Source organism: Marivivens donghaensis (assembly GCF_011806565.1).
Taxonomy (GTDB): Bacteria; Pseudomonadota; Alphaproteobacteria; order Rhodobacterales; family Rhodobacteraceae; genus Marivivens; species Marivivens donghaensis_A.
Genome location: NZ_JAATOP010000006.1, coordinates 168,459 through 224,347, shown reverse-complemented (window position 1 = coordinate 224,347; position 55,889 = coordinate 168,459). Strand labels below are relative to the sequence as shown.

Annotated in this window: 54 protein-coding genes (2 of these 54 cut by a window edge); 33 read left to right on the top strand and 21 right to left on the bottom strand. The window is 61.8% G+C overall.

Annotation, left to right across the window (positions count from 1 at the left end):
• From HCZ30_RS11050 to HCZ30_RS11015, 8 genes are all read left to right on the top strand, one after another.
• Window positions 1-1,045 carry the 3' portion of an ABC transporter substrate-binding protein gene (locus HCZ30_RS11050; protein ID WP_167638346.1) on the top strand. The gene continues 131 nt to the left of window position 1, outside the view, so the window shows 1,045 of its 1,176 coding nt (coding positions 132-1,176); its start codon lies beyond the left edge, outside the window; the stop codon is at window positions 1,043-1,045.
• Window positions 1,046-1,138: 93 nt separating this feature from the next.
• Window positions 1,139-1,921, top strand: coding sequence for an ABC transporter ATP-binding protein (locus HCZ30_RS11045; protein ID WP_167638345.1), 783 nt, complete (start codon window positions 1,139-1,141; stop codon window positions 1,919-1,921).
• Window positions 1,918-2,409, top strand: a complete 492-nt coding sequence (locus tag HCZ30_RS11040) for a hypothetical protein (protein WP_167638344.1) — start codon at window positions 1,918-1,920, stop codon at window positions 2,407-2,409. Before HCZ30_RS11045 ends, HCZ30_RS11040 begins: the two co-directional genes overlap by 4 nt.
• 71 nt (window positions 2,410-2,480) lie before the next feature.
• Window positions 2,481-3,194: an ABC transporter ATP-binding protein gene (locus HCZ30_RS11035; RefSeq protein ID WP_167638343.1), complete on the top strand. Its 714-nt coding sequence runs from the start codon at window positions 2,481-2,483 to the stop codon at window positions 3,192-3,194.
• Window position 3,195: 1 nt separating this feature from the next.
• Entirely contained in the window at window positions 3,196-4,206 is a 1,011-nt protein-coding gene (locus tag HCZ30_RS11030; protein ID WP_167638342.1) for a branched-chain amino acid ABC transporter permease, read from the top strand.
• Window positions 4,203-5,525 (top strand): branched-chain amino acid ABC transporter permease, encoded by a 1,323-nt coding sequence (locus HCZ30_RS11025; RefSeq protein WP_167638341.1) that lies wholly within the window; start codon window positions 4,203-4,205, stop codon window positions 5,523-5,525. Before HCZ30_RS11030 ends, HCZ30_RS11025 begins: the two co-directional genes overlap by 4 nt.
• A 126-nt stretch (window positions 5,526-5,651) precedes the next feature.
• A complete protein-coding gene (locus HCZ30_RS11020) occupies window positions 5,652-6,272 on the top strand; it encodes a MarC family protein (protein WP_167638340.1) in 621 nt (206 codons plus the stop codon).
• A 34-nt stretch (window positions 6,273-6,306) separates the two neighbouring features.
• The gene (locus tag HCZ30_RS11015) at window positions 6,307-6,867 is read left to right on the top strand and encodes a retropepsin-like aspartic protease family protein (protein ID WP_246212753.1); all 561 of its coding nucleotides are present in this window, start codon (window positions 6,307-6,309) and stop codon (window positions 6,865-6,867) included.
• Here the strand turns inward: HCZ30_RS11015 and HCZ30_RS11010 are convergent.
• The 3 genes from HCZ30_RS11010 to HCZ30_RS11000 are packed head-to-tail and all read right to left on the bottom strand — an operon-like array spanning window position 6,864 to window position 9,299.
• Window positions 6,864-7,331, bottom strand: coding sequence for a GFA family protein (locus tag HCZ30_RS11010; RefSeq protein WP_167638338.1), 468 nt, complete (start codon window positions 7,329-7,331; stop codon window positions 6,864-6,866). The two genes, HCZ30_RS11015 and HCZ30_RS11010, sit on opposite strands and share 4 nt — an antisense overlap.
• Window positions 7,332-7,367: 36 nt before the next feature.
• A complete protein-coding gene (locus HCZ30_RS11005; protein ID WP_167638337.1) occupies window positions 7,368-7,826 on the bottom strand; it encodes a DNA polymerase III subunit chi in 459 nt (152 codons plus the stop codon).
• 3 nt (window positions 7,827-7,829) lie between these two features.
• Window positions 7,830-9,299 carry a leucyl aminopeptidase gene (locus tag HCZ30_RS11000; RefSeq protein ID WP_167638336.1) on the bottom strand — a complete coding sequence of 490 codons (1,470 nt, stop codon included), beginning with the start codon at window positions 9,297-9,299 and terminating at the stop codon, window positions 7,830-7,832.
• A gap of 127 nt (window positions 9,300-9,426) precedes the next feature.
• Here HCZ30_RS11000 and lptF point away from each other — a divergent pair, with 127 nt between their 5' ends.
• The 7 genes from lptF to HCZ30_RS10965 all read left to right on the top strand — a co-directional run bounded on the left by lptF (window position 9,427) and on the right by HCZ30_RS10965 (window position 18,520).
• Complete coding sequence (lptF, locus tag HCZ30_RS10995; RefSeq protein WP_348640374.1) at window positions 9,427-10,551, top strand: LPS export ABC transporter permease LptF; 1,125 nt, start codon at window positions 9,427-9,429, stop codon at window positions 10,549-10,551.
• Window positions 10,548-11,642, top strand: a complete 1,095-nt coding sequence (gene lptG / locus HCZ30_RS10990; protein ID WP_167638335.1) for an LPS export ABC transporter permease LptG — start codon at window positions 10,548-10,550, stop codon at window positions 11,640-11,642. The genes lptF and lptG overlap by 4 nt, the downstream gene beginning before the upstream one ends.
• On the top strand, window positions 11,642-13,732 hold the full coding sequence (locus HCZ30_RS10985) for an LPS-assembly protein LptD (protein WP_167638334.1): 2,091 nt from the start codon (window positions 11,642-11,644) through the stop codon (window positions 13,730-13,732). The genes lptG and HCZ30_RS10985 overlap by 1 nt, the downstream gene beginning before the upstream one ends.
• An 11-nt stretch (window positions 13,733-13,743) precedes the next feature.
• A complete protein-coding gene (locus HCZ30_RS10980) occupies window positions 13,744-14,964 on the top strand; it encodes a peptidylprolyl isomerase (protein WP_167638333.1) in 1,221 nt (406 codons plus the stop codon).
• Window positions 14,961-15,932 (top strand): 4-hydroxythreonine-4-phosphate dehydrogenase PdxA, encoded by a 972-nt coding sequence (gene pdxA / locus HCZ30_RS10975; RefSeq protein ID WP_167638332.1) that lies wholly within the window; start codon window positions 14,961-14,963, stop codon window positions 15,930-15,932. The genes HCZ30_RS10980 and pdxA overlap by 4 nt, the downstream gene beginning before the upstream one ends.
• Before the next feature lie 138 nt (window positions 15,933-16,070).
• Window positions 16,071-16,400: a hypothetical protein gene (locus HCZ30_RS10970; RefSeq protein WP_167638331.1), complete on the top strand. Its 330-nt coding sequence runs from the start codon at window positions 16,071-16,073 to the stop codon at window positions 16,398-16,400.
• Entirely contained in the window at window positions 16,397-18,520 is a 2,124-nt protein-coding gene (locus HCZ30_RS10965; RefSeq protein ID WP_167638330.1) for a pyrroloquinoline quinone-dependent dehydrogenase, read from the top strand. Before HCZ30_RS10970 ends, HCZ30_RS10965 begins: the two co-directional genes overlap by 4 nt.
• A 78-nt stretch (window positions 18,521-18,598) precedes the next feature.
• Here HCZ30_RS10965 and HCZ30_RS10960 read toward each other — a convergent pair whose 3' ends face one another.
• Window positions 18,599-19,060, bottom strand: coding sequence for an Lrp/AsnC family transcriptional regulator (locus tag HCZ30_RS10960; protein WP_167638329.1), 462 nt, complete (start codon window positions 19,058-19,060; stop codon window positions 18,599-18,601).
• Between the two features lie 135 nt (window positions 19,061-19,195).
• On the opposite strand from HCZ30_RS10960, the gene cysG reads away from it, so the two are divergent.
• From cysG to HCZ30_RS10930, 6 genes are all read left to right on the top strand, one after another.
• On the top strand, window positions 19,196-20,593 hold the full coding sequence (gene cysG / locus HCZ30_RS10955) for a siroheme synthase CysG (RefSeq protein ID WP_167638328.1): 1,398 nt from the start codon (window positions 19,196-19,198) through the stop codon (window positions 20,591-20,593).
• Entirely contained in the window at window positions 20,590-20,892 is a 303-nt protein-coding gene (locus HCZ30_RS10950) for a DUF2849 domain-containing protein (RefSeq protein WP_167638327.1), read from the top strand. The genes cysG and HCZ30_RS10950 overlap by 4 nt, the downstream gene beginning before the upstream one ends.
• On the top strand, window positions 20,892-22,562 hold the full coding sequence (locus tag HCZ30_RS10945; protein WP_167638326.1) for a nitrite/sulfite reductase: 1,671 nt from the start codon (window positions 20,892-20,894) through the stop codon (window positions 22,560-22,562). The genes HCZ30_RS10950 and HCZ30_RS10945 overlap by 1 nt, the downstream gene beginning before the upstream one ends.
• Window positions 22,549-23,283, top strand: coding sequence for a phosphoadenylyl-sulfate reductase (locus HCZ30_RS10940; protein WP_167638325.1), 735 nt, complete (start codon window positions 22,549-22,551; stop codon window positions 23,281-23,283). Before HCZ30_RS10945 ends, HCZ30_RS10940 begins: the two co-directional genes overlap by 14 nt.
• A 10-nt stretch (window positions 23,284-23,293) precedes the next feature.
• A complete protein-coding gene (locus HCZ30_RS10935) occupies window positions 23,294-23,695 on the top strand; it encodes a DUF934 domain-containing protein (RefSeq protein ID WP_167638324.1) in 402 nt (133 codons plus the stop codon).
• Window positions 23,696-23,756: 61 nt separating this feature from the next.
• On the top strand, window positions 23,757-24,608 hold the full coding sequence (locus HCZ30_RS10930; protein WP_167638323.1) for a ferredoxin--NADP reductase: 852 nt from the start codon (window positions 23,757-23,759) through the stop codon (window positions 24,606-24,608).
• A gap of 99 nt (window positions 24,609-24,707) precedes the next feature.
• On the opposite strand, the gene HCZ30_RS10925 is transcribed toward HCZ30_RS10930, so the two are convergent.
• The gene (locus HCZ30_RS10925) at window positions 24,708-25,580 is read right to left on the bottom strand and encodes an NAD(P)-dependent oxidoreductase (RefSeq protein ID WP_167638322.1); all 873 of its coding nucleotides are present in this window, start codon (window positions 25,578-25,580) and stop codon (window positions 24,708-24,710) included.
• 99 nt (window positions 25,581-25,679) lie between these two features.
• Between HCZ30_RS10925 and HCZ30_RS10920 the strand changes: the two genes are divergently transcribed.
• Window positions 25,680-28,142, top strand: coding sequence for a penicillin acylase family protein (locus tag HCZ30_RS10920; RefSeq protein ID WP_167638321.1), 2,463 nt, complete (start codon window positions 25,680-25,682; stop codon window positions 28,140-28,142).
• A 64-nt stretch (window positions 28,143-28,206) separates the two neighbouring features.
• Here the strand turns inward: HCZ30_RS10920 and hflX are convergent, their stop codons facing one another.
• The 4 genes from hflX to trkA form a co-directional block, all read right to left on the bottom strand.
• Window positions 28,207-29,478 (bottom strand): GTPase HflX, encoded by a 1,272-nt coding sequence (gene hflX, locus HCZ30_RS10915; RefSeq protein ID WP_167638320.1) that lies wholly within the window; start codon window positions 29,476-29,478, stop codon window positions 28,207-28,209.
• A gap of 5 nt (window positions 29,479-29,483) precedes the next feature.
• Window positions 29,484-29,717: an RNA chaperone Hfq gene (gene hfq / locus HCZ30_RS10910; RefSeq protein ID WP_167638319.1), complete on the bottom strand. Its 234-nt coding sequence runs from the start codon at window positions 29,715-29,717 to the stop codon at window positions 29,484-29,486.
• A 115-nt stretch (window positions 29,718-29,832) separates the two neighbouring features.
• Window positions 29,833-31,350, bottom strand: a complete 1,518-nt coding sequence (locus HCZ30_RS10905) for a TrkH family potassium uptake protein (RefSeq protein ID WP_167638318.1) — start codon at window positions 31,348-31,350, stop codon at window positions 29,833-29,835.
• 7 nt (window positions 31,351-31,357) lie between these two features.
• Window positions 31,358-32,734 (bottom strand): Trk system potassium transporter TrkA, encoded by a 1,377-nt coding sequence (trkA, locus tag HCZ30_RS10900; RefSeq protein WP_167638317.1) that lies wholly within the window; start codon window positions 32,732-32,734, stop codon window positions 31,358-31,360.
• Between the two features lie 288 nt (window positions 32,735-33,022).
• Between trkA and HCZ30_RS10895 the strand changes: the two genes are divergently transcribed.
• Window positions 33,023-33,535: a TetR/AcrR family transcriptional regulator gene (locus tag HCZ30_RS10895; RefSeq protein WP_167638316.1), complete on the top strand. Its 513-nt coding sequence runs from the start codon at window positions 33,023-33,025 to the stop codon at window positions 33,533-33,535.
• On the opposite strand, the gene HCZ30_RS10890 is transcribed toward HCZ30_RS10895, so the two are convergent.
• The 5 genes from HCZ30_RS10890 to dusB form a co-directional block, all read right to left on the bottom strand.
• The gene (locus HCZ30_RS10890) at window positions 33,536-34,945 is read right to left on the bottom strand and encodes a sigma-54-dependent transcriptional regulator (protein WP_167638315.1); all 1,410 of its coding nucleotides are present in this window, start codon (window positions 34,943-34,945) and stop codon (window positions 33,536-33,538) included. It abuts the gene before it with no gap.
• An 11-nt stretch (window positions 34,946-34,956) separates the two neighbouring features.
• Window positions 34,957-37,188, bottom strand: coding sequence for a sensor histidine kinase NtrY-like (locus tag HCZ30_RS10885; RefSeq protein WP_167638365.1), 2,232 nt, complete (start codon window positions 37,186-37,188; stop codon window positions 34,957-34,959).
• Window positions 37,189-37,304: 116 nt separating this feature from the next.
• Window positions 37,305-38,669: a response regulator gene (locus HCZ30_RS10880; RefSeq protein WP_167638314.1), complete on the bottom strand. Its 1,365-nt coding sequence runs from the start codon at window positions 38,667-38,669 to the stop codon at window positions 37,305-37,307.
• On the bottom strand, window positions 38,669-39,751 hold the full coding sequence (locus tag HCZ30_RS10875; RefSeq protein WP_167638313.1) for a two-component system sensor histidine kinase NtrB: 1,083 nt from the start codon (window positions 39,749-39,751) through the stop codon (window positions 38,669-38,671). The genes HCZ30_RS10880 and HCZ30_RS10875 overlap by 1 nt, the downstream gene beginning before the upstream one ends.
• Complete coding sequence (gene dusB / locus HCZ30_RS10870) at window positions 39,748-40,743, bottom strand: tRNA dihydrouridine synthase DusB (RefSeq protein WP_246212751.1); 996 nt, start codon at window positions 40,741-40,743, stop codon at window positions 39,748-39,750. The genes HCZ30_RS10875 and dusB overlap by 4 nt, the downstream gene beginning before the upstream one ends.
• Window positions 40,744-40,938: 195 nt before the next feature.
• Here dusB and HCZ30_RS10865 point away from each other — a divergent pair, with 195 nt between their 5' ends.
• From HCZ30_RS10865 to HCZ30_RS10850, 4 genes are all read left to right on the top strand, one after another.
• Window positions 40,939-42,060: a bifunctional 2-C-methyl-D-erythritol 4-phosphate cytidylyltransferase/2-C-methyl-D-erythritol 2,4-cyclodiphosphate synthase gene (locus tag HCZ30_RS10865; RefSeq protein WP_167638312.1), complete on the top strand. Its 1,122-nt coding sequence runs from the start codon at window positions 40,939-40,941 to the stop codon at window positions 42,058-42,060.
• Window positions 42,057-42,548, top strand: coding sequence for a phosphatidylglycerophosphatase A family protein (locus tag HCZ30_RS10860; RefSeq protein WP_167638311.1), 492 nt, complete (start codon window positions 42,057-42,059; stop codon window positions 42,546-42,548). The genes HCZ30_RS10865 and HCZ30_RS10860 overlap by 4 nt, the downstream gene beginning before the upstream one ends.
• Window positions 42,545-43,033: a CinA family protein gene (locus tag HCZ30_RS10855; RefSeq protein ID WP_348640373.1), complete on the top strand. Its 489-nt coding sequence runs from the start codon at window positions 42,545-42,547 to the stop codon at window positions 43,031-43,033. The genes HCZ30_RS10860 and HCZ30_RS10855 overlap by 4 nt, the downstream gene beginning before the upstream one ends.
• Window positions 43,034-43,184: 151 nt before the next feature.
• The gene (locus HCZ30_RS10850) at window positions 43,185-44,345 is read left to right on the top strand and encodes an ammonium transporter (protein WP_167638310.1); all 1,161 of its coding nucleotides are present in this window, start codon (window positions 43,185-43,187) and stop codon (window positions 44,343-44,345) included.
• Window positions 44,346-44,374: 29 nt separating this feature from the next.
• On the opposite strand, the gene HCZ30_RS10845 is transcribed toward HCZ30_RS10850, so the two are convergent.
• The 3 genes from HCZ30_RS10845 to hpt form a co-directional block, all read right to left on the bottom strand.
• Window positions 44,375-45,265: a c-type cytochrome gene (locus HCZ30_RS10845; RefSeq protein ID WP_167638309.1), complete on the bottom strand. Its 891-nt coding sequence runs from the start codon at window positions 45,263-45,265 to the stop codon at window positions 44,375-44,377.
• 3 nt (window positions 45,266-45,268) lie between these two features.
• Window positions 45,269-45,727 (bottom strand): c-type cytochrome, encoded by a 459-nt coding sequence (locus HCZ30_RS10840; protein ID WP_167638308.1) that lies wholly within the window; start codon window positions 45,725-45,727, stop codon window positions 45,269-45,271.
• A gap of 118 nt (window positions 45,728-45,845) precedes the next feature.
• Window positions 45,846-46,394, bottom strand: coding sequence for a hypoxanthine phosphoribosyltransferase (gene hpt / locus HCZ30_RS10835; protein WP_167638307.1), 549 nt, complete (start codon window positions 46,392-46,394; stop codon window positions 45,846-45,848).
• Between the two features lie 143 nt (window positions 46,395-46,537).
• On the opposite strand from hpt, the gene HCZ30_RS10830 reads away from it, so the two are divergent.
• Window positions 46,538-46,981: a type II toxin-antitoxin system RatA family toxin gene (locus tag HCZ30_RS10830; protein ID WP_167638306.1), complete on the top strand. Its 444-nt coding sequence runs from the start codon at window positions 46,538-46,540 to the stop codon at window positions 46,979-46,981.
• A gap of 99 nt (window positions 46,982-47,080) precedes the next feature.
• On the opposite strand, the gene lipA is transcribed toward HCZ30_RS10830, so the two are convergent.
• Window positions 47,081-48,106, bottom strand: a complete 1,026-nt coding sequence (gene lipA, locus HCZ30_RS10825) for a lipoyl synthase (protein WP_432442765.1) — start codon at window positions 48,104-48,106, stop codon at window positions 47,081-47,083.
• Between the two features lie 96 nt (window positions 48,107-48,202).
• Here lipA and HCZ30_RS10820 point away from each other — a divergent pair, with 96 nt between their 5' ends.
• Window positions 48,203-48,751 (top strand): peroxiredoxin, encoded by a 549-nt coding sequence (locus HCZ30_RS10820; protein WP_167638304.1) that lies wholly within the window; start codon window positions 48,203-48,205, stop codon window positions 48,749-48,751.
• A gap of 54 nt (window positions 48,752-48,805) precedes the next feature.
• Here the strand turns inward: HCZ30_RS10820 and HCZ30_RS10815 are convergent, their stop codons facing one another.
• Together HCZ30_RS10815 and HCZ30_RS10810 are read right to left on the bottom strand one after the other, a co-directional pair.
• Window positions 48,806-49,738, bottom strand: coding sequence for a hydrogen peroxide-inducible genes activator (locus tag HCZ30_RS10815; protein WP_167638303.1), 933 nt, complete (start codon window positions 49,736-49,738; stop codon window positions 48,806-48,808).
• A 40-nt stretch (window positions 49,739-49,778) separates the two neighbouring features.
• A complete protein-coding gene (locus tag HCZ30_RS10810; RefSeq protein ID WP_167638302.1) occupies window positions 49,779-50,831 on the bottom strand; it encodes a DUF6456 domain-containing protein in 1,053 nt (350 codons plus the stop codon).
• Window positions 50,832-51,054: 223 nt separating this feature from the next.
• Between HCZ30_RS10810 and HCZ30_RS10805 the strand changes: the two genes are divergently transcribed.
• The gene (locus HCZ30_RS10805) at window positions 51,055-51,354 is read left to right on the top strand and encodes a DUF6477 family protein (protein ID WP_167638301.1); all 300 of its coding nucleotides are present in this window, start codon (window positions 51,055-51,057) and stop codon (window positions 51,352-51,354) included.
• Between the two features lie 18 nt (window positions 51,355-51,372).
• On the opposite strand, the gene HCZ30_RS10800 is transcribed toward HCZ30_RS10805, so the two are convergent.
• Window positions 51,373-52,923: a trimethylamine methyltransferase family protein gene (locus HCZ30_RS10800; protein ID WP_167638300.1), complete on the bottom strand. Its 1,551-nt coding sequence runs from the start codon at window positions 52,921-52,923 to the stop codon at window positions 51,373-51,375.
• Between the two features lie 148 nt (window positions 52,924-53,071).
• Here HCZ30_RS10800 and guaA point away from each other — a divergent pair, with 148 nt between their 5' ends.
• The 3 genes from guaA to HCZ30_RS10785 all read left to right on the top strand — a co-directional run.
• Window positions 53,072-54,631 (top strand): glutamine-hydrolyzing GMP synthase, encoded by a 1,560-nt coding sequence (gene guaA, locus HCZ30_RS10795; protein WP_167638299.1) that lies wholly within the window; start codon window positions 53,072-53,074, stop codon window positions 54,629-54,631.
• Window positions 54,632-54,814: 183 nt separating this feature from the next.
• Complete coding sequence (locus HCZ30_RS10790) at window positions 54,815-55,669, top strand: DMT family transporter (RefSeq protein WP_167638298.1); 855 nt, start codon at window positions 54,815-54,817, stop codon at window positions 55,667-55,669.
• A gap of 122 nt (window positions 55,670-55,791) precedes the next feature.
• Window positions 55,792-55,889 carry the beginning of an OmpP1/FadL family transporter gene (locus HCZ30_RS10785; RefSeq protein ID WP_167638297.1) on the top strand. The gene runs 1,015 nt beyond the window's last position, so the window shows 98 of its 1,113 coding nt (coding positions 1-98); the start codon lies at window positions 55,792-55,794; its stop codon lies beyond the right edge, outside the window.

Genomic DNA, 55,889 nt, shown 5'->3' with positions numbered 1-55,889 from the left:
TGGCGCTGAGCTGGCGATGAAGGAAGTTTCCGACTCCGGCAAGCTTCTGGGCGGTTCGACCGTCACGCCGATCCGCAAGGACTCGACCTGCATCGACTCGTCCGCTGCCGTCACCGCTGCTGAAGAACTGATCGCCGAAGGCGTGTCGGGCATCTTCGGTGCTGACTGTTCGGGCGTCACCGGCGCTATCCTGACCAACGTCGCTGTTCCGAACGGCATGGTCATGGTTTCGCCCTCGGCAACCTCGCCGGGTCTGTCGACCGCAGAAGACAACGGTCTGTTCTTCCGCACCGCGCCGTCGGATGCCCGTCAGGGTGTCGTCATGGCCGAGCTGCTGATGGAACAAGGCGTTGAATCGGTCGCTCTGACCTACATCAACTCGGACTACGGCAAGGGCCTCGCTGACAGCTTCCAGGCTGCTTACGAAGAGCTCGGCGGTTCGGTAACCATTTCGGCTGCACACGACGCAGGCAAAGGCGACTACTCGGCTGAAGTCGCGGCTCTCGCAGCTGCTGGCGGCGACCGTCTCGTAGTCGCTGGCTACGTTGACCAGGGCGGCGGCGACATCGTTCGCGCTTCGCTCGACGCTGGCGCATTCGACATGTTCCACTTCCCCGACGGCATGATCGGCGACGCACTGCCGGCAGCTTTCGGCACCGAGATCGAAGGTTCGTATGGTCAGGCTCCGGGTTCGGACAACCCTGGCTACCAGGCGTTCGTTCAGTTGGCGACCGACTTCAACGGCGAAGGCACCTACGCTTCGGAATCGTATGACGCGGCTGCTCTGATGCTGCTCGCCATGCAGGCTGCAAACAGCACCGATCCGTCGGTCTACAAAGACTACATCGAAACCGTTGCGAACGCTCCGGGCGAGCCGATCATGCCGGGCGACCTTGGTCGCGCGCTGGACATCCTCGCTTCGGGTGGTGACGTCGACCTCATCGGCGCAACCGGCGTCGAGCTGGTCGACGGCGGCGAAGCTGCCGGTTCGTACCGCGTTGTCACCTTCACGGACGGCGAGATGGTTACCGACAGCTACCGCTAATCGGTCATCTTTGCTATTTGGCGGCGCGGGGATTTATTCTCCGCGCCGTTTTCCATAATTGAGCGCAAACAATGCGTCGCCCCGGGGACTGATATGATTGTCGTTGAAAACCTCCATAAGCACTTCGGAGGGTTCCACGCTGTTGATGGAGCCAGCCTGCAAATCGAAAAAGGCACGATCACGGGACTGATCGGACCGAACGGTGCAGGCAAAACCACCCTGTTCAATGTTATCGCCGGTGTTCTGCCGCCGACCAGTGGCCGCGTCACGATGGATGGCGAGGATATCACCGGTCTGCCGCCGCACGAATTGTTCGGCAAGGGCTTGCTGCGCACGTTCCAGATCGCGCACGAATTCCACTCGATGACCGTTCGCGAGAACCTGATGATGGTGCCCGCCGGTCAGACCGGCGAAACGCTCTGGAACACGTGGTTCGGCCGCAAGCGTATCGCGGACGAAGAGCGCGCCCTGCGTGCGAAGGCCGACGAGGTGCTCGAATTCCTGACCATCAGTCATCTGGCGGACGAAAAGGCCGGCAATATGTCGGGCGGTCAGAAAAAGCTGCTCGAACTGGGCCGCACGATGATGGTCGACGCCAAGATCGTGTTCCTCGACGAGGTTGGCGCGGGCGTGAACCGTACCCTGCTGATGACCATCGGTGACACGATCCTCCAGCTCAACAAAGAGCGCGGCTACACCTTTGTCGTCATCGAGCACGACATGGACTTCATCGGCAAGATCTGCGGTCCGGTCATCTGTATGGCCGAAGGCAAGAAGCTGGCCGAAGGCTCACTCGAAGAGATCAAGTCGAACGAGCAGGTGATCGAGGCTTACCTCGGCACCGGTCTGAAGAACAAAGACAAGGTCGGCGCATGAAGGCGCTGATCACATCGGCGCTTTTGCTGGCGACAGGTGCGGCGCAAGCCGACTGCGTGACGCTGGCCGAAACGTTCGAGGTCTGCGATCTTGAAGGCACCACCGACGCGGGCATGGAAGATAACTTCTATTTCATGGAAGTCGAAGACGCGCGCATTCATGCTGTCGGCCTGCCTGTCATGGACGGCATCGCGACCGAAATGGATGTGCTAGGCCAAGAGGCTTACGGCTTTACCGCCATGCGCCCCAATACTCAGGTGTTCGAGATCCTGGATGCGCAGAAGCTTGATTGCGCCGCGCCCAGCCGAGTGATCGCCTACCGCGCAGACGGTCTGATGGCGGTTTACACCATCTACACGGTTCAGGACCGCTACGTTCTTTTCATGTCCAACGGCGCAAACGGCGATACGCCGCTTGCCGAACATGACCAGCTCATCAGCCAGTTCGGAGACCGGAACGGCCTGCGCAAGGATTGCGACATTGGCTGACCGTTTCCCCCGTTTCCAGAATTCGCACGCCGTATGCGTGCCAAACACCCTTGTACGAGAGTGTCACACTCATGACTGAACCATTCCTCATCGGAGATACGATGACCGGCGGTTACGGCCGTGGTCCCGATATCCTCCATTCCTGCACCATTGCCGTGAACCCCGGTGAAATCGCTGTCATCGTCGGCCCGAACGGCGCCGGCAAATCGACCGCGATGAAGGCGGTTTTCGGGATGCTCAATGTCCGCAGCGGCTCTGTCCGTCTGGACGGCGAGGACATCACCACCCTGACCCCGCAAGAGCGCGTGCTGAAAGGCATGGGCTTCGTGCCGCAGGTCCGCAACATCTTCCCGTCGATGACTGTTGAAGAGAACCTCGAAATGGGGGCCTTCATCCGCACCGACAATTTCAAGGACACGATGGAGCAGGTCTACAGCCTCTTCCCGATCCTGCGCGACAAGCGTTACCAAGCCGCGGGCGAGCTTTCGGGCGGTCAGCGTCAGCAGGTGGCCGTGGGCCGTGCGCTGATGACCCAGCCCCGTGTTCTGCTGCTCGATGAGCCGACCGCAGGTGTGTCGCCCGTCGTCATGGACGAGCTTTTCGACCGCATCATCGAAGTTAGCCGGACAGGGATGCCGATCCTCATGGTCGAACAGAACGCCAAGCAGGCGCTCGAAATCGCGGACCGCGCCTATGTGCTGGTTCAAGGCGCCAATGCTCACACCGGAACGGGTCAGGAAATGCTGAACGACCCCGTCGTCCGCCGCTCGTTCCTTGGAGGCTGAGATGGATTTTCTCAACGCTCTGGTCATGCTGACCAACTTCATCATCATTCCGGCGACCACCTACGGCGCACAGCTCGCGCTGGGTGCACTGGGCGTGACGCTGATCTATTCGATCCTGCGGTTCTCGAACTTCGCGCACGGCGACACGATGGCGCTTGGTACTGTCGTCACCATCGGCATCACCGCGCTGTTCCAGTCGTGGGGCATCACGCTCGGCCCGCTGCCGACCGCCCTGCTCGCCCTGCCCTTCGCCATCATCGTCACCTCGCTGGTGATGATCGGCACCGATCAGGTCGTCTATAAGTTCTACCGCGCGAAAAAAGCCGCGCCGATCGTGTTCGTCATGGCTTCGCTGGGCGTCATGTTCATGACCAACGGCGTGATCCGCTTCCTCGCGGGCGTGAAGGACATCAACTTCACCGATGGCGAGCGTTTCCTGATCCAAGCGCGCGCATTCAAGGAATGGTCGGGCCTCGACCAACCGCTGGCGCTGCGGACCACGCAGGCGCTGACCGTCGTTGTGGCTGTCATCGTCGTAGCTTGGCTGTTCTGGTTCCTCAACCGCACCCGCACGGGTAAATCCATGCGCGCCTATTCGGATAACGAGGATCTGGCGCTGCTGTCGGGTATCAACCCGAACCGCGTGGTCATGGTGACGTGGCTGATCGTCGGCATCCTGACCACTACGGCAGGTGTGCTTTACGGCCTCGATAAGAGCTATTCGCCCTTCACCTACTTCCAGCTCCTGCTGCCGACCTTCGCCGCTGCCATCGTCGGAGGTCTGGGTAGCCCGCTGGGCGCCATCGCTGGCGGCTTCGTCGTCGCCTATTCGGAGGTCGTCGTAACCTACGTCTGGCGCGCGGTTGCAGGATATGTCCTGCCCGATAGCCTCCAGCCCGAGGGCCTCCTCCAGCTGCTTTCGACCGACTACAAAATTGCGGTGAGCTTCACGATCCTCGTCATCGTGCTGCTGTTCAAGCCCACCGGCATCTTCAAAGGACAATCGGTATGAGCCAGTCCAACCGTGTGATCTTTTACTTCGCCCTCGTCGCGATCCTGTTCCTGCTCGAAGGTCTGACCAACTTCTGGATCTTCACCGGAAGCTGGGACACCTCGGTCTCCATCCTCAACATGGCGCTGGTCTCGGCTGTCATGGCGCTGGGTGTAAACCTGCAATGGGGCTACGCGGGCCTCTTTAACGTCGGCATCATGGGCTTCACCGCTCTGGGCGGCCTCGCGGTCGTCATCACCTCCATGCAGCCCGTGGGCGAAGCATGGGAGGCCGGCGGCGCGCGCGTTCTGGCGGGCCTGCTGATCGGTGCGCTGACCATTGGCCTGACCATCATGCTCCGCACCAAACTGCCCAAGGGCAACGCCCGCGCGGTTTTCACCATCGTGGTACTGGTCGGCGGCTTCTTCATCTACCGTTCGGTCTTCGATCCGGGCGTGGAAGCGATTGAAGCAGTGAACCCCTCAGTCGCAGGTTACCTTGGTGGTCTGGGCTTACCGGTGCTGCTGTCGTGGCCCGTGGGCGGCCTGCTCGCCGCTGGTGCAGCTTGGATCATCGGCAAGACCGCCTTGGGCCTGCGTTCGGACTACCTGGCCATCGCGACCCTCGGTATCGCCGAGATTATCGTCGCCGTGATCAAGAACGAAGGCTGGCTGTCCCGCGGCGCGAAGAACGTCAACGGCCTGCCCCGTCCCGTTCCGAACCCTGTAGACCTGCAAGCCGATCCGGCCTTCATCGAAGCCGCCGCCAACTTCGGCCTCGGCCCTGTCGAAGCCTCGACGCTCTACATCAAACTCGGCTACGCGCTGCTGTTCACCGCTGTGCTGGTCATCGTCCTGATCCTCGCCCAGCTGGCCCGCCACTCTCCGTGGGGCCGCATGATGCGCGCGATCCGTGACAATGAAACCGCAGCCCGCGCCATGGGCAAGAACGTCACCGCGCGCCACCTGCAAATCTTCATCCTCGGCTCCGCGATCTGCGGCATCGCCGGTGCGATGATGACCACGCTGGACGGCCAGCTGGTGCCGACCACCTACAACCCGCTGCGCTTCACCTTCCTCATCTGGGTGATGGTGATCGTCGGAGGCTCGGGCAACAACATCGGCTCGCTCCTCGGCGCGTTCCTGATCTGGTGGCTTTACGTCAAGGTCGAACCGATGGGCCAATGGCTCGCGCAGATCTCCACCGCTGGGCTCGATCCGAACAACTGGTTTGCGGTCCGCATGACAGACGCCGCGCCGCATATGCGCCTCTTCACTATGGGCCTCATCCTGCTCTTGGTGCTGCGGTTCAACCCGCGCGGCCTTGTCCCCGAAAAATAAGAACTCCAAGGGCCGCCACGCGCGGCCCTTTCTTCATTCTGACCCAAATACCTCGGGGGAGCGGCGCAGCCGCGGGGGCAGCGCCCCCTCTTGCCCGAGTGGTCAAAAGCGTTATAGCTCACGCCTATGAATGAATTGATTACAGCCTTCACCACGCTCTTCGTGATTATCGACCCCATCGGTCTTGCGCCGCTCTTTGTCGCGATGACGGCGGGCATGTCCGACGGCAAGCGCCGCGCCATCGGCCTGCGCGCTTGCGTCATCGCGTTTGCGATCCTGTGTATCTTCGCGTTCTTCGGCGAGGCTGTGCTCGGCTTCATCGGCATCGGTCTGCCCGCATTCCGCATCTCGGGCGGAATCCTGCTGTTCCTCACCGCGCTTGAGATGCTGTTCCAGAAGCGTCAGGCCCGCCGCGAAAACAATGCAGAGGACGCGCATGAGGACCACGGCGACGATCCGTCGGTCTTCCCGATTGCCATCCCGCTGATCGCCGGTCCGGGAGCCATCGCGACGATGATCCTTCTGATGGACCGCGCCGAAGGATTTGCGGGCTCGATTTCGATCATCGCCGTGCTGGCTCTCGTGCTGGCGATTGTCTTCGTCCTCTTCCTAATTTCGGGCTCGCTGGAGCGCATCTTGGGCAAGGTCGGCGTCAACGTCGTGACCCGCCTGCTTGGCCTTTTGCTGGCCGCGCTCGCGATCCAGTTCATTCTTGATGGACTCAGGTCTTTCGGTCTGGCTGTTTAATCCTAAATATAGATGCATGAGCCAAAACGAGATCATGCGTCTGACATACTTGGGACTGATCGTCATCGCCGTGCTGATCGGCGTGCTGGCGACTTCGCGCGGGCGCTTCGGCCAGGTCGCGCGAAACTTCGGGATCTGGGCGGTGATTATCGGCGGCCTGACCTTTGCGGTCGGCACCTATCAGGGCGCGGGCTTCATGCCCTTCCAGACCCAAGCCGAATTGCAGGATGGCCGGATCGAGCTGACCATGCAGCGCGATGGCCATTACTACCTTACCGCTTTGGTGAATGGCGTGCCGATCGAGTTCGTGGTCGACACCGGCGCGAGCCATGTCGTACTCACCGAAGAGGACGCTAAACGCCTTGGGTTTAAATCGGATGATCTGCGGTTCGTTGGCTCCGCCACCACGGCGAACGGCATCGTACAGACGGCCCCTGTGCGGCTGGAGACGGTCGAACTCGGCCCCATCCTCGACCGTAACGTCCGTGCAGTTGTCAACGGCGGCCCGATGCGGGACTCGCTGCTGGGCATGAGCTATCTGTCGCGCTTTGAGAAGATCGAGATCACCCGCGGGCGGCTGATCCTCACTCGTTAACGGTTTACCTTGAACTGCTTGTTCGTCAGGCGCGCGCGCTCGAAATTCTCGGTATCCTCGATCAAGTTATGCGCGGGCACTTCGGAGCATTGCGCCAGTTGGTCGAGCTTGGACTCGTTGCCCAAAGTGAAGCGGATTTCGATGTCATGCGGATCGTCGAACGCGGCGAGCGCGAGAAACTGGTAGGTGCGGCTGACGCGCGAGAAATAGAGCGTCGTACCGCAGTCACTACAGAACCCGCGCCCGACGCCTTGGGAACTGCTGAATGTGTTCGGAAGGCCCTTGGTCCACGTCAGTGCCGGATTAGCGACACCAACCCAGCCCATCGCCATCCCGCCAGAGGCGCGTTGGCACATCCTGCAAAAGCAGATGTGAGCGTTATCCAGCAATTGCGAGGTGCGAAAACGCACTGCTCCGCACTGGCAGCCACCCGTGTAGAGCGGCAGTTCGGATTTTCGAGACATACCGCCTCCGCACAGATTAAGTTTATTTCACCTCAGTCAGGATTCCGCCTTCTTGACCCAGCGGTGGCCTTCCTGCGCCCAATATTGAGCCGTGCAGCCCGCTCCGGTCAGCGCCTTCCATTGTTCTCGTGCTTGCTGGATTTCGTCGCCAATTGTGGCGTCGAAAACGACCATCGCGCGCTCTAAACCTTCAACCTCTTCGGGGGCGATCTTAGCCCCGTGAACCGCCACGACGCAAGTCGGGTTATTCTTACGGTTGTGTGATGAGGTCAGAAGGATCGGCTGCCGTGCATCGTGTTTTCCGCCTTCAACGCCGTGGGGCAGAAATCCGTCGTCGGCTCCGCCCCAGAGTTTCGTGTCGAGTTCCTTGAGGCGGTCGGTATCGGTGCCGCGCACTTCGATGCGCCATCCTGCGTCCAAAGCCTTGCCGAGCAGAAGCGGCAAGGCTTCCTCCAGCGGGCTTTCGGTCAGGTGGTAGAAGAACGCGGCACCCATGTCTTACGCCTCGAAACGGTCGCGGATCAGACGGTCGAGCGCACGCACGCCCCAGCCCGTCGCGCCCTTGGGATGCAGCGGACCGTCGGCTTTTTTCGACGCAACGCCGGCAATATCGAGGTGGATCCACGGGGTCTCCGGCTTCACGAAACGCTGGAGGAACTGGGCCGCAGTGATCGAGCCACCCTCACGGCCGCCGACGTTCTTCATGTCCGCGATGTTCGACTTCAGCAGTGCGTCGTAACCGTCGCCCAGCGGCATCCGCCATGCGCCCTCGTCCTCAACCTTGGCAGCGGCGAGGAAATCGCCCGCTAGTTCGTCGTTGTTCGAGAAGACGCCCGCGTTTTCCGAACCCAGCGCGATGATGATCGCACCCGTCAGCGTGGCGAGGTTGATCATCGCGGTCGGTTGGAACCGTTCCTGCGCGTACCACATGACGTCCGCCAGCACGAGGCGACCTTCGGCGTCGGTGTTGATGATTTCAACGGTGTCGCCCTTCATCGAGGCCACAACGTCACCCGGACGGGTCGCATTGCTGCCCGGCATGTTCTCAACAAGACCAACGAGGCCGACGACGTTCGCCTTGGCTCCCCGGGTCGCGATGGCTTTCATGACGCCCGAAACAACGCCAGCGCCGCCCATGTCCATGGTCATATCTTCCATGCCCGCAGCGGGCTTGAGGCTGATGCCGCCGGTGTCGAAGACAACGCCCTTACCGACCAGCGCGAACGGAGCTTCATCACCGCCGCCGTTCCACTTCATCACGACGACCTTCGACGGGCTGGCGGAGCCTTGGCCCACGGCGAGCAGCGTGCGCATACCAAGCTCGTGCAGCTTGTCTTCTTCGAGGACTTCAACTTCGACGCCCAGTGCGCTGAGTTCTTGCAGTTTTTCAGCGAATGTCGTGGTGGTTAGGATGTTCGCGGGCGCGTTCACCAGATCGCGGGTGAAGAACACGCCGTCGGCCACACCAGCCATCGGTGCGAAGGCTTCGGACGCTGCATTCACGTCTTTCACCGCCACGCGGACGTTGGCGGGCGCGGTCTTCTCGCCGGTTTTCTGGTCCTCATAGGCGTAGGTGCGCAGCGCCATGCCGTACGCCACGTCGGCGACGTTCTTCAGCGATGCGCCAAGAACCAACGCGCCCTTGCAACCCAGCGAGCGGGCAATCGCGCCGCCTGCCTTGCGCGCTGCGGTGGCGGAGGCGTTGCGCTCCAGCTTCACCACGAGGACGCTCTCGGTCTCCATCCCGAAGGGGTACGCGATCTCCGCGACCTCGCCCGATTTCATGCCTTCGAAACGGTCGGACTCCACCAGACGGCTCAGCGCTTTGCGGGTGAGCGAATTCACCTTGCGCGCCGCGATGTCCAGCTTGCCGTCGCTGCCGGCAAAGACGACGACGACGCGCTCTTCTTCGGCTCCGAGGGTATCAAGCTGCGGTTCGACAAATTCGATAGCAATGGGGTTGGTCATGAAATCTCCTGAGTGTGTTTGAGCAATTGGTAGCTTGCCGCCGGAGGAATGACCAGAATGCAGTTCAACCCCCTGATTAAATGGGGTAGCTTCCGCCGGAACCAACAAAGACCAAGCGGGGGGATCAGTGGCACGATTCGACAGATACATGCTGTCGCAGCTCTTGACCCTGTTCGGATTTTTCGCGCTGGTGCTTGTGCTCGTCTACTGGATCAACCGTGCAGTCATCCTGTTCGACCAGCTGATTGCAGACGGCCAGTCGGCTTGGGTTTTCCTTGAATTAACAGCGCTTTCACTGCCGGGCGTGATCCGGATCGTGCTGCCGTTGGCGGCGCTTGCGGCGTCGATCTATGTCACCAACCGCCTGTCGAACGACAGCGAGCTGGTGGTGGTACAGGCCACGGGTTTCTCGCCGTGGCGACTGGCGCGGCCGGTGATGATTTTCGGTCTTTTGACCACGATGATGACGCTCGCGCTGACGCATTACCTCGTCCCGACGGCGCTGGAGCGGTACTACGAACGCCGCGACGAGATCGCCCAGAACGTCACCTCACGACTGCTGGTCGAGGGCCGTTTCCTGACGCCGGTCGACCACCTGACGATCTACATTCGCGATATTAGCCGCGAGGGCGAGCTGATGGACCTTTTCCTCTCGGACACCCGCAATCCGGACGAGAGCGTCACCTACACCGCCGCCCGTGCCTATCTGATCCGCACGGACAACGGCCCGCAGTTGGTGATGATCGACGGGATGGCGCAGACGCTGGATACTGAAACGGGTCGCCTTCTGACGACCACGTTCGACGATTTTGCCTATGACGTGTCGGACCTTACGGGCTCCGAGCCGAGCGATACCCGCGGCGCGTCCGAGATCACGACTTTCGAGTTGATGTCCCTCAGCCCCGCGCTGGTCGAGGAAACAGGCCGCACCCGTGCGCAATTGATGCTGGAAATCCAGAACCGCACCGCTCAGGCGCTGCTCGCGCTGTCGGGCTCGCTGATCGGGTTCGCGGCGCTGATCGTTGGCGGCTTCAGTCGTTTCGGTGTCTGGCGGCAGATCATCATCGCAATTGCGCTGGTGATCGTGGTCAAGATCGTCGAAAGCGTTGCGGCCAATATGGTCCGCGTGACGCCCGAGGCTTGGTATCTGGCCTACCTGCCCACGCTGGTCGGTCTGCTGATCACTGCGTTCCTGTTGCACCTTGCCGCGAAGCCAAAAAAACGCAGGCGCATCAAGGAGGTTGCGGCATGATCCTCCACCGTTATTTCGCTCGTAGGTATCTGACGACGCTGGCGTCAATCTTCGGGATTTTCTTCGCGATCATGGCGTTCCTCGATCTGGTCGAGCAACTGCGCCAGTTCAGCGATGTGGGCGTGTCGTTTGCGGATGTGGTGAGCCTGACGCTGCTGAACCTGCCGCAATCGCTCTACGGGATTTTCCCGCTGATCGTGATCCTGTCGACCATCGCGCTGTTCCTCGGGCTTGCGCGGTCGTCGGAACTGGTCATCACCCGCGCTGCCGGTCGTTCCGGCCTGCGCGCGCTGGCAGCTCCTGCCGGAGTAGCGTTTATCGTGGGTGTTGTGGCTGTCGCGGCGATCAACCCGATCGTAGCAACGACCTCCCGCGAATATGAGGTGCGGGCCGCCTCGCTCAAGGGCGTGGACGCGGCGTTGACACTGGCGGCGGACGGGCTGTGGCTGCGTCAGGGCTCGGACGAAGGCCAGACGGTGATCAAGGCGTCGTCCTCGAACCTCGAAGGCACGCAGCTGGGCGATGTGACGTTCCTGACCTTCGCGACCGAGGGCGGCCCGACCCGCCGCGTGGACGCAGAGGCCGCGACGCTGTCGAACGGCATGTGGACCGTCACCAACGCCAAGGTCTGGCCGCTGGCGGACACCCGTAACCCTGAGGCCGAGGCGCAGAATTTCGACACCTTCGAAATCCCGAGCAACCTGACCGCCGACCAGATACGCGACAGCTTCGGCACGCCCTCGTCGATCCCGATCTGGGAACTGCCGGGGTTCATCGAACGCCTTCAGGACGCGGGCTTCAGCGCGCGCCGTCACGCGGTCTGGCTGCAATCGGAACTTGCGATGCCGGTGTTCCTCGTGGCGATGGTTCTGGTCGGCTCAGCCTTCACCATGCGCCACCAGCGCGGAGGCCGCACGGGGATCATGGTGCTTTACGCTGTGCTGATCAGCTTCGCGCTCTACTTCGTGCGTAACTTCGCAACGATCCTTGGTGAAAACGGCCAGATCCCCGTCATGCTCGCCGCATGGGCCCCGCCGTTCGGAGCCATCGGGCTCGCCCTCGGATTACTACTACATTTGGAGGACGGCTGATGCGTCTTGCCGCGACCGTTCTTGCTCTGCTCCTGCCGCAGATCGCCACTGCACAAGTGGCCGCTAACCTGTTGGCGGACATCGTTTCCTTGCGCGGTGAAAACACGCTGATCGCCTCGGGCAACGTCGAGGTTTTCTATGGTGACAGCCGCCTGACCGCGACGCGGATTGTCTATTCGCAGAACACTGACCAACTGAGCATCGAGGGTCCGATTTTCATCACCGGCCCCGATGGCGAAATTTTCATGGCCGACAGCGCGGAGATCGACCCCAAGCTGGAGAACGGCATTCTGCTGGGTGCGCGTCTGGTGCTGGACGAGCGGCTGCAACTGGCTGCCGCGCGGATTGATACCTCGCCGACCGCATCGCAGCTGACCCGCGTTGCGGCGACCTCCTGTTCGGTCTGTGACGGGCGTCCGCCGCTTTGGGATATCCGTGCGGGCCGCGTGACCCATGATCAGGAAGCGCAGCAGCTTTACTTCGAGGACGCCACATTCCGCGTGCGCGGCGTACCGCTGGTGTGGCTACCGAAGATCCGTATGCCTGACCCGTCGCTCGAACGTGCGACCGGTCTTCTGATCCCGCGCTACCGCTCTACCGATCAACTCGGTTTTGGCGTAAAGCTTCCGTATTTCATAGCATTAGACGATGATCGTGATGTAACGATCACGCCCTACCTTAGCCTCAATACCGTGACGGTCGAGGGGCGGTATCGTCAGGCGTTCGCCAACGGCGATCTGCTGGTCGAAGGCGCGCTGAGTTCCGACAACCAGACCGACGACGCGTTGCGCGGCTACATCCGTGCCGATGCGGAGTTCTGGCTGCCGAGCGGCTACACGCTGACCTTCGACGGCACCGCGACCACGGATGACGGCTACCTGCAGACCTACGGCTATTCCGATGCCGATCGTTTGGAGAGCACGCTTCGGTTCGAAAAGGTAGAGGCGCGGACCCTCGCGTGGGCTGAAATCTCGGCCTACCAGACGCTGCTCGACGACGAGAACAACGCTGGCCTGCCGCCGCTGGTGGCCGAGGCGCGCTACGAGGAGTCCCGTGATCTGTGGGGTGGTCTGCTGACCATCGGCGCGGACGGCGACCTGTTCCTGCGATATGGCGAGGATACGGGCGGTCTGGACCGCGATGTGTTCCGTGTCGGAGCCGAGGTCGATTGGGTGAAGGATTACGTCCTGTCCTCCGGCCTGCTGATCCGCAACGACCTTGGCCTGCGGGCCGATTGGTACGTGTTCAATGACGAGCCGCAATACGACTCCGGTGTGCGGTTTACGCCTGAGGCGGCTGTGACGCTGAGCTACCCGATGATCCGCACCGGCGCCAAAGGCGTGACCGACATCATTGAGCCGAAGGTCATGGTCGGCTGGACCGGCGATTACGGCACCGACATTCCGAACGAGGACTCAACCAGCGTCGAATTTGACGAGAGCAACCTTTTCTCTCTCAGCCGTTTCCCCGGTGAGGACCGTATCGAACCCGGTCTGCAAGCCGCAGCGGGCCTGAGCTGGTCGCGCACTGCTGACAACGGGTTGTCGGCGCGCTTCGTTCTGGGCCGTGTGTTCCGCAATGAGGCCGCCGATTTCACCGCAAGTTCGGGGCTGTCCGGCACCGCGTCCGACTGGCTGGTCGCGGGTCAGTTCATGCTGCCCGACGGTATCGGCCTTGCGGGGCGTTCAGTGCTCGACGACAACTTCACCCCCAGCAAGTCCGAGATCGCGATTGACTGGAACGGCATCAAGATGGACCTCGCCGCGAGCTACGTGTTCCTCGATACCGATCTGGCGGAAAACCGCGATGGCGACGTGTCGGAATGGGCCGTGGATGCGGAGTACCGCTTTGACGATATCTGGACGCTCGGAGTGAACGGACGCTACGACGTGGCCGCCGAAGCACCTGCGGAAGCGGGCTTCGATATCGGGTGGCAAAACGAATGCGTGACGGTCGAGTTTTCCGCCTCGCGCCGCTACACTTCTTCCTCTAGTGTTGAACCAACGACGGATTACGGTCTGTCCATCGGGCTGACAGGATTTGGAACATCGGCCAGCGGCGCCGCCGCACGACGGACATGCACGAAATGACGAGGCAAATAATGCGAGCTATTCGAACCCTTCTTTGCGCGGCCGCGACGGCTGCCCTTCTGGCTCCGGTTTCGGTGCAGGCGCAGGGCCTGTTTTCGCCCGCTATCATGGTGAATGACCAAGCGATTACGAATTATGAACTGAATCAGCGCGTGGCGCTGCTGGAGGCATTCAATACCCCCGGCAATCCGGCCGAGGTCGCCCGCCAGCAACTGATCGACGACGCACTGCGCCGTGACTACATGGCCAGCCGCGGCATCCGCATTACAGACGAGGGCCTTCAGGCTGCGCTGGAGGAATTTGCGGGCCGTGCGAACCAGTCGGTCGACCAGTTCGTAGCCGCGCTTGCCAGCCAAGGTATCGAGGAGCAGGCGCTTCGCGATTACGTCGAGATCAACAGCCTATGGCGCGACTTCATCCGCCGCGAGTTCCGTGGTAGCGTTGACGTGTCGGACCGCGATATCGACACCGCGATTGCGAGCGAGCTGGGCAATACCACTGCGATCCAAGTCCTTCTGTCCGAAATCATCATCCCCGCGCCGCCCGAGCGCGCTGCCGAAGCGATGGCGATTGCCGAGCGTCTGAGCCGTCTGCGCTCGACCGCCGAATTCTCGGCTGCTGCGGCGCAGTATTCCGCCGTTCAGACCAAGGAAAACGGTGGCCGTCTGCCGTGGAAATCGCTGGACGAATATCCGGCGGGTCTCGGTGACGTGCTGCTCGCGCTGGAGCCGGGCGAAGTGACCCAGCCGCTGCCGATCCCGAACGGCGTGGCGCTGCTTCAACTGCGCGATCTGCGCGAAGTGGATAGCGGTCAGGCCAAGCCAATGATGCTGGACTACGCCGTCTTCACCATCGGCGGTGGCCTCACTGCCGAGGCTCTGGCGCAGGCTGCCCAGATCGACGCGGACACCGATAGCTGTGACGACCTTTACGGCGTGGCCAAGGGCCTGCCCGAAGATCGTCTGACCCGCACCACTGCCGCGCCGTCCGAGATCGAGAATGACATCGCGATGGTTCTGGCTGGTCTGGACGAGGGCGAGAGCGCCGCGGCCCTGACCCGTAATGACGGTCAGACGCTGCTTTATGTTATGCTGTGCAGCCGCCTGCCGGTTGTCGACGGCGGGATCGACCGCGAAACCGTGGCCAACCGTCTGAGCAGCCGTCAGCTTGCGCAACAGGCCGATCTGCTGCTGGCCCGCTTGCGCGCAAACGCGACCATCGTCACGCCATGACCGTTGCCATCAGCTGTGGCGAACCCGCAGGCATCGGACCGGAAATCGCGGTCCGTGCTTGGGAGGTTCTGCGTGAAGACGTGCCGATGCTCTGGATCGGTGATCCGACCCACCTGCCCGACGGCGCAAAGTTCGAGGTCGTTGCCCAGCCAGAAGACGCGGCGAGTGTAAGCCGGAACGCCCTGCCCGTTCTGGCCCGCGATTTCGGCACGCCCCGTGTTCCGGGCGTCGCTGATCCGGCCCATGCGGTCGGTGTGATCTCTTCGATCCAGACGGCGGTTCAGCTCACCATGACGGGCCGCTGCGCTGCGATGACCACGGCGCCGATCCACAAAAAGGCGCTCGCTGACGGGGCCAATTTCTCGTTTCCCGGTCATACGGAGTTTCTGGCGGCGCTGGCCGGCAATCAGAAGGTCGTGATGATGCTGGCGAGCGAACAGCTCCGCGTGGTGCCTGCGACGATCCATATCGCACTAAAGGACGTGCCCGCCCAGTTCACGCCCGAGGTACTTTCGGACACCGTGCGGATCACCGCGCGCGGGCTGATCCAGAACTTCGGCATCCGCGAGCCGCGCATCGCCATTGCGGGCCTTAACCCGCACGCTGGCGAAGGCGGCAAGATGGGGACCGAGGAACTGCAATGGATGAACGCCACGGTCGACGCGCTGCGGGCCGAGGGCTTTAATCTGCGCGGGCCGATGCCGCCCGACACGATGTTCCACGCCGCTGCCCGCCAGACCTATGACGCCGCGATTTGTGCCTACCACGATCAGGCGCTCATCCCGATCAAGACGATTGATTTCGACAACGGCGTCAATGTCACGCTCGGGCTGCCGTTCATCCGCACCTCGCCCGACCACGGCACCGCGTTCGACATCGCGGGAACGGGCAAAGCGAACCCGTCGTCGATGATTGCGGCGATCCGCATGGCGCACAAAATGGCGCAGGCATCACACCGTCAGGGCTAAAAAACTGTAATAATACCCAAGGCTTTGTTGAAGGGGCGGCTCCGCGCCCTACTCCTTGTTGTGGTTTTCATAACAAGTGATTGAGGCCAGCTCATGCAATCCGAACAACCTCCTCTGGGCTCAGGGGTCATTATTCTCATGGTCGGCGCCGCACTCGGTATCGCGGTGGCGGCCTACTACTATTTCGTTCCGCTGACAGGCGTGAACGGCACGATCGGAGCGGGGCTTGTGCTCTTCTCGACCGTGGCCATGCTGATCGCGGCGGCGCTGATGCCGCTGTTCAGTTCCAAGGCCATCTACATGACGCTCGGGCTTTTGTGCCTGCTCGACGTGTTCCTGACCGCCCTCGCTGGGTATTTCCTCCACGAATGGCTCCTGATCGCCGCGATGGTTGTCGCGCTGGTTGGTGTGATCCGCGCGATTTCCCGATTTTCCGTTATCCACCGCCATCAGGGAGCTCGCGTATGAATTTTCGCAGTAGCTTATTCGTTTCATGCATTGCACTGACCGCCGCGATGGGGCCGGTCTGGGCGCAGGAGGAAGTGCCTGCTGAGGACCAGACCCAAGCCGAGCAGCCCGCCGAAGAGGCCGCGCCCGCCGCCGAACCTGCCGCCGAGGAAGACGCCGGCCCGCAGATGTTCCGCGAATACCAACCGCCGCAGACGGATGATAACCTCGAAGGGATTGCCGACCCGCTGCTTGGCTCTGGGGGCCGCGAACGCACCGGCACGCCGATGCAACCCGAAGAGGCCCGTTGGGACAGCTTCCACGGTCAGGTGAACGGCCAGAAGTACGCGCCGCTCGACCAGATCCGCGTGGAAAACGTCGGCGATCTGGAGAAGGTTTGGGATTACCACACGGGCGATGTGTCGGATGGCTCGGGCGATCTGGCTGCGACCGTCTGGTCCGCCACGCCGATCTTTGCCAACGACACGCTGTACCTCGGCACGCCGTTCTATCGCGTCGTCGCGCTGGAGCCCGATACGGGCAAGGTAAAATGGTCGTTCAACACCGACTCCACGCTGGAACCTCTCACCCAGCCCGCGCTTAAGAACCGCGGCGTGTCCTATTGGGAGGCCGAAAACCCCGTCGAGGGCGAGGCTTGCCAGAAGATCATCTACCTCGGCACCATGGACGCGCAGCTATTCGCGATCGACGCGGATACGGGCGAGAAATGCACCGATTTCGGCGAGGACGGCGTGCTTGATGTGAACCAGTGGAACACGGTCAACGACCGCTTCCCGTTCTCGCTTCTGCAACCGCCGACCATTGCCGGCAACCACGTCATCATCGGCTGGGCTGGCAAGGACTGGGCCTATTCCGAAGCGCCTCCGGGCGCTGTGTTCTCGGTCGATCCGCAGACGGGCGAATTGCAGTGGGCGTTCCAGACCATCCCTGACGAACTGCGCGAACAGACAGGCACCGCCAACGTCTGGACCGCGATGTCGGTCGATGAGGACCTCGGCCTTGTTTACATGCCGATTTCGTCGCCCTCCCCGAACTATTGGGGCGGCAACCGCGTGGACGAAGTGCCTTATGCGACCTCGACCACGGCCGTCGATCTGGAAACCGGCGAGGTCGTCTGGTCCCGCCAGTGGGTCCACCACGATATCTGGGACTACGACATCAACTCTGCCCCGACGCTGATGGATATCACCGTGGACGGCGAGGAGATCCCTGCCCTGATCCAAGCCACAAAGATGGGCTTCCTGTTCGTCGTGAACCGCGAAACGGGTGACGACGTCTGGCCTATCGAGGAACGCCCTGTGCCTGGCGGTGACGGCAGCGTGGACGGCGAATACTACGCGCCGACCCAGCCGTTCCCGACCAAGCCTGCGCCGCTGCTCGATCAGGCTGAAAAGCCCGAGGTCTGGCTGCCTGCCGATATCGTCGGTGCGGGGTCGTGTTCGCGCCTCTTCGATGACCTCTGGTACGAGGGCATGTACACCCCGCCGACCACCAAAGGCTCGGGCGTTCTGGCCTATCCCGACAGTGCGGGCGGCGTTCAGTGGGGCGGCGTGGCGTTCGATCCCGAAACGCAGACCGCCGTGGTGAACACCTCGCACATCACGCAGTACATCCAGCTTTATGCGCGTCAGGAGTACGACAGCCAGACTGGCGGTTCGGGCAACGAAAGCGGCTTCTACCCGCAGGAAGGCTCGCCCTACGGCATGTCGTTGTTTTCGGCCTTCAACTGGCTGGGAATGCCGTGCTGGAAGCCGCCGTTCGGCGAACTGGTCGCGCTCGACATGACTACGGGTGATGTGAAGTGGCGCAAGCCGCTCGGGATGTCGCAGAAGTTCGGATTTTACATGCCCGAAAGCATGGGTTCGCCCACCATCGGCGGTCCGGCTGTCACGGCTGGCGGCCTGATCTTCATCGGTGCCACGATGGACGCCAAGGCCCGCGCCTTCGATCTGGAAACGGGCGAAGAGCTGTGGTCCGACCAGATGGAAGCGCCGATTGTCGCAAACCCCGCGATCTACGAATATAATGGCCGTCAGTATGTTGCTTTTGTCGCGGGCGGCAACAGTATCATTAAGGATCAGGTGGGCGATCAGGTCGCTGTCTACGCCCTACCCGAATAACGGATAACCAGACCGGGCAAAAAGCTCCGGCGGTAAGGGAACGCCCTCCGGCCCATGTGGTTCGGGGGGCGTTTTCCTTTAGAGGGGCAGCGCGACGGTGGACTTGATCTCTTCCATCGACAGCAACGCCGTCACGTTGTGGATGCGCACTTCGGAAATCAGGGCCTGATAGAACTCGTCATAGGCACGGGCGTTCTTTACGCGGACTTTGAGGATGTAGTCGATATCGCCCGCAAGGCGGTGCGCTTCCTGCACTTCGGGGCGGGCTTTCAGAGCGCCGAGGAACTTCTGCTGCCAGTCGGATTCATGCGCGCTGGTGCGGATCAGAACGAAGAAACATGCTTCAAAACCAAGCGCCTCCGCGTCGAGCAACACCGTCTGCTGACCGATGATGCCAGCCTCGCGCATCTTGCGGATACGATTCCAGACAGGCGTCTTCGAAGAGCCGACATTTTTCGCAATATCGTCCAAGGATTGACCGGCATCGCGCTGGAGTTCGCTGAGGATTTTCCGATCCATCTCGTCAATTCGCAACGCCATTCCTGTTTTCCCTCTGCTTTGGAACGAACGTGCCATATCGCGGCACGGCAAGAACATAATTCCTTATTTGCCGCACGCAATAGGCAAAAACGGTACGTATGTCCTATATAAAGTCACAGAAACGGAGCCACAGATATGCAGCACTTTCCGATCTTTCTGTCTGTCAAAGACCAGACCATCGTCCTCGTAGGCGGCGGTGAGGCTGCGCTTGCCAAACTCCGCCTGCTGACCAAGACCGAAGCCCGCATCGTGGTCTATGCCACCGAGCCGCACGCCGATCTGGTCCGTCTGGATGCCGAGGGCAAGATCAAGCTGGTGAACCGCGAGTTCGACTATGGCGACGCACGCGGTGCCCGTCGTGTCTATGCCGCGACCGAGGACGAGCTGATCGATGCGCGCATCGTTGCCATTGCCCATGACGACGGCGTTCTGGCGAATGTGGTCGACAACCTCGCGCTGTCGGACTTCATCACCCCTGCCATCGTGGACCGTGATCCTGTCACTGTTGCCATCGGCACCGAAGGCGCTGCGCCTGTTCTGGCCCGCGCGATCAAGGCCGACCTTGAGGAGCGTCTGCCGTCGAACCTCGGTATGCTGGCGCGTCTTGGCAAAGCGTTCCGCCACGCTGCCGACGCCCTGCCGATGGGCCGCAAGCGCCGCGATTTCTGGGCGGACTACTATTTCAACGAGGGCCCGCATGTGGCGGCTCGCGGCGAGGACGCTGTGAACGACACGCTCGGCGCGCTCCTCGACAAGCACATCATGTCCGGCGAGGAAGCCGGCCGCGTCGATCTGGTCGGTGCCGGTCCGGGTGATCCCGAACTGCTGACGCTGAAGGCCCGCAAGGCGCTCGATAAGGCTGACGTCGTGATTTACGACCGCCTTGTTGCGCCCGAGATCCTCGAACTGGCCCGCCGCGAAGCGATCATGATCAACGCTGGCAAAGAAGGCTTCGGTGCCTCGACCGCGCAGGACGACATCAACGCCATGATCGTCGAGCACGCGCTGGACGGCCATCACGTTGTGCGCCTGAAAGCCGGTGATCCGACCGTGTTCGGCCGCCTCGACGAAGAAATCGAAGCGATCGAAGCTGCGGGCATCGCCTATGCCATCGTTCCGGGTATCACGGCTGCCTCTGCGGCTGTTGCCCAGATCGGCCAGAGCCTGACCAAGCGCGAGCGTAACGCCTCGGTGCGTTTGCTCACCGGTCACGACATGAAGGGCTTCTGCGATCACGACTGGCGCACCCTCGCCCGCGACGGCGAAGTCGCCGCGATCTACATGGGCAAGCGCGCTGCGCGTTTTGTTCAGGGCCGCCTGCTGATGCACGGCGCATCGCCTGAAACGCCCGTGACGATCATCGAAAATGCCAGCCGCGCAGACAGCCGCGTCATCGCGACCACGCTGGGCGAGTTGGAACCGACCATGACCACCGCGGACCTCAAAGGTCCGGCCATCACTTTCTACGGCCTTGCCCCGCGCCACGCGGCCAAGGCTATCCAATCCATTTCCCGTAAGGAGGCATCGCAATGAGCCGCCGGTTCACACCGAAAGTTGTCACCGCAAATCACCTGCTGGAAGGTGACGCAATCTGGCTGACCGCCGACGACCGCTGGACCCGCGATATGTGCGAGGCCGAGCTGATCGAGGACGAGGCCCACGCAGATATCCGTCTGCTGTTCGCCGCATCCCAGCAGGACGTTGTCGTCGGCCCCTACCTTGCCGATGCCGTCGCAGGTGAAAACGGCCCCGAGCCGACCCATTTCCGTGAAGATTTCCGGACCAAAGGTCCGTCGAACTACGCCCACGGCAAGCAAGTGGAGCTGAGCTAATGTATAAGTACAACGACTTTGACGAAGCCTTTGTCCGCACCCGCGTCGCCCAGTTCGGCGATCAGGTCCAGCGCCGTATCGACGGTGTTCTGACCGAGGACGAATTCCGCCCGCTGCGCCTGATGAACGGCCTGTACCTCCAGCTGCACGCTTACATGCTGCGCGTTGCGATCCCCTACGGCACGCTGAATGGCGCGCAGATGCGCCAGCTCGCGCATATCGCGGACACCTATGACAAGGGCTACGGCCACTTCACCACCCGTCAGAACATCCAGTACAACTGGCCGGTTCTGAAGGACGTACCGCAGATCCTGTCGGACCTTGCGGACGTTGAAATGCACGCGCTGCAAACCTCGGGTAACACCATCCGTAACGTGACCGCCGACCACTTTGCCGGTGCCGCTGCGGACGAAATCGAAGACCCGCGCCCGACCGCGGAACTGCTGCGTCAGTGGTCCACCGACCACCCCGAATTCCAGTTCCTGCCGCGTAAGTTCAAGATCGCCGTTTCGGGCGCAAAGCATGACCGCGCCGTGACCAAGGCCCACGACATTGGCATCCGCATCGTCAAGAATGACGCGGGAGAGGTCGGCTATCAAGTCATCGTCGGTGGCGGTCTTGGCCGTACTCCGATGGTTGGCAAAGTCATCAAGGACTTCCTGCCGCGCGAGGACCTGCTGCCCTACACCGAAGCCGTTGTTTCGGTCTGGAACCTGCTGGGCCGCCGCGACAACAAGTACAAGGCGCGTATCAAGATCACCGTCCACGAAAACGGTCTCGAAGAAATCTCGCGTCTGGTCGAGGAACGCTTCGCTGCGATCCGTCCGACCTTCTCGGGCGTCGATCAGGAACTGCTGGCGCAGATCTGGGGACACTTTACGCCGCCGGCTTACGGCAACGCGCCATACGACGTGTTCAAAGCCCGTCTGGCGACCGACCCCGTGTTCCGTTCGTGGGCCGACACCAACCTGACCGCGCACAAAAACGACAACTACGCGATCCTCACCGTTTCGCTAAAAAAGCACGGCGAAACGCCGGGTGATGCAAGCGCCGAGCAGATGCGCGTTCTGGCCGATCTGGCTGAAAAGTACGCTCACGACGAGCTGCGCATCAGCCACGAGCAGAACGTGATCCTGCCGCACGTCCACCGCGCGCACCTGCCCGCGATCTATGACGCGCTGAAGGCCGTTGATCTGGCAACCGCGAACATCGGTCTGATCTCGGACATCATCGCGTGCCCGGGCATGGACTATTGCGCGCTGGCCACCGCCCGCTCGATCCCGATCGCTCAGGAAATCGCCGAGCGTTTCGACGAGCTGAAGCTGGAGCACGAAGTCGGCCCGCTCAAGATCAAGATCTCGGGCTGCATCAACGCATGTGGTCACCACCACGTCGGCCACATCGGTATTCTGGGCCTCGACCGCGCTGGCGTCGAGAACTACCAGATCACCCTCGGCGGCGACGGCACCGACACCACCGTCATCGGCACCAAGACCGGTCCGGGTTTCTCGTACGAGGAAATCACCCCCGCGATCGAACGCATCGTGATGGCCTACCTCGACCTGCGCCAGTCGCCGGCAGAGACCTTCCTTGAAGCCTACAACCGTCTGGGAATGGCGCCGTTCAAGGCTGCTCTCTACGAGGAGGCCACCGCCCATGCCGCTGAGTGATCCGGTTCAAAAACGGGTCGAGGCGCTGAACGCCCGCTACAAGCACCACGGCGCGACCGCGGTCTTGGAGCACGCGCTGAAGGACGCGGAGGTCGGCAAAACCGCCCTCGTGTCGTCCTTCGGGGCAGAGTCCGTCGTGCTGCTGCACCTCGTGTCGGTGATCGACCGTACCACGCCGGTCGTCTTCATCGACACAGAGATGCTGTTTGCCGAAACGCTGGCCTACCAGCAGGAACTGACCGAGCGCCTCCACCTGAGCAACGTGCACATCATCCGCGCGTCGGAAGAAGCGAAGAAACTCGAAGACCCCGACGGCACCCTGCACCAGTTCAACACCGATGCCTGCTGCGCCCTGCGCAAGACGATCCCGCTCCAGAACGCGCTGTCGCACTACGACGCGTGGATCACCGGACGGAAGCGTTACCAGTCGGGCACCCGCGCTGCGCTTGACTTCTTCGAAAACGAAGACGACATCCGCATCAAGATCAACCCGCTGGCGCACTGGAACAGTAGTGACCTTCAGGACTACATGGCCGAAAACCGGCTGCCCCGTCACCCGCTGGTGGCCAAGGGCTACCCGTCGATCGGCTGCGCACCGTGCACCACGCCCGTTGCCGAAGGCGAAGACCCCCGCGCTGGCCGCTGGCGGAATACGCAAAAGGAAGAATGCGGCATTCACATCGTGGACGGCAAAGTTGTCCGCAACGGACAAGCGGCGTAAGGAGACAAAGATGACCGTACTCGTACAAGATACCGGCTTTGTTGCCGATGATTTCACCGCTGCCTTCGTCCCGCTGGCCGAGGCACAACCGGGTGACGCGATCCTGATCCCGTCGGACACCAATCCGGCGGACCTGCCCAAGGCGCTGGACGCAAACGGCGTGGCGATTGCCTTCCCGTCGTTCGCCGATGGCCGCGGCTTCACGCTCGCTGCGCAACTGCGCCGTCTGGGCTATCAGGGCCGTCTGCGCGCTCAGGGACACGTCATCTGCGAACAATACGCAATGGCGCGCCGCTCGGGTTTCGACGAAGTTGAGATCAGCGACGACCTTGCAGCCCGCCAGCCCGAAGCCAACTGGCTCACCCGCGCGAACTGGGAACAGAACGACTATCAGGCCCGCGTCCGCGGCTGAACGTCCTCTTCCCCTGACACAGATCAAAGATTACAGATGGGTCGGGCGCTAAATAGCCCGAATGACACACATGACCGAACAGACACTCGTGAAAGAAGCCCCCGTTAAACCGCACCTGCCCGACGCGCAGACCGTGACAGAGGTCAAACACTATACCGACCGCCTGTTCTCGTTCCGCTGCACCCGCCCCGAAACCATGCGTTTCCGCTCGGGCGAATTCGTCATGATCGGCCTGATGGGCGATCCCGATGAAAAGACCGGCAAGGTCAAGCCGCTGCTGCGCGCCTACTCCATCGCCTCCCCGTCGTGGGACGAGGAGCTGGAGTTCTATTCTATCAAAGTGCAGGACGGCCCGCTGACCTCGAAGCTCCAGCACATCCAGCCCGGCGACGAGATCATCATGCGCCCCAAGCCCGTCGGCACGCTCGTCCATGACGCGCTGATCCCCGGCAAGCGCCTGTGGTTCTTCGCCACCGGCACCGGCTTTGCGCCCTTCGCCTCGCTGCTGCGCGAACCGCAGACCTACGAGGACTACGACGAAGTCATCATCACCCACACCTGCCGCGAAGTGGGCGAACTGACCTACGGCCGCGACCTGATCGAAAGCCTGAAAACCGACGAGCTGCTGAACGACGTCATCGGCGAAGGCTTCTGGAAGAAGATCAAGTACTACCCGACCACCACCCGCGAAGAGAGCCCGAAAATGGGCCGCATCACCGACCTGATGCGTTCGGGCGAAGCGTTCACCGATCTCGGTGTGCCGCAAATCAACCCCGAAACCGACCGCGCAATGGTCTGCGGCAACCTCGCCTTTAACCTTGAAATCAAGGAAATGCTCGAAGGCTACGGCCTCGAGGAAGGCGCGAACTCCAAGCCCGCACAGTACGTCGTCGAAAAAGCATTCCTCGACTAAGAACGATAAAGGCAGGGAGCCAACGCCCCCTGCCTTTGTGCTTCAAATATCCTGGGGTGAATTGGCCGCACGGCCAAGAGGGGCAAAGCCCCTCCCGCCTTACCCCATCTCCTGCAAGCGCTTGAGCAGCGACGACGTATCCCACCGCTTGCCGCCGAGCTTCTGCACATCCTTGTAGAACTGATCGACCAGCGCCGTCACAGGCAGGCTCGCGCCGTTCTCGTCCGCTGTCTTCAGGCAGATCCCCAGATCCTTGCGCATCCAATCGACCGCGAACCCGTGGTCGTAGTGATCGTCCAGCATGGTCTTGTGACGGTTCATCATTTGCCAGCTGCCCGCAGCGCCTTGGCTGATGACCTCGACCACCGCCTCACCGTCAAGGCCCGCCTTCTGGGCGAAGTGCAACGACTCGGCCAGACCCTGCACCAGACCCGCGATGGCGATCTGGTTGCACATCTTCGTCAGCTGACCCGCGCCGCATTCACCCAAGAGGCGGCAGATTTTCGCGTAGGCGTCGATCACCGGCTCGGCACGGTCGAACGCCTCTTTGTCGCCGCCGCACATCACGGACAGCACGCCATTCTCGGCGCCCGCCTGACCGCCCGAAATCGGCGCATCGACGAACGCGATGTCCTTTTGGGCGGCGACGGCGTAGAGCTCGCGCGTCACAGCCGCCGACACCGTGGTATGGTCGACGAAGACCGTGCCGCTCTCCATGCCTGCAAAAGCGCCGTCCTCGCCCGTACACACGCTGCGCAGATCGTCATCGTTACCGACGCAGGACATAACAAATTCGGCACCGGCCACGGCCTCGGCTGGCGTCTTGCCGAAATTGCCGCCGTGCTGTTTGACCCACTCTTCGGCTTTGGATGTCGTGCGATTGTAGACCGTCACATCGTGGCCCTTCGCCGCAAGGTGACCTGCCATGGGGTAGCCCATAACCCCCAGTCCGAGGAACGCGATTTTTGCCATGTGCTTGCCCTTTCGCCAATTGCCACATATCGGGTTTATGGGAAACCTAGAGCCCGCGCGCTCTGGCGTAAAGACACGAGCACTGCGGTAGGAATTCGAATGATCAAGCTGTTTCGCTGGATGTTCTGGTTGGCCTCGACACTTCTCGGTCTGGTGGTCTTTACGGCGGTGCTGGCCTACTATTTTGCCGCGCGGTCCCTGCCCGAATATGACGGCGAATTTACGGTGTCCGGTATCTCCGCGCCGGTAGAAATCGTCCGTGATAACTCCGACGTGCCGCACATCTTCGGCGCGAGTGATGCGGACAGCTTCTACGCCCTCGGATTCGTCCACGCGCAAGACCGCTTCTGGCAGATGATCGTCGCACGCCGCACCGCGCAGGGCCGCCTGTCCGAGGTCTTTGGCCGCCGCACCCTACCCGCCGACGTGTTGATGCGCCGCCTCGATATCTACAACCTGTCGGTCGCCAGCGTCGATGCGCTGGACGAGGACACGCTGACTCTGCTCGAAGCCTACAGCGCTGGCGTCAACGCATGGCTGGCCGAGGTCAACGACGGTGCCCGCGGTCGCGGCGCGCCCGAGATGTGGCTCTTCAACCAGCCCGTCGCCCCGTGGCAGCCCGCCGACAGCATCGCGCTGATGAAGGTCTTTGCACTTAAACAGTCCAGCCAGATTTACGACGAGGTGCTCCGCGCCAACGTCTCCAAACTGGTCGAGCCGGACCGCATCCGCGATATCCTGCCCGAGGACAGCACTAATAGCGGCGGCGATCCAAAGCGTTTCACCGAACTGGTGCAGGACATGCCGTCCCGCCTGCCCGGCATTCCGACCGAGCCCGACCCGCTCTACCCCGTGCGCCCTGCGGGTGAGGCCGGCTCTGCCAACGCATGGGCCGCTGGCCCCGAGCGTTCGACCACCGGCTCGACGCTTCTGGCGAACGATCTGCACTCCACCCTGACCGCCCCAGCCAACTGGTATCTCGCGCGGCTGGAGCTGGAAAACGGCGGCGTCATCGGCGCCACGATCCCCGGGATTCCGGCGGTCCTTTCGGGCCGCAGCGCCGATATCGGCTGGGCGATTACGGCGTCCACGGCGGACGACCTCGATCTTTACCTGGAGGAAGTGAACCCCGAAAACTCCGCACAATATCGCGGCACGGACGGCTGGAAAAACTTCGAAACCCGCGACAGCATCGTGGTGATCGAGGACCAGCCCGCCGTCACCCTGAAACTGCTCTGGACTGAAAACGGCCCGATCCTGCCGCCCGAGCAGTTCAACCTCGACACCATCCGCACGCCCGGTCACGTCCTTTCGGCCAACTGGACGGGCCTGTCGGATCAGGACACTACGCTCGAGGCCGCCATCGGCATCATGCGCGCCCGCAGCGTCGAAGGCGCCATCTCTGCCGCCCGTCCGCAGATCGCGCCCGCGCTGAACCTCATGATCGCCGACCGCAACAACATCGGTTTAAAGGTCATCGGCAAATTGCCCAGCCGTTCGCGCAGCAGCGACAGCGAAGGCCGGATGCCCAGCTATGGCTATAAGCCCGAAAACCGCTGGGACGGCTTCCAATCCTACAGCCGGAACTACTCCCTTCTCGACCCCGAAGAAGGCATCCTTGGCAACACCAACAACCGCACCACGGATCGCAGCTACCCGAGCAACATGACTTTCGATTGGGGCGACAACCAGCGTATCCACCGCTGGGAACGCCTCATGAGTATGCGCGGCGTCCACACCCGCGAAAGCTTTATCGAAGCGCAGCTCGACACCGTCAGCTACTCCGCCCGCACGCTGCTTCCGCTCGTCGGCGCGAACCTGTGGTTCACAGGCGAACCCGCCCCCGACGGCACCCCGCAGCGCCGCCGCCAGCAGGCGCTCGAACTCCTCGCCAACTGGAACGGCGAGATGAACGAACACCTCCCCGAGCCGCTGATCTACGCCGCTTGGATGCGCGAGTTGCAAGACCGCCTGATCCGCGACAACCTTGGCCCGCTGGCGGACAGCTTCACCCACATCGACCCCGTCTTCATCGAGCGCGTTTTCCGCGATGTCGACGGCGCAGGTGTGTGGTGTGACATCATCCAGTCCGAGCCGCTCGAAACCTGCACCGACATCGCCCGCGCGGCGCTCGACGATGCGCTGATCTGGATCGCCGAACACCAAGGCACTGCTGTCGAAGCCCTCCGCTGGGGCGACGCGCACCAAGCAGTCCACACTCACCCCGTGCTCGGCCAGTCACCGATCCTGAAATGGGTCGCCAATATCACGCAGTCCACATCGGGCGGCGACAACACCCTGATGCGTGGTTTGACCAGCGGTATCGGCGCGTTGCCGTTCGAAAATGTCGAGGCCGCCACCTACCGCGGCGTCTACGATTTCGCGGACCCCGATAGCTCGGTCTTCGTGGTCTCGACAGGCCAGTCCGGCCACCCGCTCAGCCGCTATTACGACGACCAGGGCGAACGCTGGCGTCAGGGCGAATACATCCCGATGTCGCTCGACCCGACACTCGCGCGCGCAGCAGCAACGGGCGTGACACACTTGGTGCCACGCCGCTGATTGCCTTTGTGCGATAAATATCCCGGGGGAGCGCGCCAGCGCGGGGGCAGAGCCCCCACTCCGGTCAGAGCCTTGCGAAGCGCTCTTTCTGGATCGGGGTCCACGTCACCGTGAACCGGTAGCCGGTCTCGGACTGGCTCTCCTCGTCCACGACATCCTGCTCGAACAGCCACGCACGGCGGCGACCGTCAGAGAACGGCACCTCGATTGTGGTCGTTTCCGTCTCCGGCTTGAGCTTGTCGGACATCGCTTGCAGCAGACGATCCAGACCCTCGCCGGTAATGGCGGAGATCGCGAACAGATCGTCGGTGCGCTCTGCCTGATTGCGAACCGCTTCCGCGTCGTCCTCGGACAGTTGGTCGACCTTGTTCCAGACCTCGATCTTCGGGCCTGTGTCGTCGACACCGAGGCTCGAGAGGATCTTGCGCACGTCCTCGGCCTGCTCGTCGGTCTGGCTGTGGCTGATGTCGCGCACGTGCACGACCAGATCGGCGTCCAGCACTTCTTCGAGCGTGGCGCGGAAGGCCGCGACCAGTTCGGTCGGCAGGTCGGAGATGAAGCCCACCGTATCGGACAGGATCACCTCATCGCCCGTCGGCAGCGTCACGCGCCGCATGGTCGGGTCGAGCGTCGCGAAGAGCATGTCTTTCGCGAAAACCTCGGCGCCGGTCAGGCGGTTGAACAGCGTCGATTTACCGGCGTTGGTGTAGCCCACGAGCGCGATGATCGGGAACGGCACCTTGGCGCGGGCCTTGCGGTGCAGCTCGCGCGTGCGGATGACGCGGTCGAGCTGACGGCGCAGACGCACCAACTGGTCGTCGATCGCGCGGCGGTCGGCCTCGATCTGGGTTTCACCGGGACCGCCGACGAACCCCAAACCGCCGCGCTGGCGCTCGAGGTGCGTCCATGCGCGCACAAGGCGGGTCCGCTGATAGGACAGCGCCGCCATTTCGACCTGAAGAACACCTTCGCGGGTCCGTGCGCGGTCGGAGAAAATCTCGAGAATGAGGCCAGTCCGGTCAAGGATCTTGCACTTCCATTCTTTTTCGAGGTTCCGCTGCTGCACAGGTCCGACGTGGCCGTCGATCAGTACAAGTTCAATGTCGTTCTCTTTGAAACGGGCAGCCAGTTCTTCGATCTTGCCCGAACCGAAGAGCATCCCGGGATGCACTTTGGGGAGCGAAACGATATCTGCGCCGACGACTTCCAACGCGGGAAGTGCAGCGGCCAGAGAAACGGCTTCTTCCAAAGCCGGCCCCGCCAGTCGGCGGTCACGGTCGGCTTTGATGTCTGGGTGTAGTACCCAGGCCCGCGTTGCAGGCCTGTCGGTTTCCATATTAATTACTCGTCACCATCATAAAGGCTAATCGGGCTCGCCGGCATGATCGTCGAAATCGCGCTCTTGTAAACGAGCTGCGATTTGCCGTCGCGGCGCAGGAGAACGCAGAAGCTATCGAACCAGGTGATGTCACCCTGGAGCTTCACGCCATTTACCAGAAAAATCGTTACCGGTACTTTGGCTTTGCGAACATGATTGAGGAATGCATCCTGAAGGTTCTGTTTGTCAGCCGCCATTTTGGCTTGTCCTTTTTTTGTTCTTGTGGCCGCGGACCGGCCTCCCTCTTTCGGGTGAGTATGTCGAACGATTCAGCGAGATTCCAGCCCCAAAATCAGCAGACTACGCCGCGTGTCATTTCCGCCAGAAATCGGGGTTGAGAAGTGCGATGATCGCCAGTGCTTCAAGCCGTCCCAGCACCATCGCGGCGGCAAGGATGGCCTTGGCCTCGACGGGAATGGTCGAGATCGCAATCGGCGCTTCCGCGGCGACTTCGACCAGCGGGCCACAGTTGGCCAGCGCGGCGACGGCGAGCACCACTGCGTTCTCGAACGACACGCCCACAAGCGACAGCGCGACCATCACAGCGGTGATCGACAGCGCGAAGAGCATGAAGAACACCCACGAGATCTGCGCACCCTGACGGCGGATGCGGCGCGCCTGCTGGCCCGAGCCGCCAACGGACGACGGGTGAACCATGCGTTCCAGCTCGCGCTCGGAATGGCGGTAGAGCGCATAGACCCGCAGCAGCTTCACCCCGCCTGCCGTGGTCGCGATACCGCCGCCAATTAGCGACAGACCGACCAGCACAAGGCCGGGCGTGGACAGTTCGGACCAGTTGGTCAGCGTGCCCCAGTATTTCGACTCGAACCCCGTGGTCGTCAGGAACGAAAGGGTGGTGAAGAGACCACCCCAAAGCGCGGAAAGACCGGAGAGCGCGCCCTCCAGCTGGTGCTCTTCAAGCGTGTTGAAGTAGTGGCGCAGGTAGAGAAACGCAGGCACGATGATCAGCAGCATCCCCGCCATGCGCAGTTCGGGGTCTTGCTTGATGTTGGTCTTGTCGATCCCCATAGCGTCGCGGCTGAAGGTCAGGCGCGAGACGGCGAAGAACATGAAGCCGAATATCAGGATCTCTCCGACGATCCCGCTCTGCGACCAGTAAATGCCGCCGATGGACGAAATGCCCGAGGTGGACAGCGTCGACATCGCGTGCAGCAGCGCGACAAAAGACCGATCGCCCGCCACGATCAGCCCGACCCAGAGCGCCGCCGTCAGGCCGATGTAGATCGGCGTCAGCTGCGCAGTGTAGCGGATCAGGCGTTCGGAGGTATCGGCCACGCGCGAAATCTGCACGTAGCTCTCAGCAGGTGCAGCACTATCGGCCGCGCGGCGCACCTCGAACCCGCCGAGGTTCAGGGGCGCTAGGACCGCAACAGCGGTGATCCAGACGAACAGACCGCCCAGCCAGCCGACAATCGCGCGCCACAGGTGCAGCGACGGCGCGAGGCGCCACGGGCTGTCGTAGAGCGTCGAGCCGGTGGTCGTAAAGTCCGACACCATTTCGAAATAGGCGTCGAAGAACGTGGTACGTCCGTGCGCTTCGTGGAACGGGATCGCGAGGATGATCGGCAGCACCGCATAGGCCGCGAGCAGCGTGACAAGGTGGCTCCGCGCGAGGCTTTCGGGCAGCCGGTCGAAGGTCGCGACCGCGATGAGGGTCGACAGCAGCGTGCCGAGGATCGCCGAATAGAAGAACGCCCGCGCGACGGCGAAGTTCTCGTTCATCAACGCATGGATCGCAGGCAGCACCATAGCGAGCGAGCCGATCAGGATCAGCAGCACGAACAGCGGCATTGATGTGATTCGACGCATCATCGGTCTAGAAGTAATCGATCGAAACCTGAAGGAGTCGCTCGACTTCCGGCACGTCGGGCGCGCGGGCGAAGATCGCGATCATGTCGCCCTCCTCGATGCGGAAATCGGCGTTCGGCTTCTTGTACTGGCCATCGCGCAGGATGCCGCCAACGATCACGCCTTCGGGGAAACCGATATCGCGGATTTTCTGGCCCGACATCGGCGATGTGCCGAGGACGTGGGCTTCGATCATCTCGGCCTCGGCGTCACCGACCGAATAGACCGAGCGCACGCGGCCATGACGGATGTGTCGTAGGATCGACGACACGGTGGTCGCACGCGGGTTGATGTAAGCGTCGATGTCGAGCGCGGGCAGCAGGCCCATCAGCGTCGGATCGTTGGTCAAACAGATCGCCATCTTCGCGCCGTTGGCCTTGGCCCGAACAGCCGACAGCATGTTGGTCTTATCGTCGTCAGTGACAGCCAGAACCGCGTCGGCGGTGGCGACGTTCGCCTCTTCCAGAAGGCTCGCGTTCAGACCGTCACCATTCAGAACAATCGTCCGTTCCAGTGCGTCGGCGGCAATCTCCGCCTGTGCGCGGTCCTTTTCGATGATCTTCACGCGGACGCGCTGCTGGCGGCTTTCAAGCTCCTTGGCCACGGCGAGACCGACGTTACCGCCGCCGATGATGACGATGCGCTCTTGCTTGACGGTGCGCTTGCCGAACACCTCGAACGTGCGGTTCACGTCCTCTTCGCGGGCAAAGACATAGACGTCATCCTGCGGGAAAATCTGGTCACCCGGAGACGGTACGAACAGAGTGCCCTCGCGGCGGATGCCGACCACGATCGCTTGCAGGGTCGAGAACAGATCGGTCAGCTGGCGCAGCGGCGTGTTGATAACCGGACAGTCGCCGTCCACCGTGATGCCAATGAGCTGCGCTTTGCCGTTAAAGAAGTTCTCCGTGTCGAAGGCCATCGGCGCCGCAAGTCGCTGGAGCGCCGCCGCAGCGACCTCGCGTTCGGGGCTGATGACCACGTCGATCGGCATGTGATCGCGGCGGTAGAGGTCTGAATAAATCGCGTCCAGATAGCTCTGCGCTCGGATACGGGCGATCTTGCGCTGGATCGCGAAAGCGGAGTGGGCGATCTGGCAGGTGACCATGTTCACTTCGTCCGAGTGGGTCGCCGCGATGATCATATCCGCGTCCTCGGCCCCTGCCCGTTCCAGCACGTCGGGATAGGACGCATGGCCCGCAACGCCGTTCACATCCAGCGTTTCCATCGCGCGCCGGATCAGCTCGGGGTTGTTGTCGACCACGGTGACATCATTGCGCTCTGACGACAGGTGACGTGCGATTTGCCACCCGACCTGACCGGCGCCGCAAATAATAACCTTCATCCCAACCTTCCCGGTTAATTCAGCCATGGTGTGGCACCTAACGGAAGTATGGTCAATCGGAAGGCTGACCAGCTTGGGCTTGCAAACCTGTCATAAAACCAATTAGTAGGTTGCTTAACAGGCGAACAGATAATTAAAATACAACGAAAAACTGGGACAGAATACGAAATGTCATCGGCTATTAGGGCGAACGCGCTGGAAAAAGGTCGCGTCAGTCAGAAGATCCGTACGCGCAATGCTCTATTAGATGCTGCCTACGAAATGCTTCGTCGGAAGGAACTTATTACGGTGGCGGGTGTAGCAAACGCCGCCAACATTTCGACAGCGACCGCTTACCGTTACTTCCCAGACGCCGAGACCATCCAGATCGAAGCGATCATCCGTAACGATGCGGGCCGCGATGACGATTATCTCGTCATGTGCAAAGAAAAAGTCAGCGTCCACCAAGACCCTATCGAGCGGGTCGTTGCCGTCCATAACATCATGATGGAATGGGTCCGCCGCAACGAGGCGGGCTACCGCCTGTTTATTGCCAAGCGCCACGAACGTATCGCCACGCGTCAGGCGCCGTTCGAAAACAGTGACGCGCGCAACGACCGCCGTCTGCGGATGATCTCGCTTGCGCTGGAGCCCATTGCGAAATCGCTGGGCGACCGGATCGAGGAAATCACCCTGCGCATCGCTGCCGTGATCGGGCCGGAGCCCTATTTCACGCTCAAGGACGTTTGCGGCGTGGACGATACGACGCTGGATCGTCTGGCAGAGGCGAACCTCCGCCAGATCGTTCGTTCGCTCGTCTGATTACTCTTCTTCGCCGTCAGCGTTGACGTGGGCCACGCGTGCTCCGCTCTTGGAGGACGTGACCACGCCGAGCGACTTGAGCTTGCGGTGCAGAGCCGAGCGCTCCATTCCCACAAACGACGCCGTCCGGCTGATGTTGCCGCCGAAACGGTTGATCTGCGTGAGCAGATATTCACGCTCGAACAGCTCACGCGCTTCGCGCAGCGGCAGCGTGGCCAGCGCGCCCGACAGCACAACGCGGCCGTCTTCTTCGACATGGTTTTCCTGCGCGGGCAATTCACGGGCAGAGATCGGCTCGCTGCTGTCACCGAGGATCAGTACACGTTCCACCACGTTTTTCAGCTGACGCACGTTCCCCGGCCACGGCATGGTCTGGAGCATCGCGCGGGTTTCATCGGCGAGAGCCCGCAACGGCAGACCTTGCGTGCGGTTGAACGTCTCGATGAAATATTCGGCCAGCATCGGGATATCGTCACGGCGCTCGGCAAGGCTCGGCACAGCGATCGGCACCACGTTCAGACGGTGGAACAGTTCCTGACGGAAGTTTCCGGCGGCAATCTCGGCGTCCAGATCGCGGTTGGTGGACGAAATCACCCGCAGATCGACCTGCACCTTCTCGGTGCCGCCAACGCGGTTGAAGGTCTGGTCTACAAGGACGCGCAGGATCTTGGACTGTGTGCCGAGAGGCATCTCTGCCACCTCGTCGAAATAGATCACGCCGCCGTTGGCCTGTTCGAGCAGGCCCTGCTCGATCCCGTTTTCCTTGGTTTCGCGTCCGAACAGCACGTCTTCCATGCGCTCGGGATCGATAGAGGCTGACGACACAACGACAAACGGTGCATCGGCGCGGTTCGAATTGGCGTGGATGTAGCGCGCCGCGATTTCCTTACCGCTGCCCGGAGCACCCGAAAGCATCACGCGGCCGTTCGACTTGGTCACCTTGTCCAGCTGCGACTTCATGGTGCGGAAAATGGTGCTCTCGCCCAGCATCTCTGCGGGCGGACCGTCGGCGCGGCGGAGTTCCTGATTTTCACGACGCAGGCGCGAGGTTTCCATCGCGCGGCGGATGACCACCATCAACTGGTCGATGTTGAACGGCTTCTCGATGAAGTCGTAGGCACCCTGCTTGATCGCGGCGACGGCGATCTCAATGTTGCCGTGGCCCGAGATGATCACGATCGGGATCTCGGGGTGTTCGCGCTTCACCTTCTTAAGGATGTCGATCCCGTCCATGTGGCTGTCCTTCAGCCAGATATCGAGGATCATCAGAGCGGGCTTCTCGCTCTCGATTTCGGACATGCACTGTTCGGCGTTCGCCGCGACGCGGGTGCTGAACCCTTCGTCCTTCAGGATGTCCGAGATCAGCTCGCGGATGTCGCGTTCGTCGTCGGTAATGAGAATGTCGCCCATATTCTTGCCCCTCACGGTTCAATCATTTGCGCTCCGTCACCGTTAATGTCGGTGCGGATCGGCAGTTCGATGACAGCTTTCGCGCCTATATGGCCCGTTCCGTCATATTCTTCGGCGTCCTGCAATTGCAGGATTCCACCATGTTCTTCGATAATCTTCTTCACGATCGGCAGCCCGAGGCCCGTGCCCTTGTCACGCGTCGTGACATAGGGCTCGAACAAGCGGCCGCGATCTTCAGGCAGCCCAATCCCGTTATCCGAGATGCAGATGCGCGCGATCTTGCCGTCGAGCTCCATCGTCACGCGGATTTCGGGCTGGACGTCATGACCTAGCTTTTCTTTCCGCGTTTCAATGGCTTCGCCAGCGTTCTTGATGAGGTTCGTCAGTGCCTGACCAATCATCGTCGCGTCCACGTCGGCGGGGACAGGATTGTCGACCAGCGTTTCGACCAGCTTCACCTCCGGCTGACCGCTGGTTTGCAGCATCACCGCATCATGCACGAGCTTGCTCAGATCATGCGTGACCTTAATCGGCTCCGGCATACGGGCGAACCGCGAGAACTCGTCAACGATGCGGCGCAAGTCATTGGTTTGACGCACAATCACATCGGTCATCTGTTCGAGCGTATCGCTCTCCTCGCCAACCTTCGGCGCGAACTTGCGTTTGATCCGTTCGGCGGACAGTTGGATCGGTGTGAGCGGGTTCTTGATCTCGTGCGCAATGCGGCGGGCCACATCGCCCCACGCAGCGGTCCTCTGCGCGGTCACGAGGTCGGTCACATCGTCGAACGCCACCACGTAGCCTTCGAGCGTGCCGTCGGTGGTGCGCCGCGTGCTCATACGCACGAGCAGCGCCTCCTGATGGCCCGCGCGGATAAGGTTGACCTGCGCCTGCACGACCTCGCGGCCTTCGCTGTGGAGGCTATCGAACAGCGGTCCGAACTCCGGCACCGCGACGACCAGCGAGCCAGCCTCCATGCCGGCCTCCATGTCCAGAAGCCGTTCGCCCGAGCGGTTTACGAAGGTGATAGCACCGTCCGAGTCCAGACCGACCACGCCCGAGGTGATCGACGTCAGCACGGAGTCGAACAGACGGCGGCGTTCCTCGATCTGGTTGGTGTTCTGGATGAGCGTCTTGCGCTGCTCATTAAGCTGCTGCGTCATCTTGTTGAAATCGCGGCTCAATTGCGCGATTTCGTCATCGCCCGGTTCTTCGTAGACGCGTACGTTCAGATCGCCCGCACCAACCCGCTGGGACGCAGACACAAGCCGTCCCACGGGACGCGATAGACGCTCGGCAAACCAGATCGCCAGCCAGATCGCCGCGAGGATCAGGATCACCGCGAAGCCGATGTAGATCAGGCCGAATTCGAACAGCAGCCGCCCGCGGTCGCTCTCGATCTGATTATAAAGGCTCACCGTCTCTTGCGTTTCATCGAGCAGATTGAGAATCGCCCCGTCGACCGGTCGGCTCACATAAAGATAGCGGTCAAGGAAGCTGTCGAGCGGCAGGACGATGCGGAATTCGTTGTTGTCCCAGTCCTCGAAAATCAGCGAGCCATCACGGTCAGCCTTGGCGATATCCTCGGCGGTGAGCGGCTCCATATCGAACTGGTAGGACCCGACCGCGCGGGCGCGATATTCGCCCGTGGCATCAATGACAAAGGCTTCGGAGAGCGAGCGGTCGATGGTGCTCTGCACAGCGGCGAGCGCCTCGCGGACCTCGCCGTCCGACATGAATGGCGTGGCTTGGCGCTGGATGTTAAGATAGGACGCTAAGGCATTGGCATCGCGCGTCAATTCCTGACGGTGCTCGTCCTTATACGCCTCCGCTGCGCGGACCGAATTGTTCAGAACGTTGCCGACGCGTTCGGAGAACCAGCCCTCCAGACCGACGTTGATCGACAGCACCGCGAACACCGCGACCAGCACGGTCGGCAGCAGCGCGAGCAGGACGAAAACGCCAGTCAGGCGCGCATAAAGCCGCGATCCAGCAGAGCGCGCACGGCGGGCCGCAACCAGCCGCATGATCCGCTCGGCCACGAGGCCCGCAACCACCAGAATATAGACGAGATCAGCCAGCAGCACGACGCGCAGCGAGTTGTCCGCGCTGCCCTGATCGAGCGGTCCCATGACAAAAAAGGTCACGCCCGCCAAGGCCGGTCCGAGAATGACCAGCCCGAGCGTGAACGCGTTCTGTACGGAACGCTGGAGTCGCCACCGGTTGAACCGGCCGATCAGCATGGCTGACACGGAACGCTTCACATCTTGCCCTGTTGTTTGGCGGGTTTTGACCCGCCTCCGCCTATGTGCTTCGGATGCCGCAGTTGCGACTCTTTGGTCACTGTTATGTGGCGAATTTACATCAGCTTACGGCGTCGTGTCACGCGAATATCCAGCTCGGTGATCTTTTTGCGCAAAGTATTGCGGTTGATGCCAAGCAGGTCGGCACATTTCGCCTGATTTCCGCCGGTCGCGTCGAGCGCGATTTCGATGAGCGGCGTCTCAACTTCGCGTAAAATACGGTTGTAGAGGCCAGCTGGCGGCAGAACGCCTCCGTGCAGGTCGAAATAGCGGCGCAGATGCTTGGCTACCGAGGCCGACAGCTTGTCCCCGCTATCGCCAGAGCGCAGCGGCTCCATAGCGGGCTGGTTCTGGAGGATGTGCTCCATCTCGCTGCGGGTGATTTCTTCCTCGGCAGCGGTCACCACCAGACGGCGCATCGCGTTTTCCAACTGACGCACGTTCCCCGGCCAGCTGTAGGCGCGGGCGAGATCAAGCGCACCGTTGCTCAGGCGGCGATGCGGCAGGCCGTCACGCTCCGAACGCGCAAGGAAATGTTCGGACAGCAGCGAGATATCGTCGACGCGTTCGCGCAGCGACGGCACCGAGATCGTCACGCCCGACAGGCGGTAGAACAGATCGGAGCGGAACTCGCCATTTTCCATGCGATTCATCAGGTCTGTCTGGCTGGTCGCCATGATGCGCGGGGCATTCTCGCCGAGGCTGTCGAGCATACGGACGATTTTTGCCTGAACATCGTCGGTCATGTCACTGACTTCATCGAACAAAATCGAACCGCCCTTGGCGCGGGCGATGACCGAAGACGGGCCGTCCATCCCTTGCAGATCGCTGGGCGAAACCACCACGAACGGCAGGCTGCGGCGGTCGGACAGGTCATGGATCGCGCGGGCGATCAGCGATTTGCCGGTGCCGCTTTCGCCGGTGATCAGAACCGGAAGCGGCGTGTTCATCATCCGCGCAACAAGGCGGTAGAGCGACTGCATCGCAGGCGTGCGGCCCACAAGCGGCAGCTCGTTCGAACGGTCGGCGGTTTCGGCCTTTGGCGCGGGCGCACGGCGTTTGACTTCGAGCGCACGAGCCGCGCGCTTCATCAGGTCCGGCAGGTCGAACGGCTTGGGCAGGTAGTCGTAGGCATCCGCCTCGGCCGCCTGGATCGCGGTCATAATGGTGTTCTGCGCAGAGATCACGATGACCGGCAGACCCGGACGTGCGGCGCTGATTTTCGGCAGTTGTTCCAGACCGTTACCGTCCGGCATGACCACGTCGGAGATCACCAGATCGCCCTTACCTTCTTCGACCCAGCGCATGAGCGTCACTAGAGACGACGTCGCGTGGACCTTGCAGCCCGCCCGCGTCAGCGCCTGTGTCAGAACAGTGCGGATTGTGCGGTCGTCATCGGCGACAAGTACAGTTCCGTCCATCAGTTATCTCCGTCGGTCATAGGTAATTCTTTGGGTGCGCGCGGCAGCGAAATGCGGAACACGGTCTTGCCGGGGGTGCTGTCCACCGAAATCCAGCCGCCCATGTCCCCGATCAATTTGGCGACAAGCGCCAGCCCGAGGCCAGTCCCGTTTTCACGACCTGACACGAAGGGTTCGAATACGTCATTGGCGATGTCCTGCGGCAGTCCGGGGCCATCGTCGATAATCTCCACCTGAAGCGGCAGACGTGCGTGCGAGCCATCGGCGCGGCGGACGCGCAGCGAGGTATCGTAGAAGGTGCGCAGACGGATCGAACCGCCGGCCGCGCCCGCTTCGCAGGCGTTCTTAATCAGGTTCATGAAGACCTGAAGCAGTTGGTCGCCGTCTGCCAGCGTCTGCGGCAGCGAGGGGTCGTAATCCTCGATGAACATCATGTGCGCGCCGTAGCTGACCGAGGCCGACTGGCGGGCGCGGTCCAGAACGTCGTGTATGTTCATTGGCTTGAGGAGCGGCGGACGGAGGTTGCCGAACTGTTCGACCTGCTCCAGCAGCTTTACGATGCGGCGGCATTCGTCGACGATGAGGTCCGTCATCTCCTGATCTTCTGAGGACAGGTTCATCGACAGCAGCTGCGCCGCACCTGTGATGCCCGCGAGCGGGTTCTTGATCTCGTGGGCCAGCATCTCGGCCATGCCGATCGCGGATTTTGCGGCCTTGCCCGAGGACTGGTTGACGGTGACGCGGTTGGCGATCTCGCGCGGGGAGATCATCATCAGCATCGTCTTTTCCTGCCCCGAGAGCGGCGAGAACTGGATGTTGCACAGGATCGGCGGGCGCTCGCCCGAACCGACGTCGACATCGTTCACGAACAGCGAGGAGCGGTACGTAACGGCGCGGCTGTAGGCTTCCTCCAGCGGCGCGTCGATCATCACCTTGTCCCAGAGGCTGGAGCCGATGAGCGACTTGCTCGACAGGTTAAGGAAGCTTTCCGCCGCCGGATTGCTGTCGAGGATGATGTCGTCTTCGCCCATCAGAAGCGCGGGCACCGGAAGCGAGTTCCAGAGGTTTGCGTCAGCGATCATGCGGCGATCCCTTCGGCGTCCGACAGGGCTTCCCTGATCAGTTTCAATGCCTTGGACGGCTCGCTTGCGGTCAGGATATCGCGGCGGAGCGGCGTTTCGGGCGCGCCCTCGTCGAGATACCAGCCTAGGTGTTTGCGGGCGACGCGGACACCCAGTTCGATGCCGTAGAAGTCAAGCATCGCCTCGTAATGGTTTGATACCATGTCAATAAATTCTTCTTTATCCGGCGCGTTCACTGCCGGTGTCCCTGTCAATTCTGCTGTAATCTGTGCCAGTATCCACGGGCGGCCCTGTGCGCCGCGTCCGATCATCACGCCATTGGCGCCCGACTGGTCCAATGCCTGTCTCGCCGTCTCCAAGCTCACGATGTCGCCGTTGGCGATCACCGGAATAGAGACGCTGTCTTTCACTTCGCGGATCGCGGCCCAATCAGCGCTGCCTTTGTAAAACTGGCAGCGGGTGCGTCCGTGAATGGTGAGAAGCTGGATGCCCGCGGCCTCTGCGCGGCGCGCGAGGTCTGGGGCGTTCAGAAGGTTGTCGTCCCAGCCAAGGCGGGTTTTCAACGTCACGGGGATCGAAACGGCTTCCACTACGGCTTCGATCAACGTCAGCGCGTGGTCTAGGTCTTTCAGGAGCGCGGAACCCGAATAGCCGTTCGTCACCTTCTTGGCGGGGCAACCCATGTTAATATCGATCATCTTCGCGCCGTTCGCTTCAACAGCGCGGGCGGCTTCGGCCATCCAGTAAGCCTCGCGGCCCGCGATCTGGACGGCGGTGTTCGCTTGATCGAAACCCAGTTCCGCCTTTTCGCGCACACCGGGTTTGCCTTGGATCATCTCTTGGCTCGCGACCATTTCGGACACGACCCAGCCCGCGCCAAAGCTGGACACCAGCTGGCGGAACGGCAGGTCGGTAATGCCGGCGAGCGGCGCAAGAGCCACTGCGGGCGCGAGGTCGACGGTGCCGATAGAAAGGGATTCGCTCAGAGACAAAATAGGCTGCTCATTTGTTGGGCGTTCGATTTAGAAGTAGCCAAACACGCGGCCACGCTCAATGACTAGGCAACTGATATTTGACCATATCATATGCGCTGCACAAATAATGGGCATAATGCACCGAATTGTGACAGCGCAAGATTGCCCCGCTCATGCGCGCACCTTAAACCGCGTGGCGAACATGAGGTGCATATGAACAAAGCGGTCATCATCGTTGCTGCCGGACGCGGCGTACGTGCAGGAGGCGACGTGCCGAAGCAATGGCGTATCATTCAGGACCGCACTGTGCTTTCCCACACGCTGGAGCGATTTGCCAGCTTCGATCGGATCGTGGTCGTCCTGCACCCCGACGACATGCACCGCGCGGCGGAGCTTGAAGGATGCACCTGCGTCGCGGGCGGCGTGAGCCGTGATGCCTCGGTCCGGAACGGGCTGGAGGCGCTGGCCACTGACGCGCCCGATGTCGTCCTGATCCACGATGCCGCACGTCCGCTGGTGTCCGAGGCCGTGATCACCCGCGTTGTCGATGCGCTCAGCGCCCACGATGGGGCCGCGCCTGCGGTCGCTGTCACCGATGCGCTTTGGGTCGGTAAGGACGGCAATGTCGACGGTACGCAGGACCGCACCAATCTGTTCCGCGCGCAAACGCCTCAGGGTTTCCGCTTTGACAAGATTCTCGACGCGCACCGCAATTACAGCGGCGCTGCGGCGGATGACGTGCAGGTGGCGCGGGCCGCAGGGCTTGACGTTCTGATCGTCGAGGGCGACGAAGCCAATATCAAGATTACCGGACCGGACGATTTCGCCCGCGCCGAAAGACACTTAGGAGCAGGAATGGATATCCGTACAGGCAACGGCTACGACGTTCACGCCTTCACCGAAGGCGACCACGTCTGGCTTTGCGGCGTGAAGGTGCCGCACACGAAGTCGCTCAAGGGCCATTCCGATGCGGACGTCGGTATGCACGCCGTCACCGACGCGATCTACGGCGCATTGGGCATGGGCGACATCGGCCAGCACTTCCCACCGAGCGATCCGCAGTGGAAAGGCGCGGCGAGCCATATCTTCCTCGAACATGCGTGCAAGCTTGCACGTGACAACGGGTTCACCATCACCCACGTAGACTGCACCCTGATCTGCGAGGCCCCCAAGGTCGGCCCGCACCACGCCGCGATGAAATCCGCGATGGCGACGATCATGGGCCTGAGCGAGGACCGCGTGAGCGTCAAAGCAACAACATCCGAAAAACTCGGATTTACGGGCCGCGAAGAAGGCATCGCCTCGATCGCAACTGCTACACTGGTGAAACTATGAGCCGTCTTGTCGCGACATTCTTTTACGTAGGCCTGCTGCGCCCTGCCCCCGGCACTTGGGGTTCGGCGGTTGCGGTTGGCCTCGGCCTCGTGCTGCACGGCCTTGGAAGCTTCCCGCTGCTCGCTATTGCAACGGTTCTCGCCACCATCGCGGGATTCTGGGCCTGCCATGCGGAGCTGAAGAACCGCCCCGGCGAGGACCCTTCGGAGATCGTGATCGACGAAGTGGCCGCGCAGTGGCTGGCGCTCTGTTTCCCGAGCCTCGGGTTCTGGCTGATGGGCCTCGACAACTGGAACTTCCCCTATCCGGGCTGGGTCGCGGCGTTCCTGTTCTTCCGCCTCTTCGACATCTGGAAGCCGTGGATCATCGGCCGCGCAGACCGCCGCCACGACTGGTTGGGCGTAATGTATGACGACCTTCTGGCAGGCATCTTCGCGGGCGTCGCGACGATGGTCGCCGCAGGCGCAGCGCACGGGTTCCTGATGTGATCCCGCTCGCGACACAGATCATCCTTGCGGCCAAGGAACGCGGCATCACCATCGCCACCGCAGAGAGCTGCACGGGCGGGATGGTGGCTGCCGCGCTGACCGATATCGCGGGCAGTTCCGCCGCGTTCGAGCGCGGCTATGTCACCTACTCCAACACCGCCAAGGTCGAGATGCTGGGCGTGCGTCAAGCGACGCTCGACGCGCATGGTGCGGTCAGCGAAGAGACCGCCAAGGAGATGTGCGAGGGTGCGCGCCTCCACGCCCGCTCCGCCGTTGCCGTGGCGACCACGGGCATCGCCGGACCGGGCGGATCGGACTTCAAACCCGAGGGCCGCGTGTGTTTCGGCGTGACCGACGGGACCCAGACTTTTTGCCAGACGGTCGAATTTGGAGCACTTGGGCGCGAAAATGTGCGTAGCGCTGCAACCGAACACGCCTTGCAGATGCTCTTGGACCGTATCATTTCCATTTCGCACACTTCCTGACCACCCGCTACATTTTCCGCACACCATTTAAGCAGTTCGCAAACTGCGCACAAAAACATCACCCCAGACCGCAATCGCTTCTTTCCTGCGCATTGTGAATCCGCTTTGAGCGCCTCCGAATAGGGACAACCCAGATTTTTGGAGGGGACAAATGAACGGAGCGGATACCGCTTGGATCATCGTGGCCACTGCCTTGGTGCTGTTTATGACACTGCCGGGCCTGGCTCTGTTTTACGGCGGCCTTGTGCGTGGCCGGAACGTGCTCAGCGTGTTCATGCACTGCTTTGCCATCGCCTGCCTGATGAGCGTGCTGTGGCTTGTCGCGGGCTACACCATCGCTTTTGGCGGTGAAGGTGCCTACTGGGGCGGCATGGACAAAGCGTTTCTGACGGGTGTCGACGCCGACACGCTGGCAGGCACCATTCCCGAAGTGCTGTTCTTTGCCTTCCAGATGACTTTCGCCATCATCACGCCTGCCCTCATCGTCGGCGCTTACGTTGAGCGTATCAGCTTTGCGTTTGTGCTGGTGTTCTCGGGCGCATGGATGCTGCTGGTCTACGCGCCGGTCGTCCACTGGATCTGGGGCGGCGGTTTCCTTGCCGACATGGGCGTTGTCGACTTCGCAGGTGGTATCGTGGTTCACGAAACCGCTGGCCTCGCGGCTGTCCTGCTGGCGGTCGTCCTCGGCCCGCGCAAGACCAAGCACACCCCGCCGCACCAACCGGGTATGGTCTTCATCGGCGCTGGTATGCTGTGGGTCGGCTGGTTCGGCTTCAACGGCGGCTCGGCGCTGGCGGCTGACGGCTCGGCTGCGATGGCGATCACCGTGACCCACCTGTCGGCTGCAACCGCTTCGCTGACGTGGGCGCTGTGGGAAAAGATCAAGTTCGGTCGCGCATCGCTCGTGTCGATGGTCACCGGCTCCATCGCGGGTCTGGCGTCGATCACCCCCGCGGCTGGCTCGGTCGGCCCTGTCGAGGCGCTCATCATCGGCGGCGTGGCTGGTATCCTCTGTCAGGAAGCCGTTGTGCTGATCCGTGACCGCCTGAAGCTGGACGACTCGCTGGACGTCTTTGCGGTCCACGGTGTCGGCGGCATCTTCGGCACGATCATGATCGCCGTCTTCGGTGGCGCGACCTGGGCCGCACAGCTGTCGGGCCTCGCGATTGTCGGCGTGTTCACCGTCGTTGTGACGCTGGTCCTGATCTACGTGATCAAGATCTTCATTCCGATCCGCGTCGATCTGGAAACCGAGACGAACGGCCTCGACCTCGCGGTCCATGGCGAACGGGCCTACGAGTTGAACTCTTAAAAACAAAGGGGGCCGATTGGCTCCCTTTTTCAATTCACGGCAGGCACCGCTTTGAGGTACGCCGCAATCGCATCGCGATCACTGGCCGGTAGTTGCGAGATATTCTCGACCACGTGAGCCATATCGCCGCCCGCACTGTCGAACTCGGGCGTGAACCCGCTCTCCAGATAGGCCGAGATATCCGCCGCGCTCCAATCGAGCGCCCCTGGCGTGATGTTCGGGATATTGCCCTGACCCGACGGATTGGGCGCACCCGCCAGCCATTGCGAAGTATCCAGCGCACCCAGCGCATTGCGTGGCGTATGGCATTCGGCGCAGTGACCGAGGCCCTCCACCAGATAGCGTCCGCGCTGTTGCTCCTCAGTCAGATCGCCGTCCACAACCCAGTCATCGCTAAAGAACAGGAGCTTCCAGCCACCCACACTGCGGCGTATGCTGAACGGAAACGCCAGTTGATGCGGCTGGTTCGGCTCTGCCGAGGCAGGCAGCGTGCGTATGTAGGCTTCGATGTCCAGAATGTCCTGAACGTCCGCGCGGGTGTAGGAGCTATAGGGAAACGCCGGATAAAGGTGCTTTCCGTCCGGCCCGACCCCTTCCTTCACCGCATTGACGAACTGGAGGTCAGTCCATCCGCCGATACCGTGCTCTTCGTCGGGCGAAATGTTCGGCGCGATGAAAATCCCGAACTCCGAGGCGAATTCCTGACCGCCCGACAGCACGGGCTGATCCGAAGCCTCCGCATCCGGCGCGATATGGCAGGATGCGCAGCCACCGGCGGCGAACGCCAGACGCCCCGCTTCGGGATCGCCGGTCATGCCGGAAACGGCAGTCTCGTCCAGAGGCTTCGGCGCGGTCAGAACCCAGCCCGCTGCGGCCGCAACGGCAAGGGCCGCGACACCGGCTGCTAGTAAACGCTTCATCGATCAGTTGTCGGACTGACGATACGTCTGGTGGCAACCACCGCAACCCTGACCCAGACCGCCCATCGCAGCCTGAAGCGACGCGAGGTCTACGCCAGCGGCCTCTTCCATCGCCATGGCCGCGTCATGCAGAGCGGCGGTCTTGGCTTCGAAGTCGTCCATGTTTTCCCAGATCGCGGGCAGCGCGTGGGATTCCATCAGCGTGTCGGCATCCGTGCCTTCGACCCAGTAACCGGTCTGGTCGATCGAGGTCAGCGCAACGAGGTTCTTCGCAGCGATGGTCGCGGCATCGGCATCATACTCGATACGCTCGCGGGCCATGTTGCCCAGCGTGCCGAGGTTGAAGGCCAGCAGGTCCATATGTGCCTGACGGGCCGAAACGGCGGGGTTAGCGTCCTGCGCAATTGCAGGCGCCGCAAGGGCGGCAACAAGAACGGCGGTCAAAGAGGCAGTGCGAAACATGAGTGTCTCCTAATCATAAAAGAATATTGATAAGCATGGTGCAGTCAGTTCAGCTTTCAAGCTACCCCGCACCAGCGCTGACACACTATGTTTCGGCGCACATCACGCCATGGTGAATTCATCCTTCGTCGTCGTCGAACTTCACGGAGCCGATATACGGCAGGTTGCGGTTCCGCTGGGCAAAGTCGATCCCGTATCCCACGACGAACTCGTCAGGAATTTCAAACCCGATCCAGTCCGCCTTGAAATCCACCTCGCGGCGGGCAGGTTTATCGAGCAGTGCAATGGTCTTCATCCGCGCAGGATGGCGAGCGGTCAGATACTCCGACACCGCCGACAGCGTATGCCCCGTATCCACGATATCCTCAACGATCAGCACATCACGCCCCGCAATCTGCCCCCGCAGGTCTTTCAGAATACGCACCTCGCGTGAGCTTTCTGTGCTGTCGCCGTAGGACGAGGCTTCGATAAAATCGACCTCCACCGGCAGATCAAGTTCCCGCACCAGATCGGCGATGAACACAAACGATCCGCGCAGCAGCCCCACGACCACCAGCTTGGGCGTGTCGTCGAACTCGGCCTTGATCTCGTCCGCCAACGCCTCGATCCGCGCGGCAATCGCCTTGGCCGAGATCATCTGATCGATGTGATACTTGCGCGTGGTCATGCCAAATCCTCCGGTCTTCCGCTGCGCCGCCACCATGCGCCAAAGCCGGGCAAATCGCCACGGATATCCTCGGACACAAGCTCGCCCCTTGCGCTCTCCACTCAGCGCCGTAAGTAAAGGACGGAAGACGACGAGGACGACATATGCCGCACCACGAAGAATCCAAGGTCCTGCCCTATACCGCCCAGCAGATGTACGATCTGGTGGCCGATGTAGCGAGTTACCCCAAATTCCTCCCGTGGACCGCAGGCGCTCGCATCCGTTCGGTGACCGACCACGGCGACCACCAGATCATGCTGGCCGATCTCGTCGTATCCTTCAAAGTCTTCCGCGAAAGTTTCGGCTCGCGCGTCACGCTCTGGCCCGAGAAAAAACAGATCGACACCGCCTACATCGACGGCCCGTTCAAATACCTCAACAGCGTCTGGAAGTTCCGCGATGTCGAAGGCGGCTGCGAGGTCGCGTTCAAAGTCGATTTCGAATTCAAAAGCCGCATCCTGCAAGGCGCCGCCGGCATGTTCTTCAATGAAGCCATGTCCCGCGTCGTCCGCGCCTTCGAAGACCGCGCCCGCCAGCTCTACGGCTAACGAAAAAGGCAAGGAGCCGCGCCCTTTGCCTTTGTGCCAAAAATATCCCGGGGGAAGCGGCACCGCCGCTGGGGGCAGCGCCCCCAGTACCCGCTCAGATCACGCCAGACCCAGTTTCTTGTTCCGCGCCGCACGCAACTGCGCGAAATCGTCGCCTGCGTGATAGGACGAACGGGTCAGCGGCGTGGCCGATACCATCAGGAAGTTCTTGCCGTAAGCGGCCTGCTCATAGGACTTGAACTCGTCGGGCGTGACGAAACGGTCCACGGCGTGGTGCTTCGGGGTCGGCTGGAGGTACTGGCCGATCGTCAGGAAGTCGATGTCGGCAGAGCGCATGTCGTCCATGACCTGCAACACCTGCGCACGCTCTTCGCCCAGACCGACCATGATGCCCGACTTAGTGAACATCGACGGATCGATTTCCTTCACGCGCTGCAACAGACGCAGCGAGTGGAAGTAACGCGCACCCGGACGCACTTCGTGATAGAGGCCCGGCACGGTTTCGAGGTTGTGGTTGAACACGTCGGGCTTTGCCGCGACGACGGTTTCCAGCGCGTCAGGGCCGCACTTGAGGAAGTCGGGCGTCAGCACTTCGATGGTGGTATCGGGCGAACGGTGACGGACGGCGCGGATGGTCTGCGCGAAATGCTCGGCGCCGCCATCGTCAAGGTCATCGCGGTCGACCGAGGTGATCACGACGTGCTTGAGGCCGAGCTTCTGGACCGCATCGGCAACGCGGCCCGGCTCGAACGCATCGAGGTTCTGCGGCTTACCGGTGGCGACGTTGCAGAACGTACAGCCGCGGGTACAGATCTCGCCCATGATCATCATGGTAGCGTGGCCCTGGCTCCAGCATTCGCCCGCGTTCGGGCAGCCTGCTTCTTCGCACACGGTGACCAGCTTGTGCTCGCGCATGATCTTGTGGGTATCGCGGTAACCCTGCGAGGTCGGGGCCTTCACACGGATCCATGCCGGCTTTTTCGGCTGGGCATTGTCCTTGCGATGCGCCTTTTCGGGGTGGCGCTGATCGGGGATCTTAAGGTCGCGCATGTGCTCCTCCTGCGAGCGATCTGCCAAAGACTTAGGCCCTTTCGGGAATGAACGCAACGAATGCCAGCTATGCATTCGTATTGCCGCAGAGCAGCATTGAGACTTGACTGGAATCATTCTAAGTACCGCTCAAACGCGGCGCGAGCCGCCAAAGCCAAAATGGAGATGACTATGCAAGTCGGTTACAAGCTTCCCCAGGTGACTTTCAAAACCCGCGTTCGCGACGAGTCGATCGAAGGCCCGAACCCGTTCCGCTGGGAAGACAAAACCACCAACGATTACTTCGCAGGTAAGCGCGTTGTTCTGTTCTCGCTGCCGGGCGCATTCACCCCGACCTGCTCGACCTACCAGCTTCCGGGCTTTGAAAACGGTCACGCCGATTTCGCTGCCGAAGGCATCGACGAAATCTACTGCATGTCGGTCAACGACTCGTTCGTCATGAACCAGTGGGCCAAGGCGCAGGACCTCAAGAACGTCAAAGTCATCCCGGACGGTTCGGGCGAATTCAGCCGCCGCGTCGGCATGCTGGTGCGCAAGGACAACCTCGGCTTCGGTCTGCGCTCGTGGCGCTACGCTGCCGTCATCAACGACGGCGTTGTCGAAGCATGGTTCGAAGAGCCGGGCCTGTGCGACAACCACGGCGAAGACCCCTACGGTGAATCGTCGCCGGAAAACGTCCTGTCGTGGATCAAGAAAGCAAACGCAGAAGCCGCAGCGTAATCGCCAGCTTCTGACAGGTTTGAAGGCCCGCCCGTTTGTGGCGGGCCTTTTTCGTTATGCTGCGATGCGGCTGCACGCGGTTTTCAGCAGCTCCCTGCCCGCCTCGCCGATCAGCTCCGCTAGGTCACTGAACCAGCCGTCATTGTCGGTGGATTTACGGCGCACCAGCGCGATGGTCCGTTCGGGCTGCGGCTCGGGAAAGCGCATGACGCCCATGTCGGGCATCGCCGCCGATTCCGCGTTCACGGCCATCTCGGGGAGGAGCGTCAGCCCGAACCCCTGCCCGACCAAGCCGCAGAGCGTCGACAGCGAGGACGCGGACAGATCGACCGCTTGGCGCCGCCCTTTTAGTCCGCAAACCGCGAGCGCTTGGTCCGAAAGGCAGTGCCCGTCTTCAAGCAGCAGCAGAGACCCCGGCGGCAGATCGCTCGGGTTCGGCGGCGCTGTCTCGGTGTAGCTGGCGATCCGCGATTTGCTCCCCGCGAGGAGGAAGCGGTCGAAAAACAGCTCCGTCACTTCCAGCCCGTGCAGGTCGATGGGCAGCGCAATGATGGCGGCGTCGATCTCGCCCTTTTGCAGCGCATCGACGAGCCGGTGCGTCTGCGCCTCGCGCACCTTCAGTTCCAGCGAGATATCCGCCGACCGCAGGCGCGTGAGGACATGCGGCAGGAGATACGGCGCGATGGTCGGGATCGCGCCGAGGGTCAGCGAGCCGCTCAGGCCGCCGCGTAAACGGGCCGAGGCTTCCAGATCGCGCACCTCGGTCAGGATCACCCGCGCACGGGCCAGAACATCCTGCCCGGCCCGCGTCAGACGGATTTCACGCGGCATCCGCTCGACCAGTTTGACGCCGAGGTTCGCCTCCAATTCCTTGATCTGAAGCGAGAGCGCAGGCTGGGTCACATTCGCCAGTTCTGCGGCGAGCGTGAAGTTTCCCGCATCGGCGAGAGCGACGAAATAGCGGAGCTGGCGGAAGGTCGTGTTCATAAGCTGATCTTATGGCAGGTGGCGATCCGGCAAAAGTCCTTTAACCGATCAGGTCGGAATGCTGCATCCGGTCATAGTGGCGACGCAAGCGTTCGAGCGCGATCCGCAGCACGATTTTGCCCGACCGCGCGGCCCAGAGAAGCTCCTTCTCGATCGTCTCCAGCCCTTCGAGGTAGCAGCAGCAGCGCACCACCACATCGCCCAGCCCCGGCCCGAGGTCCGACAGCGCGGCCAGAGCGCGGTCCTTCGCCGCCGAAGGCTCGCCCGTGTCCACCTCCTGTCCCATCAGGAAGCCGTGCCAGTGCGCCACGGTGAACGCCGACATGCCGCCAAGCTCGAAATCCTCGCGCAGGCGTTCGCCCGCAACCACGTATTCGCGCGGCAAAAACATGGAGCCGTCCTTGTCGCGGCGGCGGGCCAGCATGGTGAGCGGGCTTTCGGCGGTGACGGCGCGGCGCGTCGGCTCTTCGTCCCAGATGGCGTTTTCGCGCACGAATCCCGCTTCGGTCAGCGGCGTGCCCAGCATTTCCTTAACCGCCTGACGCCCCGCAGCGGTGATCCGGTAGCGGGCGATGCGGGCCGATGGGTCCTCGCAAGCGATCCAGTCGCGCAGCGCCATCGCCTGCGCAATCTCGCGCGGGGTGACGGCGGTCCGCGTGGTTTCGCCGCCCGTATCGCGGACCACGACGGCCATCTCCATCTCGCGGGCAACGGCGAGCACGGCGCCCGCCTCGCACAAGCGGCGCAGGATGCGGCCGCCCTCCTCGCGGATGCGGGTCTCATCAATCAGTGCAGGCTGCACGGTGGTCATGGTGTTGGGTTCGAGTTGCATGGAGAAGTCCTTTGAGGTCAGACAATTACGGGGCGCACCGCAGTTGGAGAGCGCTTGCAGCGCGTCGTCGACAAGAGGATCGTCGCGCAGGTTCTCGTACCTGCGGACCTGCCGCAAAATCGTGGAAGCATGGCAATCCTTGGCGCGGGCCAGCGCGCGGATCGACACGCCTCTGGCGGTGTGCATGAGATAATTTCGTGCGGCCTCGGGGAGCCATTTCGGCAACGTCTCCGCAAAGGCAAGGCTTTCGGCAGTTTCCATCCCGCATTCCTCTTGTCGTCCTGCGCTCGGCACGGACCCATTTACAGAATGGCAACCTAAAGTGGTTAACCTTACCGATTTCTTAAGAGGACCGCGTTACTCCATCTTTGTTTCTAAAGAATAAATTCGGGTAACCGTGGCGAACGCCCGCTGACCGCTTCGCGCAACACCCTCAAAACACGGTGCAGGATGGTCCCACTGAAACGCCAATCAGGGGGCACCGATGTTTGATATTCTGGGTATGGTTTCGACGCTGAAGCGTCCGTCGCTTCTGGTCCGCAGCGCACGTCACGGCGTCGCTGATTACTGCCGCGACCGGCATCTGCCGCGTCTACTGAAACGCAATACGGCCCCGCGGCATGGCGAGGCGTTGATGCGTCTGATGGAGATGGAAGCGGATCTGAACGAGCAGCGTCTGGGCGACCGTGCTGCCTATTCCTTTGCCAGCCATATCGAGGTGCTGATCGCGATCATGGCCGAAGCGCGCCTTCTGACGGCAGCGCGAGAAGCCCGCGGAGTATGACCCCCGCGGGCAATGGTCTTAGCTGGAGAAGCTGTCGGGCATCGAGTCCTTCTTCTCCTGCACGAAGGCGCGGAGCTTCTGCTCGATGATCGGATCCAGCATCGGCTGCTGGTACTGCGACAGCATCTTGTCGACACGGCTGGAGGCCAGCTGACGGGTATCGCGGCCGCCCTCTTCGTCCCACGTCTCGAACGGCTTGTAGTCGAGCAGTTCGGTGCGCCAGAACGCGGTCTTGAAGTTCGCTTGGGTGTGCGCACAACCGAGGTAGTGACCGCCCGGACCGACTTCGCGGATGGCGTCCATCGCCTGACCGTTTTCGGTCATGTCGATGCCCTTGGCCAGACCGTGCAGAGCGCCGAGCTGATCGGCGTCCATGACGAACTTTTCAAAGTCGGCAACGAGGCCGCCTTCGAGCCAGCCGCAGGAGTGCAGCATGAAGTTCACGCCAGCCATGAGGCCCATGTTCAGCGAGTTCGCGGTTTCGTAAGCCGCCTGCGCGTCGGGCAGTTTGGAGCCGCAGAAGCTACCTGCCGAACGGTACGGCAGGTTCATACGGCGGGCCAGCTGGCCGGTGCCGTAGGTGATCAGCGCGGCTTCCGGCGTACCGAAGGTCGGCGCGCCCGAGTTCATGTCGATCGAGGTCACGAAGGCGCCCATGATAACCGGCGCGCCCTTGCGGACGAGCTGGCTGTAGGCCACGCCTGCGAGCGTTTCGGCAGCTACCTGCGTCAGGGTGCCGGCAACGGTCACCGGAGCCATAGCGCCGCCGACGATGAACGGCGAGATGATGCAGGCCTGATTGTTCTTCGCGTAGACTTCCAGAGCACCCATCATAATACTGTCGAAGGTCAGCGGCGAGTTGATGTTGATGAGCGAGGTCATCACGGTGTTGTTCTGGACGAACTCCTTACCGAAGAGGATTTCGCACATCTCGACCGAATCCTGCGCACGGCTCGGCTCGGTCACGGACCCCATGAACGGCTTGTCCGACAGGGTCATGTGAGCCAGCAGCATGTCGAGGTGACGCTTGTTCACCGGCACGTCGGTCGGCTCGCAAACGGTACCGCCCGAGTGGTGGAGCCACTTGGACATGTAGCCGAGTTTTACGAACTTGTTGAAGTCTTCCATGGTCGCATAGCGGCGGCCACCAGCGTCACGCACGAACGGCGGGCCGTAGACCGGAGCCAGAACGAGGTTCTTGCCACCGATTTCGACGCTACGCTCGGGGTTGCGGGCGTGCTGGGTGAACTTCGACGGAGCGGTCTTGCACAGCTCGCGGGCAAGGCCGCGGGGAATGCGGACGCGGTCGCCTTGGATGTCGGCACCGGCTTCTTTCCACAGCGCGAGCGCACCGGGGTTTTCGGGGAAGTTTACGCCGATTTCCTCGAGGATCGTCTCGGCGTTGTACTCGATGATCGAGAGCGCTTCGTCGTCGAGGACTTCGAGGTTCGGAATATTGCGCTCGATGTACTTGGCGGTTTCGAAGCTGACGGCGCTACGCTCTGCACGGCGGGCGGCACCTCCGCCTCCACGCGAACGACGGCTACGACCTTCTGCAACATCCGACATAATTATCCCTCCGGAGTGATCTTTGCGAGTGTCATAGACAGTTTGGCGAAGCGCCAATGCAGAGTTTGCGTCCTCTTAGTCGTGAAAGCGACATTCCACGTCACATATGACACTTGCGCAAATGGGGCGGTGGCCCTATTCGGCTGCCATGACCCAGCATCAATGTCTCCTCATCATCGACTTCGGCTCGCAGGTCACGCAGCTTATTGCGCGACGCCTGCGCGAACTGAATGTCTACTGCGAAATCCGCCCCTACCAGAACGTCACCGAAGAGGTCATCCGCGAGATCGACCCCAAGGCTGTCATTCTGTCCGGCGGTCCTGACAGCGTGACCCGCGAAGGCAGCCCACGCGCACCGCAAGCCCTGTTCGACATGGGGCTTCCGATCTTCGGTATCTGCTATGGCCAACAGGTCATGATGGAACAACTCGGCGGTAAGGTCGAAGGTGGACACCACGCCGAATACGGCCGTGCGTTCGTCGCCCCCGCCGAAGGCCACAAGCTCGACGGTATCTTTGCCGGTCTCTTCACCGAAGGCAAAGAACAGGTCTGGATGTCGCACGGCGACCGCGTGACCGCTCTGGCTCCGGGCTTCGAGATCGTCGCCACCTCGCCCAACGCCCCCTACGCCATGATCGCCGACGAAGAGCGCAAGTTCTACGCCGTGCAGTTCCACCCCGAGGTGCACCACACCCCGAACGGCAAGATCATGCTGGAAAACTTCGTCCGCAAGGCCGGTTTCACCGGTGACTGGACGATGGCTTCCTACCGTCAGGAAATGATCGAAAAGATCCGCGCGCAGGTTGGCGACAAAAAGGTCATCTGCGCACTATCTGGCGGCGTCGATTCCTCCGTGACTGGCATCCTGCTGCACGAAGCCATCGGCGACCAGCTGACCTGCGTATTCGTGGATCACGGTCTGCTGCGCCTTGATGAGGCAGAGCAGGTCGTTGCGATGTTCCGCGACAACTACAACCTGAACCTCATCCACGCGGACGAAAGCGACCTGTTCCTTGGCGAACTCGAAGGCGTTTCGGACCCCGAGGTGAAGCGCAAGACCATCGGCAAGCTGTTCATCGACGTGTTCCAGAAATACGCGGATGAAATCGAAGGCGCCGAGTTCCTTGCACAAGGCACCCTGTACCCCGACGTTATTGAATCCGTATCGTTCTCGGGCGGCCCGTCGGTCACGATCAAATCGCACCACAACGTGGGCGGCCTGCCGGAGAAGATGGGCCTCAAGCTCGTCGAGCCGCTCCGCGAACTGTTCAAGGACGAAGTGCGCGCGCTTGGCCGCGAACTGGGTCTGCCCGACAGCTTCATCGGTCGCCACCCGTTCCCCGGGCCGGGCCTCGCGATCCGCTGCCCCGGCGAGATCACCCGCGAAAAGCTGGACATCCTGCGCAAAGCCGACGCCGTTTACATCGACCAGATCCGCAAGCACGGTCTCTACGATGAAATCTGGCAGGCGTTCGCTGCGATCCTGCCGATGCGCACCGTGGGCGTGATGGGCGATGGCCGTACCTACGACTACGCCGTTGCGATCCGCGCTGTGACCTCGGTCGACGGTATGACGGCTGACACCTACCCGTTCACGCAGGAATTCCTCGGCGAGACGATGACCCGCATCATCAACGAAGTAAAAGGCGTGAACCGCGTGTTCTACGACCTGACCTCGAAGCCGCCGGGAACGATCGAACTGGAGTAATCCGGTTCTCATGTGGAAATGACAAAAGTGGCGCGGGATTTTCGCGCCGCTTTTTCTTTGCGGGGCGCACTGTGTAATCCGAGAGGCCGCGCCCGCGCAAAATCGCGCTCCCGTGTGCTTGCTTCAAAAACGATCACGGCGCAGGATGCCGCCAATTAATTGATCAAATTTCGGAAGGCTTACATGTCATCGACCCTGCGCGCCGCCCTCTGGATGATCGGCGCGATTACCGCCTTTTCCTCGATGGCAGTGGCTGGCCGCCAGATGAGTGGACACCTCGACACCTTCGAGATCATGTTCTACCGCAGCCTCGTCGGCATCCTCATCATGGTCACGGTTGTGCTGGTGACGGGCAAGCGCGGCGACATAAAGACCGACCGCCTACCCCTTCATTTCATTCGCAATATCAGCCATTTCACCGGCCAGAACCTGTGGTTCTTTGCCGTGGGTCTGATCCCGCTGGCGCAGGTCTTCGCGATGGAGTTCACCGCGCCGATCTGGGTCATCATCCTGTCGCCGCTGATCCTCAAAGAAAAGCTGCGGCCCATCGGTGTCGTCTCTGGCATCCTCGGCTTTATCGGTATCCTCGTCGTCACGCGCCCCAGCCCCGAAACGCTGGAATGGCCGCTGATTGCCGCCGGCCTCGCCGCCATCGGATTCGCGTTTTCCGCGATTTTCACCCGCAAACTGACCCGCGATCAGAGCACGGTCTGCATCCTGTTCTGGCTTTCGATCATGCAGGCGGTCTTCGGGCTGATCTGCGCGGGATATGATCTGAACATCCACGTTCCCGACATGGCGACCGTGCCTTACGTCGTGCTTGTCGGGTGCGCGGGCCTCTTTGCGCACTTCTGTCTGACGACGGCATTATCACTAGCCCCTGCCAGTATCGTGATGCCGATCGACTTTGCCCGCCTGCCGCTGATCGCGGTGGTCGGCATGGTGCTCTTCGGAGAGGCGATCGACGTGTATGTCCTTATTGGCGCAGCAATAATTTTCTTTGCGAACTGGATAAATATCCGTTCATCGCAAAATTAATCTTCTGTTAACCTCAGATCAGATACAGGGATTACGCTGCGTTAAAATTGACCACTCAATCAATTGATCGTTAGCGTTCCCGTATGGGACGAGGAACCCCATTGGGGAAAGAGGAAAACAATATGAAATATGCACTTAGCGCTGGCGCGTTTCTGCTGCTTGGCACTGCCATGGCAAACGCCGCCGGTATCGACCGTTCGGGTCAGCCTGTTGGACTTCT

Excerpts from the sequence above, each read along its gene's own strand:
- HCZ30_RS11010 (WP_167638338.1), bottom strand. The coding sequence starts at position 7,331 with ATGTCTCGAAAATCCGAACTGCCGCTCTACACGGGTGGCTGCCAGTGC.
- HCZ30_RS10985 (WP_167638334.1), top strand. The coding sequence starts at position 11,642 with ATGCGTCTTGCCGCGACCGTTCTTGCTCTGCTCCTGCCGCAGATCGCC.
- HCZ30_RS11025 (WP_167638341.1), top strand. The coding sequence starts at position 4,203 with ATGAGCCAGTCCAACCGTGTGATCTTTTACTTCGCCCTCGTCGCGATC.
- HCZ30_RS10840 (WP_167638308.1), bottom strand. The coding sequence starts at position 45,727 with ATGTTTCGCACTGCCTCTTTGACCGCCGTTCTTGTTGCCGCCCTTGCG.
- HCZ30_RS11015 (WP_246212753.1), top strand. The coding sequence starts at position 6,307 with ATGCGTCTGACATACTTGGGACTGATCGTCATCGCCGTGCTGATCGGC.
- HCZ30_RS10845 (WP_167638309.1), bottom strand. The coding sequence starts at position 45,265 with ATGAAGCGTTTACTAGCAGCCGGTGTCGCGGCCCTTGCCGTTGCGGCC.
- lipA (WP_432442765.1), bottom strand. The coding sequence starts at position 48,106 with ATGCATAGCTGGCATTCGTTGCGTTCATTCCCGAAAGGGCCTAAGTCT.
- HCZ30_RS10875 (WP_167638313.1), bottom strand. The coding sequence starts at position 39,751 with ATGATCGCTGACGCAAACCTCTGGAACTCGCTTCCGGTGCCCGCGCTT.
- HCZ30_RS10800 (WP_167638300.1), bottom strand. The coding sequence starts at position 52,923 with ATGTCGGATGTTGCAGAAGGTCGTAGCCGTCGTTCGCGTGGAGGCGGA.
- HCZ30_RS10805 (WP_167638301.1), top strand. The coding sequence starts at position 51,055 with ATGTTTGATATTCTGGGTATGGTTTCGACGCTGAAGCGTCCGTCGCTT.
- HCZ30_RS10930 (WP_167638323.1), top strand. The coding sequence starts at position 23,757 with ATGACACACATGACCGAACAGACACTCGTGAAAGAAGCCCCCGTTAAA.
- HCZ30_RS11005 (WP_167638337.1), bottom strand. The coding sequence starts at position 7,826 with ATGGGTGCCGCGTTCTTCTACCACCTGACCGAAAGCCCGCTGGAGGAA.
- HCZ30_RS10940 (WP_167638325.1), top strand. The coding sequence starts at position 22,549 with ATGCCGCTGAGTGATCCGGTTCAAAAACGGGTCGAGGCGCTGAACGCC.
- HCZ30_RS10920 (WP_167638321.1), top strand. The coding sequence starts at position 25,680 with ATGATCAAGCTGTTTCGCTGGATGTTCTGGTTGGCCTCGACACTTCTC.
- HCZ30_RS10965 (WP_167638330.1), top strand. The coding sequence starts at position 16,397 with ATGAATTTTCGCAGTAGCTTATTCGTTTCATGCATTGCACTGACCGCC.
- HCZ30_RS10950 (WP_167638327.1), top strand. The coding sequence starts at position 20,590 with ATGAGCCGCCGGTTCACACCGAAAGTTGTCACCGCAAATCACCTGCTG.
- trkA (WP_167638317.1), bottom strand. The coding sequence starts at position 32,734 with ATGAAGGTTATTATTTGCGGCGCCGGTCAGGTCGGGTGGCAAATCGCA.
- HCZ30_RS10960 (WP_167638329.1), bottom strand. The coding sequence starts at position 19,060 with ATGGCGTTGCGAATTGACGAGATGGATCGGAAAATCCTCAGCGAACTC.
- HCZ30_RS10880 (WP_167638314.1), bottom strand. The coding sequence starts at position 38,669 with ATGGACGGAACTGTACTTGTCGCCGATGACGACCGCACAATCCGCACT.
- HCZ30_RS10885 (WP_167638365.1), bottom strand. The coding sequence starts at position 37,188 with ATGCTGATCGGCCGGTTCAACCGGTGGCGACTCCAGCGTTCCGTACAG.
- HCZ30_RS11040 (WP_167638344.1), top strand. The coding sequence starts at position 1,918 with ATGAAGGCGCTGATCACATCGGCGCTTTTGCTGGCGACAGGTGCGGCG.
- HCZ30_RS10810 (WP_167638302.1), bottom strand. The coding sequence starts at position 50,831 with ATGGAAACTGCCGAAAGCCTTGCCTTTGCGGAGACGTTGCCGAAATGG.
- HCZ30_RS10820 (WP_167638304.1), top strand. The coding sequence starts at position 48,203 with ATGCAAGTCGGTTACAAGCTTCCCCAGGTGACTTTCAAAACCCGCGTT.
- HCZ30_RS11020 (WP_167638340.1), top strand. The coding sequence starts at position 5,652 with ATGAATGAATTGATTACAGCCTTCACCACGCTCTTCGTGATTATCGAC.
- lptG (WP_167638335.1), top strand. The coding sequence starts at position 10,548 with ATGATCCTCCACCGTTATTTCGCTCGTAGGTATCTGACGACGCTGGCG.
- HCZ30_RS10980 (WP_167638333.1), top strand. The coding sequence starts at position 13,744 with ATGCGAGCTATTCGAACCCTTCTTTGCGCGGCCGCGACGGCTGCCCTT.
- hpt (WP_167638307.1), bottom strand. The coding sequence starts at position 46,394 with ATGACCACGCGCAAGTATCACATCGATCAGATGATCTCGGCCAAGGCG.
- cysG (WP_167638328.1), top strand. The coding sequence starts at position 19,196 with ATGCAGCACTTTCCGATCTTTCTGTCTGTCAAAGACCAGACCATCGTC.
- HCZ30_RS10860 (WP_167638311.1), top strand. The coding sequence starts at position 42,057 with ATGAGCCGTCTTGTCGCGACATTCTTTTACGTAGGCCTGCTGCGCCCT.
- HCZ30_RS10865 (WP_167638312.1), top strand. The coding sequence starts at position 40,939 with ATGAACAAAGCGGTCATCATCGTTGCTGCCGGACGCGGCGTACGTGCA.
- HCZ30_RS10790 (WP_167638298.1), top strand. The coding sequence starts at position 54,815 with ATGTCATCGACCCTGCGCGCCGCCCTCTGGATGATCGGCGCGATTACC.
- HCZ30_RS10905 (WP_167638318.1), bottom strand. The coding sequence starts at position 31,350 with ATGCGTCGAATCACATCAATGCCGCTGTTCGTGCTGCTGATCCTGATC.
- HCZ30_RS10925 (WP_167638322.1), bottom strand. The coding sequence starts at position 25,580 with ATGGCAAAAATCGCGTTCCTCGGACTGGGGGTTATGGGCTACCCCATG.
- pdxA (WP_167638332.1), top strand. The coding sequence starts at position 14,961 with ATGACCGTTGCCATCAGCTGTGGCGAACCCGCAGGCATCGGACCGGAA.
- HCZ30_RS11000 (WP_167638336.1), bottom strand. The coding sequence starts at position 9,299 with ATGACCAACCCCATTGCTATCGAATTTGTCGAACCGCAGCTTGATACC.
- HCZ30_RS10935 (WP_167638324.1), top strand. The coding sequence starts at position 23,294 with ATGACCGTACTCGTACAAGATACCGGCTTTGTTGCCGATGATTTCACC.
- HCZ30_RS10830 (WP_167638306.1), top strand. The coding sequence starts at position 46,538 with ATGCCGCACCACGAAGAATCCAAGGTCCTGCCCTATACCGCCCAGCAG.
- HCZ30_RS10945 (WP_167638326.1), top strand. The coding sequence starts at position 20,892 with ATGTATAAGTACAACGACTTTGACGAAGCCTTTGTCCGCACCCGCGTC.
- hfq (WP_167638319.1), bottom strand. The coding sequence starts at position 29,717 with ATGGCGGCTGACAAACAGAACCTTCAGGATGCATTCCTCAATCATGTT.
- HCZ30_RS11030 (WP_167638342.1), top strand. The coding sequence starts at position 3,196 with ATGGATTTTCTCAACGCTCTGGTCATGCTGACCAACTTCATCATCATT.
- HCZ30_RS10815 (WP_167638303.1), bottom strand. The coding sequence starts at position 49,738 with ATGAACACGACCTTCCGCCAGCTCCGCTATTTCGTCGCTCTCGCCGAT.
- HCZ30_RS10970 (WP_167638331.1), top strand. The coding sequence starts at position 16,071 with ATGGTCGGCGCCGCACTCGGTATCGCGGTGGCGGCCTACTACTATTTC.
- guaA (WP_167638299.1), top strand. The coding sequence starts at position 53,072 with ATGACCCAGCATCAATGTCTCCTCATCATCGACTTCGGCTCGCAGGTC.
- HCZ30_RS10890 (WP_167638315.1), bottom strand. The coding sequence starts at position 34,945 with ATGGGCGACATTCTCATTACCGACGACGAACGCGACATCCGCGAGCTG.
- HCZ30_RS11035 (WP_167638343.1), top strand. The coding sequence starts at position 2,481 with ATGACTGAACCATTCCTCATCGGAGATACGATGACCGGCGGTTACGGC.
- HCZ30_RS10850 (WP_167638310.1), top strand. The coding sequence starts at position 43,185 with ATGAACGGAGCGGATACCGCTTGGATCATCGTGGCCACTGCCTTGGTG.
- HCZ30_RS11045 (WP_167638345.1), top strand. The coding sequence starts at position 1,139 with ATGATTGTCGTTGAAAACCTCCATAAGCACTTCGGAGGGTTCCACGCT.
- hflX (WP_167638320.1), bottom strand. The coding sequence starts at position 29,478 with ATGGAAACCGACAGGCCTGCAACGCGGGCCTGGGTACTACACCCAGAC.